This is a genomic window from Pseudomonas sp. CIP-10, assembly GCF_020911845.1.
In the GTDB taxonomy this organism is placed as follows: Bacteria; Pseudomonadota; Gammaproteobacteria; order Pseudomonadales; family Pseudomonadaceae; genus Aquipseudomonas; species Aquipseudomonas alloputida.
Genome location: NZ_CP087160.1, coordinates 1 through 57130 on the forward strand (window position 1 = coordinate 1; position 57130 = coordinate 57130).

54 protein-coding genes and 1 pseudogene (1 of these 55 cut by a window edge) are annotated in these 57130 nt (G+C 55.9%); 34 read left to right on the top strand and 21 right to left on the bottom strand.

The features are described from left to right. From dnaA to LMH93_RS00050, 10 genes are all read left to right on the top strand, one after another. On the top strand, positions 1-1518 hold the full coding sequence (gene dnaA / locus LMH93_RS00005; protein WP_003253158.1) for a chromosomal replication initiator protein DnaA: 1518 nt from the start codon (positions 1-3) through the stop codon (positions 1516-1518). A 40-nt stretch (positions 1519-1558) separates the two neighbouring features. After that, on the top strand, positions 1559-2662 hold the full coding sequence (dnaN, locus tag LMH93_RS00010; protein WP_003253156.1) for a DNA polymerase III subunit beta: 1104 nt from the start codon (positions 1559-1561) through the stop codon (positions 2660-2662). A gap of 15 nt (positions 2663-2677) precedes the next feature. After that, the gene (gene recF / locus LMH93_RS00015) at positions 2678-3781 is read left to right on the top strand and encodes a DNA replication/repair protein RecF (RefSeq protein ID WP_003253154.1); all 1104 of its coding nucleotides are present in this window, start codon (positions 2678-2680) and stop codon (positions 3779-3781) included. A gap of 4 nt (positions 3782-3785) precedes the next feature. Then, the gene (gyrB, locus tag LMH93_RS00020) at positions 3786-6206 is read left to right on the top strand and encodes a DNA topoisomerase (ATP-hydrolyzing) subunit B (RefSeq protein WP_003253152.1); all 2421 of its coding nucleotides are present in this window, start codon (positions 3786-3788) and stop codon (positions 6204-6206) included. Positions 6207-7042: 836 nt separating this feature from the next. Beyond that, positions 7043-7681, top strand: a complete 639-nt coding sequence (locus tag LMH93_RS00025) for a TnsA endonuclease N-terminal domain-containing protein (protein ID WP_011953077.1) — start codon at positions 7043-7045, stop codon at positions 7679-7681. Continuing rightward, positions 7662-9620 (top strand): DDE-type integrase/transposase/recombinase, encoded by a 1959-nt coding sequence (locus tag LMH93_RS00030; protein ID WP_011953078.1) that lies wholly within the window; start codon positions 7662-7664, stop codon positions 9618-9620. Before LMH93_RS00025 ends, LMH93_RS00030 begins: the two co-directional genes overlap by 20 nt. After that, a complete protein-coding gene (locus LMH93_RS00035; RefSeq protein ID WP_230064761.1) occupies positions 9617-10576 on the top strand; it encodes a TniB family NTP-binding protein in 960 nt (319 codons plus the stop codon). The genes LMH93_RS00030 and LMH93_RS00035 overlap by 4 nt, the downstream gene beginning before the upstream one ends. A gap of 75 nt (positions 10577-10651) precedes the next feature. After that, complete coding sequence (locus tag LMH93_RS00040) at positions 10652-12568, top strand: TniQ family protein (RefSeq protein ID WP_010951430.1); 1917 nt, start codon at positions 10652-10654, stop codon at positions 12566-12568. Positions 12569-12624: 56 nt separating this feature from the next. Beyond that, positions 12625-12984, top strand: a complete 360-nt coding sequence (locus LMH93_RS00045) for a histone-like nucleoid-structuring protein, MvaT/MvaU family (RefSeq protein WP_010951431.1) — start codon at positions 12625-12627, stop codon at positions 12982-12984. Positions 12985-13355: 371 nt separating this feature from the next. Beyond that, entirely contained in the window at positions 13356-13688 is a 333-nt protein-coding gene (locus LMH93_RS00050; protein WP_011953079.1) for a DUF2790 domain-containing protein, read from the top strand. Positions 13689-13785: 97 nt separating this feature from the next. Here LMH93_RS00050 and LMH93_RS00055 read toward each other — a convergent pair whose 3' ends face one another. The 6 genes from LMH93_RS00055 to LMH93_RS00080 form a co-directional block, all read right to left on the bottom strand. Next, positions 13786-14241, bottom strand: coding sequence for a DUF411 domain-containing protein (locus tag LMH93_RS00055; protein WP_011953080.1), 456 nt, complete (start codon positions 14239-14241; stop codon positions 13786-13788). Further along, positions 14231-15010, bottom strand: a complete 780-nt coding sequence (locus tag LMH93_RS00060) for a c-type cytochrome (protein ID WP_011953081.1) — start codon at positions 15008-15010, stop codon at positions 14231-14233. Before LMH93_RS00060 ends, LMH93_RS00055 begins: the two co-directional genes overlap by 11 nt. Before the next feature lie 9 nt (positions 15011-15019). Next, positions 15020-16135, bottom strand: a complete 1116-nt coding sequence (locus tag LMH93_RS00065; RefSeq protein WP_011953082.1) for a copper resistance protein B — start codon at positions 16133-16135, stop codon at positions 15020-15022. Further along, positions 16125-16424, bottom strand: coding sequence for a hypothetical protein (locus tag LMH93_RS00070; protein WP_176508570.1), 300 nt, complete (start codon positions 16422-16424; stop codon positions 16125-16127). The genes LMH93_RS00065 and LMH93_RS00070 overlap by 11 nt, the downstream gene beginning before the upstream one ends. A gap of 14 nt (positions 16425-16438) precedes the next feature. Next, the gene (locus LMH93_RS00075) at positions 16439-18397 is read right to left on the bottom strand and encodes a copper resistance system multicopper oxidase (protein WP_012269846.1); all 1959 of its coding nucleotides are present in this window, start codon (positions 18395-18397) and stop codon (positions 16439-16441) included. Between the two features lie 182 nt (positions 18398-18579). Next, entirely contained in the window at positions 18580-18786 is a 207-nt protein-coding gene (locus LMH93_RS00080) for a co-regulatory protein PtrA N-terminal domain-containing protein (RefSeq protein ID WP_011953085.1), read from the bottom strand. Between the two features lie 166 nt (positions 18787-18952). On the opposite strand from LMH93_RS00080, the gene LMH93_RS00085 reads away from it, so the two are divergent. From LMH93_RS00085 to LMH93_RS00120, 7 genes are all read left to right on the top strand, one after another. After that, positions 18953-19630 carry a heavy metal response regulator transcription factor gene (locus LMH93_RS00085; protein WP_011953086.1) on the top strand — a complete coding sequence of 226 codons (678 nt, stop codon included), beginning with the start codon at positions 18953-18955 and terminating at the stop codon, positions 19628-19630. Next, on the top strand, positions 19630-21036 hold the full coding sequence (locus LMH93_RS00090) for a heavy metal sensor histidine kinase (protein WP_011953087.1): 1407 nt from the start codon (positions 19630-19632) through the stop codon (positions 21034-21036). Before LMH93_RS00085 ends, LMH93_RS00090 begins: the two co-directional genes overlap by 1 nt. A gap of 470 nt (positions 21037-21506) precedes the next feature. Next, positions 21507-22760, top strand: coding sequence for a TolC family protein (locus LMH93_RS00100; protein WP_011953089.1), 1254 nt, complete (start codon positions 21507-21509; stop codon positions 22758-22760). After that, entirely contained in the window at positions 22757-24223 is a 1467-nt protein-coding gene (locus LMH93_RS00105; protein ID WP_011953090.1) for an efflux RND transporter periplasmic adaptor subunit, read from the top strand. The genes LMH93_RS00100 and LMH93_RS00105 overlap by 4 nt, the downstream gene beginning before the upstream one ends. Further along, the gene (locus LMH93_RS00110; protein ID WP_011953091.1) at positions 24220-27378 is read left to right on the top strand and encodes an efflux RND transporter permease subunit; all 3159 of its coding nucleotides are present in this window, start codon (positions 24220-24222) and stop codon (positions 27376-27378) included. The genes LMH93_RS00105 and LMH93_RS00110 overlap by 4 nt, the downstream gene beginning before the upstream one ends. Beyond that, positions 27375-27722, top strand: coding sequence for a copper-binding protein (locus tag LMH93_RS00115; RefSeq protein ID WP_011953092.1), 348 nt, complete (start codon positions 27375-27377; stop codon positions 27720-27722). The genes LMH93_RS00110 and LMH93_RS00115 overlap by 4 nt, the downstream gene beginning before the upstream one ends. A gap of 282 nt (positions 27723-28004) precedes the next feature. Further along, complete coding sequence (locus LMH93_RS00120) at positions 28005-29441, top strand: IS1182 family transposase (protein ID WP_028697700.1); 1437 nt, start codon at positions 28005-28007, stop codon at positions 29439-29441. 378 nt (positions 29442-29819) lie between these two features. Here LMH93_RS00120 and LMH93_RS00130 read toward each other — a convergent pair whose 3' ends face one another. From LMH93_RS00130 to LMH93_RS00165, 7 genes are all read right to left on the bottom strand, one after another. Next, positions 29820-30479 carry a methyltransferase family protein gene (locus tag LMH93_RS00130; RefSeq protein ID WP_011953093.1) on the bottom strand — a complete coding sequence of 220 codons (660 nt, stop codon included), beginning with the start codon at positions 30477-30479 and terminating at the stop codon, positions 29820-29822. Then, entirely contained in the window at positions 30476-30751 is a 276-nt protein-coding gene (locus tag LMH93_RS00135; RefSeq protein WP_011953094.1) for a DUF2933 domain-containing protein, read from the bottom strand. The genes LMH93_RS00130 and LMH93_RS00135 overlap by 4 nt, the downstream gene beginning before the upstream one ends. A 25-nt stretch (positions 30752-30776) precedes the next feature. Continuing rightward, complete coding sequence (locus tag LMH93_RS00140) at positions 30777-31232, bottom strand: hypothetical protein (RefSeq protein WP_011953095.1); 456 nt, start codon at positions 31230-31232, stop codon at positions 30777-30779. A gap of 138 nt (positions 31233-31370) precedes the next feature. Beyond that, positions 31371-32393, bottom strand: a complete 1023-nt coding sequence (locus tag LMH93_RS00145) for a YVTN family beta-propeller repeat protein (protein WP_047932759.1) — start codon at positions 32391-32393, stop codon at positions 31371-31373. Positions 32394-32658: 265 nt separating this feature from the next. Beyond that, a complete protein-coding gene (locus LMH93_RS00150) occupies positions 32659-32859 on the bottom strand; it encodes a heavy-metal-associated domain-containing protein (protein WP_004575963.1) in 201 nt (66 codons plus the stop codon). A 337-nt stretch (positions 32860-33196) separates the two neighbouring features. Then, complete coding sequence (locus LMH93_RS00155; RefSeq protein WP_137108948.1) at positions 33197-35719, bottom strand: heavy metal translocating P-type ATPase; 2523 nt, start codon at positions 35717-35719, stop codon at positions 33197-33199. Between the two features lie 43 nt (positions 35720-35762). Continuing rightward, the gene (locus LMH93_RS00165; protein ID WP_011953098.1) at positions 35763-35921 is read right to left on the bottom strand and encodes a hypothetical protein; all 159 of its coding nucleotides are present in this window, start codon (positions 35919-35921) and stop codon (positions 35763-35765) included. Positions 35922-35968: 47 nt separating this feature from the next. Here LMH93_RS00165 and LMH93_RS00170 point away from each other — a divergent pair. From LMH93_RS00170 to LMH93_RS00200, 7 genes and pseudogenes are all read left to right on the top strand, one after another. Continuing rightward, a pseudogene (locus LMH93_RS00170) lies at positions 35969-36304 on the top strand (helix-turn-helix transcriptional regulator); the annotation flags it as partial. A gap of 423 nt (positions 36305-36727) precedes the next feature. After that, positions 36728-37747 carry an ATP-binding protein gene (locus tag LMH93_RS00175; protein WP_015268415.1) on the top strand — a complete coding sequence of 340 codons (1020 nt, stop codon included), beginning with the start codon at positions 36728-36730 and terminating at the stop codon, positions 37745-37747. A 174-nt stretch (positions 37748-37921) separates the two neighbouring features. Next, complete coding sequence (locus tag LMH93_RS29740; RefSeq protein WP_128337688.1) at positions 37922-38176, top strand: STAS-like domain-containing protein; 255 nt, start codon at positions 37922-37924, stop codon at positions 38174-38176. A gap of 417 nt (positions 38177-38593) precedes the next feature. Then, complete coding sequence (locus LMH93_RS00185) at positions 38594-38827, top strand: hypothetical protein (protein WP_156867445.1); 234 nt, start codon at positions 38594-38596, stop codon at positions 38825-38827. A gap of 310 nt (positions 38828-39137) precedes the next feature. Then, the gene (locus LMH93_RS00190; protein WP_011953102.1) at positions 39138-40061 is read left to right on the top strand and encodes a hypothetical protein; all 924 of its coding nucleotides are present in this window, start codon (positions 39138-39140) and stop codon (positions 40059-40061) included. Between the two features lie 220 nt (positions 40062-40281). Next, positions 40282-40491: a hypothetical protein gene (locus LMH93_RS00195; protein ID WP_015268418.1), complete on the top strand. Its 210-nt coding sequence runs from the start codon at positions 40282-40284 to the stop codon at positions 40489-40491. A gap of 14 nt (positions 40492-40505) precedes the next feature. Then, entirely contained in the window at positions 40506-40712 is a 207-nt protein-coding gene (locus LMH93_RS00200) for a hypothetical protein (protein ID WP_011953104.1), read from the top strand. A 143-nt stretch (positions 40713-40855) separates the two neighbouring features. On the opposite strand, the gene LMH93_RS29605 is transcribed toward LMH93_RS00200, so the two are convergent. Both LMH93_RS29605 and LMH93_RS00205 read right to left on the bottom strand, forming a co-directional pair. After that, positions 40856-40984 (bottom strand): hypothetical protein, encoded by a 129-nt coding sequence (locus tag LMH93_RS29605; protein WP_003253468.1) that lies wholly within the window; start codon positions 40982-40984, stop codon positions 40856-40858. 122 nt (positions 40985-41106) lie between these two features. Continuing rightward, entirely contained in the window at positions 41107-42804 is a 1698-nt protein-coding gene (locus LMH93_RS00205) for a phosphoethanolamine transferase (RefSeq protein ID WP_003298414.1), read from the bottom strand. Positions 42805-43294: 490 nt separating this feature from the next. On the opposite strand from LMH93_RS00205, the gene LMH93_RS00210 reads away from it, so the two are divergent. The 3 genes from LMH93_RS00210 to LMH93_RS00220 all read left to right on the top strand — a co-directional run bounded on the left by LMH93_RS00210 (position 43295) and on the right by LMH93_RS00220 (position 45101). After that, positions 43295-43633 (top strand): zinc ribbon domain-containing protein, encoded by a 339-nt coding sequence (locus tag LMH93_RS00210; RefSeq protein WP_079732563.1) that lies wholly within the window; start codon positions 43295-43297, stop codon positions 43631-43633. Between the two features lie 54 nt (positions 43634-43687). Beyond that, positions 43688-44593: a cation diffusion facilitator family transporter gene (locus LMH93_RS00215; protein ID WP_010951438.1), complete on the top strand. Its 906-nt coding sequence runs from the start codon at positions 43688-43690 to the stop codon at positions 44591-44593. A gap of 157 nt (positions 44594-44750) precedes the next feature. Further along, complete coding sequence (locus LMH93_RS00220; protein ID WP_011953105.1) at positions 44751-45101, top strand: DUF3147 family protein; 351 nt, start codon at positions 44751-44753, stop codon at positions 45099-45101. Positions 45102-45133: 32 nt separating this feature from the next. Here the strand turns inward: LMH93_RS00220 and LMH93_RS00225 are convergent, their stop codons facing one another. Then, positions 45134-45460 (bottom strand): DUF2790 domain-containing protein, encoded by a 327-nt coding sequence (locus LMH93_RS00225; protein WP_010951440.1) that lies wholly within the window; start codon positions 45458-45460, stop codon positions 45134-45136. Positions 45461-46149: 689 nt separating this feature from the next. Between LMH93_RS00225 and LMH93_RS00230 the strand changes: the two genes are divergently transcribed. Together LMH93_RS00230 and LMH93_RS00235 are read left to right on the top strand one after the other, a co-directional pair. Then, a complete protein-coding gene (locus LMH93_RS00230) occupies positions 46150-46824 on the top strand; it encodes a heavy metal response regulator transcription factor (protein WP_003253457.1) in 675 nt (224 codons plus the stop codon). Beyond that, a complete protein-coding gene (locus tag LMH93_RS00235; RefSeq protein WP_010951441.1) occupies positions 46821-48239 on the top strand; it encodes a heavy metal sensor histidine kinase in 1419 nt (472 codons plus the stop codon). Before LMH93_RS00230 ends, LMH93_RS00235 begins: the two co-directional genes overlap by 4 nt. 57 nt (positions 48240-48296) lie before the next feature. On the opposite strand, the gene LMH93_RS00240 is transcribed toward LMH93_RS00235, so the two are convergent. Then, the gene (locus LMH93_RS00240) at positions 48297-48884 is read right to left on the bottom strand and encodes a hypothetical protein (protein ID WP_010951442.1); all 588 of its coding nucleotides are present in this window, start codon (positions 48882-48884) and stop codon (positions 48297-48299) included. A 266-nt stretch (positions 48885-49150) separates the two neighbouring features. On the opposite strand from LMH93_RS00240, the gene LMH93_RS00245 reads away from it, so the two are divergent. Next, positions 49151-49372 (top strand): hypothetical protein, encoded by a 222-nt coding sequence (locus LMH93_RS00245; RefSeq protein WP_010951443.1) that lies wholly within the window; start codon positions 49151-49153, stop codon positions 49370-49372. Positions 49373-49454: 82 nt separating this feature from the next. Here LMH93_RS00245 and LMH93_RS00250 read toward each other — a convergent pair whose 3' ends face one another. From LMH93_RS00250 to LMH93_RS00260, 3 genes are read right to left on the bottom strand one after another with little or no spacing between them, the layout of a single operon-like run. Beyond that, complete coding sequence (locus tag LMH93_RS00250; protein ID WP_010951444.1) at positions 49455-50909, bottom strand: phospholipid carrier-dependent glycosyltransferase; 1455 nt, start codon at positions 50907-50909, stop codon at positions 49455-49457. Continuing rightward, positions 50903-51886, bottom strand: coding sequence for a glycosyltransferase family 2 protein (locus LMH93_RS00255; RefSeq protein WP_010951445.1), 984 nt, complete (start codon positions 51884-51886; stop codon positions 50903-50905). Before LMH93_RS00255 ends, LMH93_RS00250 begins: the two co-directional genes overlap by 7 nt. Then, entirely contained in the window at positions 51852-52271 is a 420-nt protein-coding gene (locus LMH93_RS00260) for a GtrA family protein (RefSeq protein WP_010951446.1), read from the bottom strand. The genes LMH93_RS00255 and LMH93_RS00260 overlap by 35 nt, the downstream gene beginning before the upstream one ends. Before the next feature lie 257 nt (positions 52272-52528). On the opposite strand from LMH93_RS00260, the gene LMH93_RS00265 reads away from it, so the two are divergent. The 4 genes from LMH93_RS00265 to LMH93_RS00280 all read left to right on the top strand — a co-directional run bounded on the left by LMH93_RS00265 (position 52529) and on the right by LMH93_RS00280 (position 56691). Then, positions 52529-53497: a LysR family transcriptional regulator gene (locus LMH93_RS00265; protein ID WP_010951447.1), complete on the top strand. Its 969-nt coding sequence runs from the start codon at positions 52529-52531 to the stop codon at positions 53495-53497. Positions 53498-53707: 210 nt separating this feature from the next. Next, positions 53708-55015 carry an OprO/OprP family phosphate-selective porin gene (locus LMH93_RS00270; RefSeq protein ID WP_009395904.1) on the top strand — a complete coding sequence of 436 codons (1308 nt, stop codon included), beginning with the start codon at positions 53708-53710 and terminating at the stop codon, positions 55013-55015. Positions 55016-55313: 298 nt separating this feature from the next. After that, entirely contained in the window at positions 55314-56339 is a 1026-nt protein-coding gene (locus LMH93_RS00275) for a hypothetical protein (protein WP_011953109.1), read from the top strand. A gap of 127 nt (positions 56340-56466) precedes the next feature. Next, positions 56467-56691: a hypothetical protein gene (locus tag LMH93_RS00280; protein ID WP_010951451.1), complete on the top strand. Its 225-nt coding sequence runs from the start codon at positions 56467-56469 to the stop codon at positions 56689-56691. Positions 56692-56783: 92 nt separating this feature from the next. Here the strand turns inward: LMH93_RS00280 and LMH93_RS00285 are convergent, their stop codons facing one another. Beyond that, on the bottom strand, positions 56784-57130 hold the 3' end of the coding sequence (locus LMH93_RS00285; RefSeq protein WP_010951452.1) for a heavy metal translocating P-type ATPase. 1651 nt of this gene lie beyond the right edge of the window; only the last 347 of its 1998 coding nucleotides appear in the window; the start codon falls outside the window, past its right edge; its stop codon occupies positions 56784-56786.

Genomic DNA, 57130 nt, shown 5'->3' on the forward strand with positions numbered 1-57130 from the left:
GTGTCAGTGGAACTTTGGCAGCAGTGCGTGGAGCTTCTGCGCGATGAACTGCCTGCCCAGCAATTCAACACCTGGATCCGTCCGCTACAGGTCGAAGCCGAAGGCGACGAGTTGCGCGTCTATGCGCCTAACCGTTTCGTTCTCGATTGGGTCAATGAAAAGTACCTGGGTCGTTTGCTCGAGCTGTTGGGTGAGAACGGTAGCGGCATTGCACCAGCCCTTTCCTTATTAATAGGTAGCCGTCGCAGCTCGGCCCCAAGGGCTGCGCCTAACGCGCCGGTGAGCGCTGCCGTTGCGGCTTCGCTGGCGCAGACTCAGGCACACAAGACAGCCCCGGCAGCAGCGGTTGAACCCGTTGCCGTGGCTGCAGCCGAGCCTGTACTGGTCGAGACGTCTTCGCGTGACAGCTTTGATGCCATGGCCGAGCCTGCTGCTGCGCCGCCCAGTGGTGGCCGGGCTGAACAGCGCACCGTGCAGGTTGAAGGTGCGCTCAAGCACACCAGTTACCTGAACCGGACCTTTACCTTTGACACTTTCGTCGAAGGTAAGTCGAACCAGCTCGCCCGCGCGGCTGCCTGGCAGGTTGCGGACAACCCTAAGCATGGCTACAACCCACTGTTCCTTTATGGCGGTGTGGGTTTGGGTAAAACCCACCTTATGCATGCTGTGGGTAACCATCTGCTGAAGAAGAATCCGAACGCCAAGGTGGTGTACCTGCATTCGGAGCGCTTCGTCGCGGACATGGTCAAAGCGTTGCAACTCAACGCCATCAACGAATTCAAGCGCTTCTACCGCTCGGTGGACGCGTTGCTGATCGACGATATCCAGTTCTTCGCTCGCAAAGAGCGCTCGCAAGAAGAGTTTTTCCACACCTTCAACGCCTTGCTTGAGGGCGGCCAGCAGGTAATCCTTACCTCTGACCGCTATCCCAAGGAAATCGAAGGCCTGGAAGAGCGTCTGAAGTCGCGCTTTGGTTGGGGCCTGACGGTGGCTGTCGAGCCGCCAGAGCTGGAGACCCGCGTAGCAATCCTGATGAAGAAGGCCGACCAGGCCAAAGTCGAGCTCCCGCATGACGCAGCCTTTTTCATCGCTCAGCGCATTCGATCCAACGTCCGTGAGCTGGAAGGTGCACTGAAGCGGGTTATCGCTCACTCGCATTTCATGGGCCGTGACATCACCATCGAGCTGATTCGTGAATCGCTCAAGGATCTGTTGGCGCTGCAAGACAAACTGGTCAGTGTGGATAACATTCAGCGTACTGTCGCTGAGTACTACAAGATCAAGATCTCCGATCTGTTGTCCAAGCGTCGTTCGCGTTCTGTCGCGCGCCCGCGTCAGGTAGCCATGGCCCTGTCCAAGGAGTTGACCAACCACAGTCTGCCGGAAATCGGCGACATGTTCGGTGGTCGCGACCATACGACCGTGCTGCACGCCTGCCGCAAAATCAATGAACTGAAGGAATCCGACGCGGACATCCGCGAGGACTACAAGAACCTGCTGCGGACGCTGACGACCTGATGGCCGTCTGCGCAGCTAATTGAAGGCAAGGGACTAGACCATGCATTTCACCATTCAACGCGAAGCCCTGTTGAAACCCCTGCAACTGGTCGCCGGTGTCGTCGAGCGCCGTCAGACCTTGCCGGTCCTGTCCAACGTATTGCTGGTCGTACAAGGCCAGCAACTGTCGTTGACCGGTACCGACCTGGAAGTCGAGCTGGTAGGCCGCGTGCAACTGGAAGAGCCGGCCGAGCCTGGCGAGATCACTGTTCCGGCGCGCAAGCTGATGGACATCTGCAAAAGCCTGCCTAACGACGCCCTGATCGATATCAAGGTCGATGAGCAGAAATTGTTGGTAAAGGCCGGCCGCAGCCGCTTCACCCTGTCGACCCTGCCTGCCAACGACTTCCCGACTGTGGAAGAAGGCCCGGGTTCGCTGACCTGCAACCTGGAGCAGAGCAAGCTGCGCCGCCTGATCGAGCGTACCAGCTTCGCCATGGCCCAGCAGGATGTGCGCTATTACCTCAACGGCATGCTGCTTGAGGTTTCCCGCAACACGTTGCGCGCCGTATCCACCGACGGTCACCGCCTGGCGCTTTGCTCGATGAGCGCGCCGATCGAGCAGGAGGATCGACACCAGGTCATCGTGCCGCGTAAAGGTATCCTGGAGTTGGCGCGCCTGCTGACCGATCCTGAAGGTATGGTCAGCATCGTGCTGGGCCAGCATCACATCCGCGCCACTACTGGCGAGTTCACCTTTACCTCCAAGCTGGTGGACGGCAAGTTCCCGGACTACGAGCGCGTACTGCCCAAAGGCGGTGACAAGCTGGTTGTCGGAGACCGCCAGGCGCTGCGTGAAGCTTTCAGCCGTACTGCGATTCTTTCCAACGAAAAGTACCGCGGTATTCGCCTGCAACTGGCTGCCGGTCAACTGAAGATCCAGGCTAACAACCCTGAGCAGGAAGAAGCTGAAGAAGAAATCAGCGTGGACTACGAAGGTAGCTCGCTGGAGATTGGTTTCAACGTCAGCTACTTGCTGGACGTGCTGGGCGTGATGACTACTGAGCAAGTTCGTCTGATCTTGTCCGATTCAAACAGCAGTGCGCTGCTGCAGGAAGCTGGCAATGACGATTCTTCCTACGTTGTCATGCCGATGCGCCTGTAACCTGTAGCAGGCGAAATGTCCCTTCGACGTATCATGGTCACCGCGGTGCGCAACTTGCACCCGGTGACACTCTTACCCTCCCCCCGCATCAATATCCTTTACGGCGCCAACGGCAGCGGCAAGACCAGCGTGCTAGAAGCCGTGCATTTGCTCGGGCTGGCCCGTTCATTTCGCAGCACCCGCCTGAATCCGGTTATTCAGTACGAACAGGCTGCCTGTACTGTGTTCGGCGAGGTTCAGCTGACGGAGGGTGGTACGAGTAACCTGGGTGTGTCCCGTGAGCGACAAGGGGAGTTTACTATCCGCATCGATGGGCAAAATGCGCGCAGCGCCGCGCAATTGGCTGAGTTACTGCCGCTTCAGCTCATCAACCCAGACAGTTTCCGGCTGCTTGAAGGCGCCCCCAAAATACGCCGCCAGTTTCTGGACTGGGGGGTGTTCCACGTGGAACCTCGTTTTCTGCCAGCCTGGCAACGCCTTCAGAAGGCGCTGCGGCAGCGGAACTCATGGTTGCGTCATGGTACACTTGACCCAGCTTCGCAAGCCGCCTGGGACCGGGAATTGTGCCTGGCTAGCGCGGAAATAGATGAATACCGTCGCAACTACATCAAGGCCTTGAAGCCCGTCTTCGAGCGAACCCTGAGCGAACTGGTCGAGCTGGACGGGTTGACCCTAAGCTACTACCGAGGCTGGGACAAGGACCGGGAACTGCAAGAAGTGCTCGCCTCCTCCCTCCTTCGCGATCAGCAGATGGGCCATACCCAAGCCGGTCCGCAGCGTGCTGATCTGCGTTTGCGGTTGGCTGGCAACAACGCAGCCGACATCCTGTCGCGTGGTCAGCAAAAGTTGGTGGTATGCGCATTGCGTATTGCCCAAGGCCACCTCGTTAGTCAGGCTCGCCGCGGTCACTGTATTTATCTCGTGGATGACTTGCCGTCCGAACTGGATGACCAGCATCGCCGCGCACTGTGCCGCTTGCTTGAAGAATTACGCTGCCAGGTGTTCATCACCTGTGTAGATCACGAATTACTGAGGGAAGGCTGGCAGACGGAAACGCCAGTTGCTTTGTTCCACGTGGAACAAGGCCGTATCACCCAGACCCACGACCATCGGGAGTGAAGGCATGAGCGAAAATCAAACGTACGACTCCTCCAGCATCAAGGTGCTGAAAGGTTTGGATGCCGTACGCAAGCGTCCCGGCATGTACATTGGCGACACCGATGATGGTAGTGGCCTGCACCACATGGTCTTCGAGGTGGTCGACAACTCGATCGACGAAGCCCTCGCCGGTCACTGCGATGACATCACTGTCATCATCCACCCGGACGAATCTATCAGTGTGCGCGACAACGGTCGCGGCATTCCGGTCGATGTGCATAAGGAAGAAGGCGTTTCCGCAGCCGAGGTCATCATGACTGTGCTGCACGCCGGCGGTAAGTTCGACGACAACTCCTACAAAGTATCCGGCGGTCTGCACGGTGTAGGTGTGTCGGTTGTGAACGCCCTGTCCGAGAAGCTGGTTCTGACCGTTCGCCGTAGCGGCAAGATCTGGGAACAGACTTACGTTCACGGTGTTCCACAAGCGCCTATGGCGGTTGTCGGTGACAGTGAAACCACGGGTACCCACATCCACTTCAAGCCATCGGCTGAAACCTTCAAGAACATTCACTTCAGCTGGGACATCTTGGCCAAGCGCATCCGCGAGCTGTCGTTCCTCAACTCGGGCGTTGGCATTCTGCTGAAGGACGAGCGCAGCGGTAAGGAAGAGTTCTTCAAGTACGAAGGCGGTCTGCGTGCGTTCGTCGAGTACTTGAACACCAACAAGACGCCGGTCAACTCCCAGGTGTTCCACTTCAACGTTCAGCGTGACGATGGCGTGGGTGTTGAAGTCGCCCTGCAATGGAACGACAGCTTCAACGAAAACCTGCTGTGCTTTACCAACAATATTCCGCAGCGTGATGGCGGTACCCACCTGGTGGGCTTCCGTTCCTCGCTGACCCGTAGCCTTAACAGCTACATCGAGCAGGAAGGCCTGGCCAAGAAGAACAAGGTGGCAACCACTGGCGACGACGCCCGTGAAGGCCTGACCGCAATCATCTCGGTGAAGGTACCTGACCCGAAGTTCAGCTCGCAGACCAAGGACAAGCTGGTCTCCTCGGAGGTGAAAACCGCCGTGGAACAGGAGATGAACAAGTACTTCGCCGATTTCCTCCTGGAAAACCCGAACGAGGCGAAGGCCGTCGTTGGCAAGATGATCGACGCGGCTCGCGCCCGTGAAGCCGCCCGTAAAGCCCGTGAGATGACCCGCCGTAAAGGTGCGCTGGATATCGCGGGTCTGCCGGGCAAGCTGGCCGACTGCCAAGAGAAGGATCCTGCTCTCTCCGAACTGTACCTGGTGGAGGGTGACTCTGCGGGTGGCTCGGCCAAGCAAGGCCGCAACCGTCGTACCCAGGCGATCTTGCCGCTGAAGGGTAAAATCCTCAACGTCGAGAAAGCGCGCTTCGACAAGATGATTTCGTCCCAGGAAGTGGGCACGCTGATCACTGCGCTGGGCTGTGGTATCGGCCGTGAAGAGTACAACATCGACAAACTGCGTTATCACAACATCATCATCATGACCGATGCTGACGTTGACGGTTCGCACATCCGTACGCTGCTGCTGACCTTCTTCTTCCGTCAGCTGCCGGAGCTGGTCGAGCGTGGCTACATCTATATTGCCCAGCCGCCGCTGTACAAGGTGAAACGAGGCAAGCAGGAGCAGTACATCAAGGACGATGAGGCCATGGAAGAGTACATGACCCAGTCGGCTCTGGAAGATGCCAGCCTGCACCTGGACGAATCGGCGCCAGCAGTTTCCGGCGTGCAGCTGGAAGCGCTGGTGAATGAGTTCCGTAGTGTCATGAAGACTCTCAAGCGCCTGTCGCGCTTGTACCCGGAAGAGCTGACCGAGCACTTCGTCTACCTGCCTGAGGTGACCCTGGAGCAGTTGGGTGACCACGCAGTGATGCAAGCCTGGCTGGCCCAGTTCCAGGCGCGTCTGAACTCCAGCCAGAAGTCTGGCCTGGCTTACAACGCCAGCCTGCGTGAAGACAAAGAGCGCAACGTATGGCTGCCTGAAGTGGAAATTACCTCTCACGGTCTGGCCAGCTACATCACCTTCAACCGCGATTTCTTCGGCAGCAATGACTACCGTACCGTAGTCAACATTGGTGCCAAGCTTTCGAGCCTGTTGGGTGAAGGTGCGTACGTGCAGCGCGGTGAACGCCGCAAGGCAATCGTCGAGTTCAAAGAGGGCCTGGATTGGCTGATGAACGAGACCACCAAGCGCCATACGATTCAGCGATACAAAGGGCTGGGTGAGATGAACCCGGACCAACTGTGGGAAACCACCATGGACCCGACCGTTCGCCGTATGCTCAAGGTCACTATCGAAGATGCCATCGCCGCTGACCAGATCTTCAACACCCTGATGGGTGATGCGGTCGAGCCGCGTCGTGACTTCATCGAAAGTAACGCGCTGTCGGTGTCGAACCTGGACTTCTGATCAGGTGTAGGTTCACAGAAAAGCTGCACGCTTTCACAAATAGATGACCGGCCGGGCTTCAACCATGGCCCCTGTCGGTCACCATCAAGCCCGCCTTCGCGGGCTTTTTTTTGCCTGGAATTCCTGCCGGGGCGCCCTACTCCGCTCATTGGAAAATGATGCAGATGGGGGGATTTGAGGAAGTGATTTGATGGGGCGCTGGAAGTGCTGAGAGGGTCGGCGGGCGGATCTGAGCAGCAGAGAGATTGAGAGGACTTTAAAACTAATATTTGAACACCTTAATAGTTAATTAAGCGTACGTGTTAAGTATTAATTTGAACAATTTAGTATGGAAATGGAATTTGGTGGAAGTTGCCATTTTGGATTTTTTGTAGATTTCGAAGGGATGTTGGAATAAGATCTATGACCAACTTTTCCGCTTTGCACTGAAGATTTTCAGCCAAATCAGCTGTTTGAAGCGAGAGCTTCAGACCTGATCCAAATTGCTCCAGCGATCACGAAGTGGCCGTTTAGAAATAAAGAGAGCAAGCCGATTGCTTTAGATTCTGATCAGTCATGAGAGTCATGACCAATGAGAGAAAAGGAGACCTGAAAATGTAGAAAAACGCGATCAATCCCGAGAGGACTGACCGCGCTTAGCGAAGCAGACTTGCGTCCTCAGAACCCGCAATGTCTGCTTTTTCGAAGCGACTGTCAATCCTCTCCCATTTTTTCGACCTTAGCGAGGTTACTCGACGGCACAGTGTTGCCTGTCGAAAGGCCTCACTTCGCCCGCCCTGCGCCTTGATTTTTTGGCGCAGCGTCGGCGCTCGTTTCGAGATTTTCGGAGGTGTTTCATGACAGTACGAAAGGTGGTCACGCGGCGGTCCAACCATTACCGCGGCTACTTCCCATCGCTCAAAAATAAAAAGCCTGTGCCCTGGGAGTCCCAGCTCGAAGGCGCTCTTTTTCGGCTTCTTGAGCTGTCTCCTGCGGTCATCGGCTACGTCCCGCAGCCCAGTGAGGAACGTGTTCCATCGCTCCAGGGCTACTTCAAATATTACCCAGACGTACAGGTTTTCCTCGCGGATGGGCGCGAGTGGTGGTTTGAAGTGAAGCCTCACGACCGACTGAAGATTGCCAGCGTCAGGCAGCGACTGGATGCCGCTGAGCGCTACTTCAACGCCACTGCCCGTAACTTTTCGGTGATCACTGAAAAGTTAATTGAAGCTGAACCCCTGGCTACCAATCTTAGAAGGCTGATGTATCACCGGCGCGGTCCAGAGCTTTCGCATCAGGCGTTGGAGGAGGTAATGGCGACCTTCAACGAATGGCCGCCTATGACCGTTGCAGATCTGCTCTACGTGGTTGGTGAGGGGAAAGCCTGGCGCTTGTTAGGCCTTGGGGTGGTGGGCATTGACCTTGATAGGTCAATTGACACTGACTCCCCGGTCTTCCTGCAAGGGGGGCACCGTCATGCAAACCTTTTCCCTTAGGGTGAAATTGGTCGTCATCGTTCGTGGCGTACTGATGGTGCTTGAGAAGAGGCTTATTGACCGGAAGCTGCTCTTTTTCGATGAGCTTGGTGAGCCCACGAAGCTATCCGAGAAGGAGTTCTATGAGGCCTACGAGAAGCGCGAGATCGAGATCTCCGCTGATCAGCCATACCTTGGGAGGGTTCCGTATGTGCGGAACGTCCCTCCAGATATTTCATGCTTCCCCAAAAAACATGGAGATGAGGCATTGCGTCGACGCAAGTATCTGGACGACCTAACTAAGCGCGGTAAATACAAGCTACCGGGTGACGAAGACATGATCAAGAAGCTTAGAGATATCGCCAAAAAGATTGGGGATGCGTGCGCACCCTCGGTTTCCACTATTCGACGTTGGGCAGCCAAATACATTGGCCAGAACGTAGTAAAGCTTATCCCTCAGCATGCCAAAAAGGGTCGGGCTGCCGCGATACAGGGAGAGCTCGAAGTTATTCTTGAAGGGGTGATTAATAAAACCTACCTGCAGGATACGATTCCAGCGGTCAGCGTGGTCGTTTCAGAATTCGAGGATCAGATAAAAGAGAGGAACAAAAGTCGTTTGCCTTCGGATCAGCTCAAGATCCCAAGCGGAATGACTGTCCGAAGGTACATCGCCAAGCTGGATCCGTACCTTGTGGATAAGGAGAGGCTCGGAAAACACGCAGCAGACAAGAAGCACCGTGTTGCGGCGGGTGTCCTACGTGTCCATGAGATTTTGGAACGTTGGGAAATTGATCACACCTTGTTGGACGTCCAGCTTGTGGATGAAACCTCGGGGCTGTGCATTGGGCGCCCCTATCTGACGATCGTCCTCGACCGCTTCTCTCGAATGGTGATGGGATATTTGCTCCACCTGTCGGCGCCAAATACGGAAACCGTGCTTCGTGTGATCGAACGCTCAATCCGTCCAAAAGCCGAATTGCTGAAGCGCTTTCCGAAAGTGAGAAATGAATGGTGGGCACGTGGGCTGCCGGCTCGAATAGTCCCAGACAACGCAGCGGAATTTCACGCGGGCGATCTCATCATGGGATTCAACGAGTTGGGTATCGAGATCATGTATCCCGCTTCAAGGGCCCCTCAAAGGAAAGGTGCCGTCGAACGCTTTTTCAGCACACAGAACCTGGGGCTTATCCACAACCTCCCGGGTACCACCTTCTCGAATATCCAGCAGCGTGGCGATTACGACTCGGAGAAGAATGCATGTTTCACGCTCCCTCAATTGGAGGCGGTGGTAGTGAAATGGATCGTCGATGGTTACCACCAGACTCCTCATCGGGGGCTGGACAACAGAACACCGGCTCAAGTCTGGGGGACTAGCGAGGCGAACCATGTCATCAGCCTTCCCGTCGACCTGGACTCGTTGGAGTGCATTCTGGCCAAGCGGGCCTCGGTGAAGGTTCACCATTACGGCATCGAGGTTGCCAAAGTGGGCTACCACTCTACGGAACTTGCTGAGCTCCGTATGCGTTTGGCAGACGGAGAAAAGGTAAACGTCCGCTATCGAGACGAAGCCGGGCACGTTTGGGTTCACGACCGCTTCAGAAACTTGTTCTTCAAAGTGCCCGCCAAAGATGAGCGAATGGCCGGTAAGAGCAGGGAGGTGTGGAAGGCTGCCGAGAAAGCGCTGCGAGAAAAATATAATGAGCAGCCTAGCTTCGAGGCTACGCACAGGTGCTACCAGGAAATTATGGAAGATGCAGACGAGGCCCGCCGTTCGCAGACGCTCAGAAAACGACGCGCAGCTGCCATAGCGAAAATCGACAAGGAGGGTCGAGTGACCGAAAGCACGCCTCCACCCAAGGTACTCGCTGAAGTGGAATGGACCGGTGACTCTATTCCTAACATTCCGCCAGCAGCCTTCAAGGTCTCGGTTCGTCGCCCTGCTGGGAGTTCTAAGCCATGAACGCCATCAATCTGTACGAATGCTACGAGCATGGTGAATACAGCTTTACGCTCCGCGATCGTTTTATTCACAGCCCTCAAGTCGAGCGAGCGTTGACGCGACTAGGCGATATCCACGGCGATAGTCGGCGTACCAGAGCAAGTAAAGGGTTGCTGATCCAAGGTCCAAGCGGAGTGGGCAAGAGCACATTGGTCAAGGAGTACATTCGGTCATTGGAGGAATTGGAGAGCCATGACCCACAGAAGCGGACAGTTCTGTTCGTCGAGATGCCTTCGTCTCCAACCAAAAAGAACCTGGCAGCAGCCATTTTGGCAGAGCTGAAGGATCCCTTCGCAGAGGCACGAGGACATTCGGCAGAGGTTAAATTTGCGCGAGTAGTCCTGCTGCTGAAGAACCTTGGCGTGGAGATGTTGGTCCTCGATGAGGCGCAGCACCTGGTCGATTATCGTCGTAATGGTGCGTATGAGGCAGCAGACTGGATCAAGAGTCTGATGAATGAAACCAGTATCGCGTTTGTTCTGATTGGGCTGAAGCGCACCGAAAATCTCCTGCTAGCAAACGAGCAACTGCGACGCAGGTTTTCGGCCACGGTGGCATACGATCGCTTCACCTTCTCCGCTAATACGTCTCTTCATTTCGTGATGTTGTTGCATGCAATCGAGGGCGAACTGCCTGTTCAAACCATCAGTTTTGTAGAGCCAGCGATGATTAAACGCTTCTACCTGGCTTCCTATGGATTGATCGACTACCTCATCAAGATTGTGGACAGGGCTGTTTGGCTGGTTCAAGTCCAGGACCTTGTCGGGATTGAACTTCCTGTGCTGGCCCAGGCTTTTGAAGACGAGGTTTGGAGCTACGCCACCGAGGATCGAAACCCCTTCAGTGCGAGCTTCAATTTCCAGCCTCTGTTCGGGAAGCGGGAGCCGTTTGAGACGTTCGAAGAGAGCAGTACCTGACGGCCAAGGGCCGGGCTTATCGGCCCGGCTCTACTCCCCTGATTTTTATGTCTTCGATTTCATGGATGTGTAGGAATGTTTGGTCTTTTAATCAACCCACGACCACACCAAGACGAAAGTCTTTTGGGGTACCTGCAGCGCCTGGCGAAAGCCAACGGATTACCCAGAAAGGAACTGCTCACCGCCTTTGCACGAGCCGACGAGACCGATGTTGCGGACTGGCTGCAGATGATGGAAGGACCACTGAGCTGGCCTGCGGTATCTGCTGAGTTTCGTGATCCAAGGCCCAAGGGGGTCAAGTTATGGACGACTCATCACGCTCGTTACTGTCCGATCTGTTTGGGCGAAGCCGGTTATTGGAGAGAAAGCTGGGGCTTGACCCTGGTTACGACGTGTTCTGTCCACGGCACTGAACTCCACGGGCGGTGCCCCAACTGTCTGAAGGAAACCGATCCAAGCGCAATGAGTGCGAATAGTTGCCAAGCGTGTGGCACCTCATTGAGTGGGACCAATTTTGAGATCGCGCCGGCGAGTGATACGGCCGCCTGGCTCACCTCTGGCTTTGAAGATAGGTTTTACGCCGACTCGTTGCCAGCTGACGCGGGATTGGCGGCCCTCACCTACGAACAGTTTCACGAGTTGTCATCGCGTCTCGCTGTCAGAAGTTTGCCTACGGAAAGAACCCAGCCGCTGAAGGTTGCTGATTCGGGTTCGCTAGAGATATCGCGGCTTATGGCAAACGCGGCGGGCGTGGTTCTCATGAACTGGCCTCTCGCATTCAGAGAACTGCTGAGTGGCCTCAAGGCAGTCCATTCCGATAACGAACATTGGACGCTCAGCAGATCGTTCGGCCCGATATACCACGACATCCACCGTGATCTGGATGACTCTTGTTTTGACTTTCTTCGTCGAGAGTTCGAATCATTTCTGCAGCATGCGTGGGAAGCACCGTTAGCGAAGCGAAATCGCAATTTGAGTGAGGAGACGATTGAGAGACATCGTTGGGTGTCGTTCGATTCTGCTGCTGAAGCTTGTGGTCTCGGGGTATCAGTCATAAAACGCCTTCATCAGGAGGGACAAATCGCCTATCGGGAGAAGGTCCATGAAGATCGAGTCTTTACGGTCGTGGACCTGGATCATTTGAAGGCAATCTCGCAGCATCTCCAGGGCGTGGCTGATATGAAAGAAACCTCGACTTTGCTAAGCCTCTGTCGCAATCGGGTTAGGCAGCTGCTAGCTGGTGGTACCCTCCAGTTCTTTGGTGGAGAACCGCGCCCAGGCGAAAGGTGGCTGATTGACTGCCGCTCGATCAACGAATTGATTGATGAGAAGCTGCCTACCAGCTCTGACCAGAGCCTGGTGTCGATCAACTACTTGGCCAAGCATTCTCTGCCCAAGGGGGGTGGGTTGGTCGAGTTGGTTCAGGCAATACGTGCAGGTGAACTTCGCGCTTACGGCCCAGCTGAGAATGGCTCGGTTGCGGTAGGGGCGTGGTTACTCAAGCCGCAAGATTTTGCAGCGTGGCAACAAGCCCGAGCTGAGAACAAGAGTCCGGTCTTTCCCGGCCTGTCGGTAGTCAAGGCTGCTGCGCTGTTAGGCGTCAAAGAACAATGCGCATACGCGTTCGTTCGACTGGGTCTGCTATGGAGCACTGCTGTCGAACGAGGCCGGCGTACGCAATTGATGGTTAAGCCTCAAGCCATCGACAGATTCAGGCGTGGCTATATCTTGGGACCGGAGATTGCGGTGTATTTGGGGAAGTCGACCAGGGAGGCGTTCAAGCACCTTTGGGAGGCCAGGTTTCGCCCCGTTGCGGGGCCATCCATTCCAAACGCGGCTTGCCGGCAGTACGTTTGGGTAAGAAGCAAAAAGCTGATCGATTACCTCGCAAGTGAAGCCGCCCAGATCGACGATCCTGAAGCCATCACGTTTTTATCCACACCGATCGCTCAGCCTCGTGATTGCCGATTCAGGCATGTGGGATCAAGATAGTTAGCACGCTTTCTTTCTTGATTGCTAAAATCATCGAACCCATTTTGGAGAATCTTATGTCCCGTCTCGCTGAATTCCGCCTGCTCGAACAACAGCTCGCAGCCCAACTGGCGGAGCTGGAAGCGCTGAAAAATGACTCTGCCCTGAAGCAGGAAATGGAATTTGAAACGAAGCTGCGCAGTTTGCTCAACGAGTATGGCTACGGCCTGCGCCAAGTGGTGCTGATCCTCGATCCGCAAGCGGTGGCTTCCACTGATATGGCCCCAAAAACCTCTCGGAAACCACGCGAAGTGAAGGTCTACAAGAATCCACACAGCGGAGAGGTTGTTGAGACCAAGGGTGGTAATCAGCGTACGCTTAAGGCCTGGAAAAACGAGTATGGCGCTGAGGTAGTCGAGTCTTGGCTCGCCAATTGATTGCACTGCAGGCGGCTTCTGGCACGAGATGAATCGTGGTGCGCCCCGAATGCAAATTCCCATTCTGGGGCGTGACGAAATTTTCTGCGGGTGGTGGATTTAGAGAATTAAAACTGTCGCTAGAGGGTCCCGTCTTTCGCGGCCTGCAGCCATTTGGAGAGGAAACGCAAAACTGTCGCAATCACCCAAAACGCCGGTTCAGACTGATTCGCTAGAGAATTAAAACTGTCGCAGCCTGAAACGACGCGGCTTTCACGTGTATTCAGAGCCATCATTATCGATAGCCTGCTTACAAACATGTAATTCCTGGATCACGTGGATGACAGCTCCCAGTCGGTAAGCTTCACTCATGTCTTCATGGAGTAACAGAAATGAACACCGCTAAAAGCATTGCCGCCCTCATGCTCGTAATCGCCTCCTCATCCGCTTTAGCTGAAGGAGGATCTGATCGCTTACACGGAAAGATGATTCAGGCAAATGAGCAAGCAATGCGTGCCTACGCCGCTGCCAATGGAAAAAAACCACCTGAAGTGATCCATTATCGCTACGGAATGAAACTGGATGTGGCGAGAGTTATCAGTATGACTTCGCTCAAAGGTAGCTGCGACGTGATGCCGACACAGATGAATTACGAGGACTCAACAGGTGAGTTGAAAATCCTCGAATATCGCTCTGCTGGAATTAACTGTAGAGGTCAAAACTGACCGAAGGGACAGGGTAAGTCTTGGAGTAAGCTGACCACGACCAGCGCTGCAGCTGGTCGGCTGGCCGGCAGAAGCCCTTCCCCCGGGGCATCTTGCATTACGTGTCAGGATAACTGGCAACTACTTGATCGTCCCCACTCTTGGTGAGGCCGATGACTTGATAGGCGTGTTTCATGCCATCAACCTCCATACCTGGTGAGCCAGCGGGCATGCCAGGTACCGCGACGCCTGCCAGGTCGTTGCGCTTTATGAGCTCCTGCACCTGGGCTGCGGGGACGTGACCTTCCACAAACTTGCCATCGATAACCGCGGTGTGACACGAAGCCAGCCTCGGAGCTACTCCTAGCTCTTGCTTCACCGCCCTCATGTCCGTTTCAACGTGGTCGACGACCTTGAAGCCGTTTGCCTCCAAGTGCGCTATCCATTTCTTACAGCAACCGCAATTAGCGTCCCGGTGCACATCGATAGTCAGGGGCTCCGCAGCAAAGGCGGCTGAGGCGATTAGAAGTGACGCTGCGGTACTTAAACCGAGGAAGCGGCGCTTACTTGTCATGAGTGTGCTCCTTCCCGTCTTTGTGCACATGGGTTTTGGGAGTAGAACCTGTGTGGTGGTCCGAGTGCGCCTCGCCGGACTCGTGTTCACCGTGGTGCTCCGCTACTGATGAAGACTCCGAATGCGAACTGCCATGATCATGACTTTCCTCAGCCACGCCGTTTGCTGCGGAATCATCATGATTTCCATGACCTGATTTCGCACCACCGTGTTGGCCTTCATGGTTATGCATATCGCTTTCGCCACCGCCATGTTGGTGACCACCACTGGAAGCGACCATCATCTGGTACTGCTCAGCATTGAGTTGCGGTAGCTGGTCCAGGAACGCGACGATTCCCCAGATGTACTGGTCGTCCATGCTCTTACCCCAGGCTGGCATGCCTGTCGCTTTGATACCGTGCTTGATGGTCCAAAACGCAGCAGCAGGGTCACCGCTTACACCTATCTCGGTGAGGTTTGGTGGGGATGGGTATAGGGCTTGGCTGAGTTCAGTTTTCTCCACCCCTGGCGCGAGGTGGCAACCGATACACATGGCGTTGTAGTTGCCTGCCCCTGCTTGGATGAGAGCAGGATCTTTAAGGTTTGGCACCTCAATGTCGCTTGCTCGGACTTCAATCGAGCGATCCCGCGCCATGGCCAAAAACGCATGCACAGCGGGGAAGTGTGGGTCGTCCGCACCAACGTTCACGAGACCGAAGTAAGCAGCACCTAGCACTGCTGCGCTAGTAACAGCACCTGCCGCCACCAGCGTTGTAATTGTTTTTTTCATGTTGAGTTCTCAAAACCACATCCGAATACCGGCCACAAAACGAGCTTCGTCCACGTCCCCGCCTTCATCCCGAATGAAATCGGCGGTTTTGCCGTAGGAACGGCTCCAGGTGACACCTATGTATGGCGCGAACTGGCGAACAATCTCGTACCGTAACCGCAGCCCGACTTCGGTGTTTGCCAGGCCAGAGCCGACGCCGCGTTCCGGGTCGTTCTTGCCATAAAAGTTGGCCTCAGCGGTTGGCTGAAGAATTAAACGATTGGTTAGCAAGATGTCGTACTCGCCCTCCAGACGGGCAGCGGTTTGACCGTTCTCGCCGATAAAGGCGGTGGCTTCAGCTTCGAAGTCATACAGGGCCAGGCCCTGAATACCGAACGCAGCCCAGGTCTGCGGATCCTCCGGTTTGAAATCCTGCCGGACGCCGGCGACAACATCCCACCACGGGCTTACCGAGCGGCCATAGAGGAGCTGCAGCTCAGCATCTTCAGTCACACCATTGGTTCGTTCACCTTCCGAGCGAATCCAGAGCCTATTGATATCGCCGCCCACCCAGCCGGATGCATCCCAAGCAAGCGTGCTACCTTCATCGGCATCTTGGTATTCCAGTTGGTCTAGCAAGAAAAAGCTGTTGAACCCGCTGTCATCCATTTTGTGCCCGTCAAGCGGGGGGAAGGCAGCCTGCCGGTCGGCATCAGTCAGCACCGGGATTGGCGTACGGCTGGTCGGGGTCGGCGAATCAGCGTTCCCGTTTCCCATCGTGGAATGACCCATCGCGCCATGATCCATGCCTTCCATGGACCCGTGATCCATGCCTTTCATGCTTCCATGGTCCATCTTGCTGTGGTCCATCGAGGCGGGTTTCGCTTTGGGCTGGCCATGGCCCATTTTGCTGTGATCAACGGGTGCAGGTTGCGTGGGTTGCTTGCTCGCGCCCATCTGGCTGTGGTCCATGCCCGGCATCGCAGCCTGTGATGAGGCGTGGTCCATCTGCATGGCACCGTGGCCCATTGCCGAGTGGTCCATTCCGGAATGATCCATTTCAGCGGCGAAGCTGGGCGAAACGCCCAGCACACCTAAAGAAACGGCGAATGCCAGCAGCGATGGTCGTGCAACGCTATTGGCCATTTTTCCCTGCCTTAGCTTTGTCGCTGCCATGCGATTCCATCATTTTGCTGTGATCCATTCCTTCCATGGAACCATGATCCATGCCTTTCATGGAGCCGTGATCCATGCCTTCATGGTTCATGCCCTGGGCTTGCTTGCTCTTCGAGCCGTTCGATTGCGCCGCGTTGGACGACTTTTGAGAGTGCTGATCATGGTTGTCACTGGACCAGGAAGACGGGGCGTACACCGCGAGCAGGCCAACCATCGCGGCAGAGAGGAAAAAGGCGCTTCGTTTCATTGGTTTGCTCATCTCGTATCTCCAGTTCATTCGTCCACGCGGACTTCTCGGAACATGCCCATCTCCATGTGGTACATGAGGTGACAGTGATAGGCCCAGCGCCCGAGTGCATCTGCGGTTACGCGATAGCTTCGTTTCGAGCCAGGCGGCATATCGATCGTGTGTTTTCGCACCATGAAATTGCCGTCCTCATCCTCCAGGTCACTCCACATGCCGTGCAGATGGATGGGGTGAGTCATCATGGTGTCGTTGACCAAGGTAATACGCAGGCGCTCGCCGTACTTGAGCCGCAGCGGCTCTGCGTCAGAAAACTTGATCCCATCGAAGGACCAAGCGAACTTTTCCATATGCCCGGTAAGGTGCAGTTCGATTGTCCGGCCAGGTTCCCGGCCGTCAGGGTCGATGAAGGTGCTACGCAAATCCGAATACGTGAGAACCCGACGCCCGTTATCGCGAAGCCCGATCCCCGGATCGCTCAGCTTTGGCGTAGGGGTCATGGTCTGCATATCGACCAGAGGGTTGTTTGTTTCGGAGGCGGGATGGTTCTGCATGGCACCGCTGGCGGCCATATTGCTTTGGTCCATACCGGTCATGTTGCCGTGGTCCATGCCAGCCATCTTGCTATGGTCCATACCGGCCATGCTGCCGTGGTCCATGCCAGCCATCTTGCTATGGTCCATACCGGCCATGCTGCCGTGGTCCATGCCAGCCATCTTGCTATGGTCCATACCGGCCATGCTGCCGTGGTCCATGCCAGCCATCTTGCTATGGTCCATACCGGCCATGCTGCCGTGGTCCATGCCAGCCATCTTGCTGTGGTCCATACCGGCCATGCTGCCGTGATCCATGCCACCCATGCTGCCGTGGTCCATCCCCATATCACTCATGGAGATGAGAGGCCTTGGATCTACAGCCGGCACCGGTGCCTGCAGGCCCTCACGGACAGCCAAGGTACCCCTTGAATAGCCGGTGCGATCCATGGATTGAGCAAAGATGGTGTAAGCCTGCTCGTTTTCAGGCTCGACAATGACATCGTAGGTTTCAGCAACGGCAATCCGGAATTCATCGATCGACACTGGCTTAACGTACTGACCGTCGGCTGCGACAACCGTCATTTTCAAGCCGGGGATCCGCACGTCGAAATAGGTCATCGCCGAGCCATTGATAAAGCGAAGCCGGATTTTCTCCCCTGGCTTGAAGATTCCCGTCCAGTTCCCATTTGGCGCCTGGCCGTTCATGAGGTAGGTGTAGGTGTGCCCGCTCACGTCAGCGAGATCGGTTGGGCTCATCTTCATCTCGGCCCACATCTTTCGATCGGCCACAGCAGCAGACCAACCTTTCTCGCTCACGTCGTCGACGAAGTCGCCAACGGTGCGCTTGTGGAAGTTGTAATAGTCCGACTGTTTTTTGAGCTTGGACATAACCCGCGCCGGGTCTTCGTCGGTCCAATCACTCAGCATGACGACATAGTCACGATCGTAGGTGAAAGGCTCTGGATCCTTGGCATCAATCACCAGCGCACCGTAAACACCGACCTGCTCCTGGAAGCCCGAATGGCTGTGGTACCAGTAGGTGCCGTTCTGGTGGACCTTGAACTTGTACTCGTACATGCCGTCGGGAGCGATGCCATGGAAGCTTAGACCCGGCACGCCGTCCATATTCGCCGGCAGGATGATGCCGTGCCAGTGGATGGACGTGTCCTGCTTCAAGCGGTTGCGAACCCGTAGCGTGACCGTGTCGCCTTCGCGCCAACGGAGTATTGGTCCTGGCAGCGAACCGTTGATGGCCATCGCCGTTCGAGCTGCCCCGGTAATGTTCACCGGGAGCTCCCCGATGTACAGGTCAAAATCGGTGCCGGTCAGTACGTTAGGCTGGCCAGGGCTGGTTACGGCCCAGACCGGCGCGCGCCACATGCCCAGCCCACCCAGTAGTCCGGTAGCAGCCAGGCCTTTGACGAATGAACGTCTCGTGGTTTTGCTTTGCATGCCGTTGCGTCCAATCAGGTAGATCGCTGATATCCAGACTGCGGGATCCGCAGCCATCTGGTTTCAATTGAGCTCCCCCAAGCCTCGTAGACTTTCGCCAAAGCACAAGGATTGCGGGAGGCAATACCCCGAAAGCTGACATAGTTCAGATTCCGGGGTGATTACATTTCTGTAAGCTAAGCTCAGCAGCTCTCGTGGCCGGGGTGCTTTTGGCTTTGGGCGGTAACAGGAGCCTCTGCTTTTTTCTCCTGAGCAACCTGGTAAGCCTGCATGGAAGATGCACGTGCAGCTTCCATCCTGGCGAAGGTGCGATCCGCGCCGCCTTCAGCCAGGGCGAGGCTCGCCATGCCGAAGGTGACTACCATCACAATCGCTTTGATCATGTTCATTTGCGTTTCCTCTAAGGGTCAGTTTCGCCTGATTGGCGCCGTTCACAGTGCTCAAGCTAGCTACCCGGCACTGTCAGCAAGCTGAGCCCGACATTACTTTTCCGTCAGCTTCTGGTTGGGTGCCTTTTTTGCTGCACACTGAAGGGCATCCAAGGGGGCGCAGCAGATGAAATTACTCGTAGCCGAAGATGAGCCAAAAATCGGGGCCTACCTGCAGCAAGGGCTGACGGAGGCAGGCTTTACCGTCGATCGTGTGGTCACAGGGACCGACGCGCTGCAATACGCTTTGAGCGAGGCGTATGACCTGCTGATTCTTGATGTAATGATGCCGGGGCTAGACGGCTGGGAGGTGCTGCGGATGGTACGTGCGGCAGGGAAAGAGGTCCCAGTCTTGTTTTTGACGGCCCGTGATGGCGTGGACGATCGCGTGAAAGGGTTAGAACTCGGGGCTGACGATTACCTGGTCAAACCCTTTGCATTCTCGGAACTGCTAGCGCGTGTGCGCACTTTGCTGCGAAGAGGCAGCAGTGGCTATGCTCAGACCACTATGAAGATGGCTGACCTGGAGGTAGACCTGCTTAAGCGCCGGGCCACCCGAAATGGCAAGCGGATCGACCTCACAGCCAAGGAGTTCTCCTTACTGGAACTACTCATGCGCCGACGCGGCGAGGTACTGCCGAAGTCCCTGATCGCATCGCAGGTGTGGGATATGAACTTCGACAGCGACACTAACGTGATCGAGGTTGCTGTTCGTAGGTTGCGGGCCAAGATTGATGACGATTTCGCCCCCAAGCTCATACATACAGTTCGTGGCATGGGCTATCTGATGGATGTTCCCGAGTAATGCGCGCCCAATCGTCGCTCGTTAAACGCCTTACCCTCATGTTCATGTTCGCGGTCATCGCCGTATTGGTCGTTGCCGGCGTGAGCTTCTACATGCTCAGTCAGCACCATTTCCAGATGCTGGATGAGCAAGCCCTGGCCGAGAAACTCGAATCCACCCGGCACATCCTTTCACTTTCAGCAGCACGTGATGAACTTGAGGATCAGGAGCCTCAACTGCGTGCTTTGTTGGGGGCTCATCAGGACCTTTCTGCGGAGATTCTTGATGCTGACGGTACTGTCCTGTTCTCGGACTCCAAGGCATCCCGCATCCCTGAGCGCTTTAAGCAGGCCTCTTCTGGCGCCGTTTGGGACTGGCAAATCGACTCGCGGAACTTCCGGGGGATTACCTCTCAACTGGCTATAGCGCAGGCGCAGGCGCCGGTAACAGTCATGTTGATGCTGGATGTCACCAGCCATGCCCACTTTTTCAAGACGCTGCAATGGTGGTTCGGCATTGGCTTGGTCATCAGCGCTCTGGTTAGTGCAGGATTGGGGTGGATCGTGGCCAAGAGCGGTCTTCGGCCGGTTGGGCAGATCACCAAGGTGGCGACATCCATGTCTGCCCGGTCCCTTCGCGAGCGAATTCCATTGGAGCCCGTGCCGCTTGAATTGCAGGAGCTGATCCTCTCCTTCAACGGAATGCTTGCACGCCTGGAAGACGCGTTCGTCCGGCTATCAAACTTCTCAGCCGACATCGCACATGAGCTGCGGACTCCGGTAAGTAATCTTCTGACGCATACCGAAGTCGTTCTGACCAAAAAACGCGACCTCGATGCCTACGAAGACAACCTCTACTCCAATCTTGAAGACCTCAAGCGCATGTCGCGCATGATCGATGACATGCTGTTCCTGGCAAAAGCTGATAACGGCTTGATCATCCCCGAGCAGGTTGATATCGATCTGGTCGGGCTAGTGTCCAGACTGATTGAGTACTACCAGCTTGCAGCCGAAGACCGAAGCATTCGGCTTGCCCTTCAAGGCGAAGGTACGATCCGTGGTGACCGGCTAATGATTGACCGGGCGGTTTCCAACATTCTATCCAACGCTTTGCGCTATACCCCCGAAGGCCACGATATCGCCGTCCGGATTGTCGAGGCGGCTGATCAAGTGAACCTGTCCGTCCAGAACAATGGGGCCACGATTGATCCGGAACATATCAACAAAATCTTCGACCGGTTCTATCGCGCTGACCCTGCAAGGCGGGAAGGAAGCCCAAGCAACGCCGGCTTGGGTCTGGCCATAACGCGTTCGATCATCGAGGCTCATGGTGGGCGAATTTGGTGTACCTCCGCTGACGGCGTGACGAGTTTTCACATCGCTCTGCCGCACGCCAAACAATCCACTTCCAAGCCTCAAACGGCTTAATGCTCATTTCATGCGTGTAACCTATACTCGGCCATCATGAACCGGCTCCTACGACTGTTCACCATCCTGCTTCTAATCGCATCGCTTCCTCTCAACGGCATGGCGGGAGTCGACTCAGCCATTGAACCATGCCCCATGCAAACCATGGGGATGGAGATGATGGCGGGGATGGATCACGATTGTTGCCAGGATACTGATCCAGGATCAGCTGCCGACCACTCCAAAGCCTGCAAAGTGGGCCAGGAGTGTAGAACCGCGAGCACAGTTCAGGTCGAAATAATTAACCCCACGCTCACCTATTCTGCGCCTAGGCCAGTAGATACCTATGCGGTGAGCCTCGTAAACAGGGCGCCTCCTGACCCTTGGCGGCCACCCCGCGCCTGATTACCTCTTAAATTCACCCCATCGTCCTGTTTTGCAGCCGGATGATGGCATGCGCTTGCGCGCTGATTTTTTGAGGAATCATTTCCATGACTCCCCCACGTTACCGATTAGGGATGGCATGTCTGGCCGCTCTGATCAGCCTGTTGTCGACGTTACCGGCTCAGGCTACACCGTTGTCTCTGGAGGAAGCGCTTCAACTTGCCGAACGCAATGCCCCCATCCTCCAGGCCAGGCAAGAGCAAATGACGGCCGCTCGACACGCTGTGATCCCAGCAGGCGAGCTGCCTGATCCACGTCTCAACCTAGGAGTGCAGAACCTTCCTGTTGACGGCAGTGATCGTTGGAGCATGAACCGCGATTTCATGACGATGCAGGTTGTCGGCCTCTCCCAGGAAGTACCAAACCGGGACAAGCGGGAGGCACGAGTTGAGACGGCACGAGCGAGCGTTGAGCGAGCCGATGCAGAGGCGGTGTTCGAGCGCTTAAAAGTGCGTGCTGCCACAGCCCAAGCTTGGGTCGCGGCGTACACCGTTCAACGGAAACTGCAGCAGTTTGAGGACTTCTACAAAGAAAACCGTCTGTTGGCCGCAGCAATCCGCGCACGCCTGGCCGGCGGTACCGGCGCGACGGCCGACGCACTTGCTCCTGACCAGGAAGCTGCGCAACTCGATGAGCAAAAAGATGTTCTGCTCACACAGGCCGCTCAGGCACGGGCTGCACTCAAGCGATGGATTGGAGAGGATGCTGATCCGCAAGCTCAAGCATTTCCGCGCTGGCCAGTGAGCGCGCCGGACTATCTACACGCTATACATGCACATCCAGAATTGGCGACCTACAACGCCCTTACGCGGGAAGCACAAGCTCAAGTGCACCAAGCCTTGGCAGAAAAGAAGTCGGACTGGGGGTGGCAGGTGGATTACCAGCGGCGCGGGCCTGAATTCAGCAATATGGTGAGCCTGCAGGTAAGTTTCCAACTGCCCTTGTTCGCTGGCTCACGGCAGGACCCGATGATCGCGGCACGTCGCGCACAAGTCCGGCAACTGGAGGACGAACAGGAAGCGGCATTGCGTGAGCATAAAGCGCAGCTGGAGACAGATCTTGCGGATTACCAGCGATTGCAGCGAGCAGTGCAGCGCAGCCGTGAAACATTGTTACCGCTAGCGGAGGATCGAGTCCGCCTCGCCCTTGCTGACTATCGAGCCGGTAAATCACCCTTAAGTGAGGTTCTCACCGCTCGACGTCAGCGGGTTGAAACACGACTGCAAGACATCGATCTGCAAGGACAGTTGGCCGCGACAGCTGCACGGCTGCACTTCGCGTATGGAGAGGTGCGCGCATGAGAAATTCAACTATCAGCCTTGTGGTATTGGCCGCGTTGGCTATCGGCGGTGGCGTTGGCTATCAGCTAGCAAAGCGTGGGCAGGTGTCCACTGCCTCCCCTGAAACGCTACAGAAGGTGCTGTATTGGTATGACCCGATGTACCCCCAGCAGCACTTTCCAGCACCGGGCAAGTCGCCCTTCATGGACATGCCACTGGTGCCGAAGTACCAGGAAAGCACCGCTGCTGAGGTGAGCCCCGCAGTTCAAGTTTCACAGGGGCTCCAACAAAACCTGGGGGTCCGTCTGGCTACCGTAGCGAAAGGGCAGCTTGCTCGAACCCTCCAGGTGAGCGGCGTGCTTACCTTCGATGAGCGGGATTTTAGCGTTCTGCAGGCTCGTACCGGTGGCTACGTCGAACGCACCTATGGCCGCGCTACAGGCGACGTGGTTGCCAAGGGCGCCCCATTGGCAGATGTGTTGACGCCTGAATGGGCGGGCTTGCAGGAAGAGTACCTGGCGCTTCAGCGATCTGGGGACAATGAATTGCGCGCTGCAGCTCGGCAACGACTACTGCTGGCGGGTATGCCTGCCGATCTTATCAACCGGATTGACCGTACGGGAAGGGTCCAGAATTCGGTAACGCTCTTGGCCCCAACAGCAGGCGTCCTTCAGGCTCTGGAATTGCGGCCAGGCATGACAATGACACCGGGTGCAACGTTGGCGAAGATCAATGGTATCGCGAACGTCTGGCTTGAGGCCGCAGTACCTGAAGCGCAAGCCCAAGGCCTACAGGAAGGACAGGCAGTGCAGGCGAATCTGGCAGCGTTCCCAGGCGAACCTGTTCCCGGCAAGCTGACCGCATTGCTGGCTGATGCGGATCTGCAAAGCCGCACCTTGCGGCTTCGTATAGAACTGCCCAACCCCGGCGGCCGGTTGCGCCCAGGCATGACCGCGCAGGTTTCCCTCCATCCGTCCGGGCAACAGGATGACAGCCTACTGGTGCCAGCCGAGGCGATCATTCGGACGGGGAAACGCGATCTCGTAATGGTGTCAGAAGACGGAGGTCGATTCCGGCCGGTGGAAGTAGTGCTCGGCCAGGAAAGTGCTGGCCAGGTGGTCGTGCTGCGAGGCCTTCAGGCGGGCCAGCGCGTTGTGGCGTCCGGGCAGTTTCTGCTGGACTCCGAAGCGAGCTTGAAAGGTATCGAGGCCGTTACTGCTGGCGATGCTCCACTTGCGCAACCTGTACAGCCGGCTCTACATCAGGCCAATGGGCGCATCGTTCAAATAGAAGGTAATCAGCTGACCATCGCTCATGGACCGTTCGTGACGCTGGGCATGCCTGGTATGACGATGACTTTCCCTGTGGCAGATCCCCGCTTGATTGCCGGACTCAAGGTTGGCGAACGCATCCGGTTTGGAGTGCGCGAGCGCGATGAAGGCATGGTCATCGAGCAAATAACCCAGCAGGAGAACCAGCCATGATCGCGAACCTGATTCGTTGGTCGGTTGGCAACCGCGTCCTGGTCCTGCTGGCAACACTGTTTGCCGTAGCTTGGGGCGTTTTCTCTCTGCGCAGTTTGCCGATCGACGCGTTGCCTGACCTGTCAGATGTGCAGGTGATTATCCGCACCTCCTACCCAGGGCAGGCACCGCAGATCGTGGAAAATCAGGTGACATATCCCCTGACCACCACAATGCTTTCCGTACCCGGAGCCAAGACAGTGCGGGGCTTTTCAGCATTTGGAGACAGCTTCGTATATGTGTTGTTTGAGGACGGCACAGATCTCTATTGGGCGCGGTCCAGGGTGCTCGAATACCTAAGCCAGGTTCAGTCTCGATTACCGGCGTCCGCTAAGCCAGTGCTCGGACCCGATGCCACTGGTGTAGGCTGGATCTACCAGTATGCGCTGGTGGACCGCAGTGGTACCCATGACCTGGCACAGCTGCGCAGCCTTCAGGACTGGTTCCTGCGCTTCGAGTTGAAAACTCTTCCGGACGTTGCCGAAGTGGCGACGATAGGCGGGATGGTCAAGCAGTACCAGGTAGTGCTCGATCCGCTGCGCATGGCCAGCTTGGGAATCACTCAAGTTGAGGTTTCGGACGCCATCGCCAAGGCCAATCAGGAAACCGGTGGCGGCGTGCTCGAACAAGGCGAAGCTGAGTTCATGGTAAGGGCTTCCGGCTATCTGAAGTCACTCGATGATTTCCGAGCCATTCCCCTGCGCCTGGCTGCGAAGGGTATACCCGTAACACTGGGCGATGTAGCCACTGTACAGCTGGGCCCTGAGGCACGTCGCGGCATCGGCGAGCTTGATGGACAGGGCGAAGCGGTGGGCGGCGTAGTAATTCTGCGCAGTGGCAAGAATGCGAAAGATGCCATCGCTCACGTCAAATCCAAGCTTGAATCGCTGGAAAAAAGCCTGCCTGCCGGGGTCGAGCTGGTCACTACCTACGACCGTAGCCAGTTGATCGATCGTGCTGTGGAAAATCTGAGCCAGAAGCTGATTGAAGAGTTCATCGTGGTCGCACTGGTGTGCGCTGCATTTCTTTGGCATCTGCGCTCATCGTTGGTCGCCATCGTCTCGCTTCCGGTTGGTGTCCTCATTGCCCTGATCGTCATGCGCCACCAGGGCATCAACGCCAACATCATGTCGCTTGGGGGCATAGCCATTGCAATCGGTGCGATGGTGGACGCCGCTGTGGTGATGATTGAGAACGCGCACAAACGGGTTGAGGCTTGGCATACGTGGCACCCTGGAAAGTCGTTGCGTGGCGAAGATCATTGGAAAGTGATGACTGAGGCAGCAGTCGAGGTCGGGCCTGCGCTGTTCTTCAGCCTCATGATCATTACGCTGTCCTTCATACCGGTATTCACCTTGCAGGCTCAGGAGGGAAGGCTGTTTGCGCCCCTCGCATTCACCAAGACTTATGCAATGGCAGCAGCAGCGGGCCTTTCGGTTACCCTGGTACCCGTGCTGATGGGGTACTGGATTCGGGGTCGTTTACCGGCAGAAGAGCGCAACCCACTCAATCGAACCCTGATACGGCTCTATCGCCCAGCATTGGAGATCGTTCTACGCCGGCCAAAGCTCACGTTGGCGGGTGCACTGTTGATTTTGCTCAGCAGTGTCTGGCCCCTGAGCCAGCTCGGCGGCGAATTCTTGCCGCCACTGGATGAAGGCGATTTGCTGTACATGCCGACTGCCCTGCCAGGTCTTTCGGCGCAGAAAGCCTCTGAGCTTTTGCAACGTACGGACCGGCTGATCCGAACGGTACCGGAGGTCGCCAGTGTCTTCGGTAAAGCGGGCCGGGCTGAATCAGCGACCGACCCGGCCCCGCTGGAGATGTTCGAGACGACTGTCCGACTTAAACCGAAGGATCAGTGGCGAGCAGGGATGACCACTGAGAAGCTGATCGAAGAGCTGGACCGTACCGTGCAGGTACCTGGGCTAACCAATATCTGGATCCCACCGATTCGAAACCGTATCGACATGCTCGCAACCGGTATCAAAAGCCCGATCGGCGTAAAGGTTGCCGGCAGCAATTTGAATGAGATCGACCGGGTGACTCTGGCTATCGAGAAGGTGGCCAAAACGGTTCCAGGGGTGACTTCCGCCCTCGCCGAGCGATTAACCGGTGGACGCTACATCGATCTGGATATCGACCGCCAATTCGCAGCGCGTTACGGCCTGAACATTGCTGATGTCCAAGCGATTGTTGCCGGCGCCGTTGGGGGCGAAAACATCGGCGAAACCGTAGAAGGCCTGGCGCGATATCCCATCAGTGTTCGGTACCCACGGGAGTGGCGTGACTCTGTTGATGCCCTGCGGCAGCTACCGATTTACACCAGCCAAGGGGGGCGAATCACACTGGGAACCGTGGCACGGGTGCGTATTGCGGACGGTCCACCCATGCTCAAGAGTGAAAACGCGCGCCCCTCGGGCTGGGTGTATATCGACGTGCGGAGACGGGACCTGTCCTCCGTCGTTGCCGACCTGCGCCGGCTAGTCGATCAGCAGGTGAAGCTCGATCCTGGCATAAGCTTGAGCTATTCCGGGCAGTTCGAATACCTGGAGCGCGCCAATGCGCGCTTAGCATGGGTAGTACCGGCGACGCTGGCCATTATTTTCGTCCTTCTCTACCTCACGTTTGGCCGCCTCGGTGAAGCGCTGCTGATCATGGCTACCTTGCCATTTGCGCTAACCGGCGGCGTATGGCTGCTGTACATGATGGGCTACAACCTGTCGGTGGCCACGGGTGTCGGTTTTATCGCCTTGGCTGGGGTCGCAGCAGAGTTTGGAGTCATCATGCTGATCTACCTCAACAATGCCTGGACTGAACGAAACGGCAACGGTACGCAGGGGCAACCTGCGCTTCTGGATGCTATCCGCGAAGGGGCCGTGCAGCGCATCCGCCCCAAAGCCATGACCGTAGCAGTGATCGTCGCAGGCTTGATGCCAATCCTCTGGAGTAGCGGTACCGGCAGCGAAGTCATGAGCCGGATCGCTGTACCCATGGTCGGCGGCATGCTCACCGCGCCTTTGCTCTCACTATTTGTAATCCCTGCGGCTTACTGGCTCGTCAGGCGCCGCGGACTCGCTGTACACGATAACCCCCAAACAGGAGTAACCCGATGAAGAAGCTACTGATCAGCGCTGGCCTGGTGTTCGCCGTTGCGGCGGCGGTGCAGGCCCAAGACATGTATGGCACGGATATGAAGAATATGCCCATGGAAGGCAACGAGACCCAAGGCAGCCAGGCGGCTCCGACTGCATCGGCTGAGGGAACCATCAAAGCTTTGGAACCAGGTAAAGTTACCTTGGCGCATGGACCAGTATCAGCCCTGAAATGGCCGGCAATGACCATGGGCTTCAGCGCTACCGAGCAGCAACTCAAGGGACTCAAGGTAGGCGACAAGGTCAGCTTCGATTTCCGAATGAATGGGGGCACAGCGACGATCGTAGGCATTCGCAAGCAGTGACGGATTGACTTCTAACCCTGCCTATTAGAGCTGATAGGCAGGGTCATTTAGCCAAACTTTGGAAAAAGTGCTGCCGCAATTCCTGACCGCGCCGCCTTCAGCTCTGTGCCTCGGGACGCTAGTTGGTCTTTGCGCTCTGTAGCCGGGATGCATTCAGATCAGAGTAGTAGCTGACGTTTGAGCAGAGATCTTCGTGCATCACGATCTATATGGGTCCAGGCTGTGTGAAAACACCTGCGATTGTCTAACCTTCTGATCGTGGAGATCGTGGCGGGGACGATCATGAAGCGGTTCATTGAAGGTGAGGTCCGGACGCAAGTCACGCTGCTGCCGGAGTGCCTGGATGATTACATCACCGAAGAAAACCCAGTTCGGGTGGTCGACGTTTTCGTCGATGAACTCGACCTGGGAGCACTCGGCTTCGAGGGTGTCGATCCGGCTGCAACGGGGCGTCCGGCCTACCATCCAGCAGTCCTGCTGAAAATCTACATCTATGGCTACCTCAACCGGATTCAGTCCAGCCGCCGGCTTGAGCGCGAGACAGAGCGCAATGTCGAGCTGATGTGGCTAACGGGCCGGTTGGCTCCTGACTTCAAAACGATTGCCGACTTTCGCCGAGACAACGGTAAAGCCATTCGCAGCGTGTGCCGGCAATTCGTAGTGCTGTGCCGCAACCTCAATCTTTTCTCTCAGTCGATCATTGCCATCGACGGCAGCAAATTCAAAGCCGTAAATAACCGCGACCGCAACTTCACCCAGGGCAAGATCAAGGCGCGCATACAGCAGATCGAGCAGAGCATTGACCGCTATCTTGCGGCGATGGATTCGGCGGATCGGGCAGCGCCCGAGGTCGCCGAGGCCAAGGTTGAACGGCTGAGCGAAAAAATAGAGAAGCTGAAACAGCAAATGACGAAGCTCAAGGACATTGAAGCGCAGCTTCACGCCAGCCCAGATCAGCAAATCTCTCTTACCGATCCTGATGCACGCTCAATGGCCACGAGTGGCCGAGGTAGTGGCACGGTTGGCTATAACGTACAAACAGCAGTCGATGACAAACACCATCTGATCATTGCCCATGAAGTCACCAATGTTGGCAATGACCGAACGCAACTGAGCAATATGGCGAATCAGGCGCGCGAAGAGATCGGCGCTGAGTCGCTGACAGTCGTCGCCGACCGAGGCTATTACAAAGGTCCGGAGATCCTTGCTTGCGAGCAGGCCGGGATCACCACTTTTGTACCGAAGCCGCTGACATCAAGCAGCAAAGCGGAAGGCCGATTCGGCAAGCAGGACTTCATCTACATTGCTGCATCGGATGAATACCGATGCCCTGCGGATCAGCTACTGACTCGCCGGCATTCTTCGGTGGAAGACGGCATGTTGCTGCACTGCTACTGGTTCTCGGGCTGCCAAAGTTGCGCCATGCAGAAGCAGTGTACGACGGGTAAGGAACGCCGGTTAAAGCGCTGGGAGCATGAAACGGTAGTCGAAGCGGTGCAGATCCGATTGGAGCATGATCCAGGAAAGATGAAAGTTCGCCGGCAAACGGTGGAGCATCCCTTCGGAACGCTCAAATACTGGATGGGAAGCACTCACTTCCTGACCAAAACCCTACCGAGGGTAAGCACCGAAATGAGCCTTCACGTGCTGGCTTACAACCTCAAACGAATGATGAGCATCTTTGGCATCGCTGGGCTGATTGAAGCGATCAGGACATGAGGCCAAGCATTTTTTGCGTCCGTATACGGCTATTCGGGCCGCTGCGGCGGCCCAAATAGCACAGGCCGCGTCTGGTGCCCGACTTAGGTAGATCAGCACTTAGATCTGCTGAATTAACAGGCTGCCCCAGCTTCTTTCGCTACTCGACGTACTTACTTGCGTTTTCACACAGCCTGGGTCGAAAGCGGACAGGGCATCGCAAAGTCATCCAACTGCCTGAGTTATCCGAACGCCAACAAGGATTCCACCGAGCTTGTCGACAAGAAAACCCGCGACAACTCAGAGTGTTATCCGAGCAAACAGACTTTGGATACCCTATTCCCGCTAGAAACACTGCCGCTGAAACCCTCCTGGCATGTAGCTCCTTCGTCCTACGCTTCAGCCTCTATGACCCCCACCCAACCTTTCGCGCAGGTGCGGAACGAACCTAGGCGTAACGCGGGTATAAGCTTCGTAGGCAGCGCCAAACTGCTTGTGCATTTCCCGCTCTTCGGAAACCGCCAAACGCCCGTACATCACCAGCAACACCGGGAACATTGCCAGCGTCAGCAGCGTCGGCCACTGAAGGAGAAAGCCCAGAAGAATCAGCACAAATGCCACGTACTGCGGATGTCTGATCCAGCCATAGGGCCCGACCGTTGCAAGTGAACGGCGGCGTTGCGCGTGATATAGCACGTTCCAGGCGGCAGAAAGCAAATAGAAGCCGAAACCCAGGAATAGGTAACTGGCAATGTGCAAAACACTGAAGTGTGGGTTGCCCTGGTCACCGAGCAACGTCGACCACAGATGGCCGGATTCGTGGGAAAGCAGATCGAGGTTGGGGAACCTGGCCTGCAACCAGCCTGACAACAGATAGATCGTCAGGGGGAAGCCATACATTTCCACAAACAGGGCAACGATGAAGGCCGAGAATGCACCGAAGCTCCTCCAGTCTCTCGCCGTTGCCGGCTTGAAGAAACTGAAGGCAAACATGATGAAGATCGCGGAGTTGATGAAAACCAGCGACCAGAGGCCATACGCGCTTTCACCATGATTCATGATGGATCTCCCGGCTTATGGATATCAGCCTTATCGGAGGGGGCCGGTTTGCTCTGGCCCTGGTGATGGTGTCCCCCATGTCCTCGATGCATGAAGACATGCATCAGCGGACAGGCGAGCAACAACAGATAAGGCAGGGCTCCAACGACATGGGCAAGGTGCTCGGTGAGCAGGAAGTAGACGGCGATCCCACCGATTACCACCAGGCCGATTGCATAGCGTGAACGCCAGAAACTGTGTGGTGAGCCGTTTTCATCGAAGTGAGGGTTCATAGCGACTCCTGGGAAAGGAGATGGGTTACTTCGATGCAGCAGATGGCATGCGGTCCATCATCATCTGCATCATCGACTCCATCATGTCCATGCGCTTTTCCATCATCTGGTGGCGGGCGGCCATATCCCCGCCCATGCCGCCATGCATGCCCCCCATTTCAGGCATGCCACCCTCCATGGACTTCATCATGGCCATGCCATTTTTCATCAGCGCCATATGCTCGGCCATCAACGCCTGACGGGCTTCCGGCGTTTTGGCTGCAGCCATCTTTTCGTGCATGGCTTGCATGGCCTTCATTTGCTGGTCCATCGCCGCCATTTGCCCTTTGTCCATTGGCTGAGAAGGCGTCTTCTCGGTAGCCGCCGCGCTTGGCGCATCGGCCGGGTGATGTGTCGAGTGTTCATCGGTGTTTTGCGCCATGGCGCCCACGGACGCTGCGGCCAAACAAAGTCCGATCAGTAAATTTCGAACGTTGTTCATCATCATCTCCTTAGCACTGTTTTAAAGCCGGATGCCTTGGTCTGGGCGCTAGGCCTCACCTGGCACGACAAGCAAATTACTGCGCCGGCGTGAATGCTCATTTTTCGCGTCGTGCTCGGGTTGTACACCGACGGGCTATTATTGGGCACTCGGCGGCTCGAAGCTGATCCCGTTTGGCCCGGCGCCAACCTTATGGGTAGCAACGACCTTTCGGCTGCTCGTATCGATGACAGATACGGTGCCCGCTTCAATATTGCTGACAAACACATAAGCGCCGTCGCTGCTGATGGCCACACCATGGGCACCCTTGCCGGTGGTCACGGTGCCCAGGCTGCTACGCGTCTGGAGATCTACGATGGAGACTCGGTCGTCCGGATTCTGGCCACTGCCCTGATTCGCGACATAGACCTGGCGACCGTCAACGGTGGCCATCATCTGGATTGGCGTGCGGCCGACATCAACCTTGCTGATCACCTTGCGTCTGGCCGTGTCGATGATGCCAAGCTGATTTGTCGCACTGAGCGAGACGAATGCCAGGCGACCGTCAGGGGCAAAGCCGACCTGGACAGGGCCTTTGCCCACGGGAATCTGCGCGGTTTCTTTGAGTGTGACGACATCGATAAGCGATACGCTGTCGCTCTTCATGTTCGCGATATAGAGTGTCCGGCCATCAGGGCTCAAGCGCAGCCCATGGGGATAACGCCCAGTTGGAATACCGGGCAACTCGATTCGCTGCTCAAGGTCAAATACTCGCACCTGGTTGGCAGCGGAATCGGTCACAAAAGCTCGCAGCCCGGTGACGTCGGTGACCACATGAGCCGGGTGATCGCCTGCCGGGAAGCTGAACGGTGGCCTGTCCAGCGCGCTGGTACTGAACACCAGCAACTGCCCACCGGGCTTTTCACCGCTCGAATGCCCCGCATGTCCAGCCACTCCAACAACCAGAAGCAAGCTGCCGTCGGGCGAAACCTGTAGGTTGTGGGGTGCGATCGGCAAGGCGACCGTGCTCACATCACCTGTCGCAAGATTTACCTGGCTAATGGAAGCGGACCGTTCATTGGCCGTGTAGACGTTACCCGTAGGGTTTGCCATGACCAGCCCCAGAGGGATGAGCAGGAATATCCCCAAGGCCATAGAACTAAACCGCTTGGCAGTCATCATTGTGAATGAGCTCCAACGAGGGGCCGGGGTATGTGAGCCAGGCTGGCCTATACATTTACTCAAGATAAACACCAATCGCGAAGCATTTTCTTGATCAGCGTCAACGTCCACAGCTTGACTCGGCACTGGGTGATCGAAGGCCGTCCATTTCTTGGGGAGTATTGCTGGCTATCCCGACCCGGAGTCAGTCGACATCAGGCTGTATATGAAGAAACCGCGCCATGAAACATGGCACGGCGGCTTGCCATCTGAGCGGTAACGAGACTTAGCGACTGACTTTGGTTGGGTAACCAAGCGCCTGGACCAGTGCACCGACGCGTTCCGCCTCGATGTTGCTTTGGACACTCACTGTACCGGCAGCACGATCAACGATCACCTTCGCGTCGCCATCGGCAGCCTGGATGGCCTTGGTGATCTTGTTGACACAACTGCCACATCCCATACCGGAAACTTCCAAAACGAACATAGCGGGCCTCTCATGCTGGTACGGCTTTTCTCGCCGCATTTACAGCTTCAACCTTGACACGATGACAAGGTCAAGGCCCGGTCAAAGGATTTATCTTCGCCCTGAAATCTTGTCCAACTCCTCTGGCGGCGGCCCCTGCTGCATCACAATTGTCCCTTACGATCTTGGCAGAAGATGGCGGACGTCGCAGTTGCCCGATGTCCTCCATCAGGACCAGATTGGCGCCGAACTCGCGGACATACCCGCTAAGGCCAAAGCCCTAGACAGTCAGTCATATGGATCAGGCGTTGAAACGCTGATGGCGGAACTTCCTCTCATAGGTTGCGGTGTGCCCATTTCAGTCTGTGACTACGCGCTTCAGCCGCAGTGCGTTGAATACCACGGAAGCCGAACTTACGCTCATGGCCAATGCCGCAATCATCGGTGACAATAGATGGCCGGTAAGCGGGTAGAACAAACCTGCCGCCAGCGGTATGCCCATAGCGTTGTAGAAGAATGCGAAGCCCAAGTTTTGACGCATGTTCTTCACCGTGGCCACGGATAGTGTTCTGGCCCGCAGGATGCCCATCAGGTCGCCCTTGACCAGCGTCAACTGGGAGCTGTTCATGGCAACATCGGTGCCAGTTCCCATGGCGATCCCGACATCAGCCCGGGCCAGCGCAGGGGCATCGTTGATCCCATCTCCTGCCATGGCAACCCGGCGCTTATCGCCCTGCAGGAGCGCCACCAGTTGCTCCTTGTCCTCGGGTTTCACTTCTCCGTGGACTTCCTCGATGCCGAGTTGTTTCGCGACCGCACGTGCCGTAGTCAGGCCGTCGCCGGTGGCCATGATGACCTTCACATCTTCTGCCTGTAGCCGGGTTACCGCCTCCTTGGAGGTGGGTTTGACCGGATCGGACACCGCTAGCAGGCCAGCGAGCACGCCATCGACGGCCAAGTACATGATACTCATGCCTTCCAGACGCAGCTGCTCGGCGCGGTCTCGCAACGGACTGGTGTCGAGGCCAGCCTCTTCCATCAAGGTCGTGTTGCCAAGCTGCAGCCGTTTGCCGTTCACCTGGCCACGTACACCGATCCCAGAGCCCGACTCAAACGCCTCTGGCTTGGACAAGCTGTGTCCATGCGCTCGCGCATGATCGACAATCGCATGTGCCAGCGGATGCTCGCTGCCTTGGTCCAGGCTGGCGGCAAGGCGCAAGACTTCGGGTGGCATGAACTGCCCGGTACCGACCACGCTATGAAACACTGGCCGGCCCTCGGTGAGGGTCCCGGTCTTGTCGACGATCAGCGTGTCGATCTTGCAGAGGTTCTCGATAGCACTGGCGTCTCGGAAGAGCACGCCACTGCTGGCAGCCTTCCCGGTAGCGACCATGATCGACATGGGAGTGGCTAGGCCGAGCGCGCAGGGGCAGGCAATGATCAGGACCGCGACCGCATTGATCAGGCCGAAGACCCAGCCAGGCTCCGGTCCGAAAAGCCCCCAGCCGAAGAGCGTGACCAGCGCGACCAGAATCACCCCCATGACGAAATAGCCGGCCACGGTGTCCGCCATCCGCTGCATCGGGGCTTTCGAGCGCTGAGCCCGCGCGACCATCTGCACGATTTGCGAGAGCACTGTCTCGGCGCCGACCTTCTGCGCCGCCATCACAAGGCTGCCGTGGGTATTCAGCGTGGCACCGATGAGTGCATCCCCAGCTTTCTTCATCACTGGCACGGGCTCGCCTGTCAGCATGGATTCATCGATAGCACTTTCGCCTTCCAGGACCACCCCGTCGACCGGCACCTTCTCGCCAGGGCGAACGCGCAGGTGGTCGCCCGTATGCACGTGGGTGAGCGGAATATCTTCCTCCTGACCATCGGCCCCGATGCGACGGGCCGTCTTGGGGGCAAGACCCAGGAGCGACTTGATGGCGGCGGAGGTTTGTGAGCGCGCCTTGAGCTCGAGCATTTGGCCGAGCAACGTTAATGAGATGATGACTGCAGCCGCTTCGAAGTAGACACCGATGCGGCCATCCTGCATGAAAGTCGTCGGGAAAACCTGCGGGAACACTGTGGCCGCAACGCTGTATAGGTACGCCGCAGCCGTTCCCAAACCTATCAGGGTCCACATATTCGGGCTGCGATTACGAATCGATGCGACCCCACGCACGAAAAACGGCCAGCCAGCCCATAGTGTCACGGGAGTGGCCAGAATCAACTCCACCCAATTCTGTGTGGCACCATGCAGCAATTGGAGTTGGTGGGCAGTCATGGCCAACACGGTCACGATGACCGTCAGGGGCAAGGTCCACCAGAAGCGGCGGGAGAAGTCCTTGAGTTCCGGGTTCTCGTCTTCCTCAAGCTCCGGTATTACCGGCTCTAGGGCCATGCCACAGATTGGGCAACTGCCCGGCCCACGCTGGCGGATTTGGGGATGCATCGGGCAAGTGTATTCGGCGTCCGCCGCGTTGCTTGGCTGCGGGGCAGCCGAGTGGAGATGGCCCGCGTGTTCTTGGTCCTGGGGAGGGCTAAGATAATGCACAGGCGCTGCGCGGAATTTCGTCAGGCACTTTTCACTGCAGAAGCGGTATGTCCTTCCCTCGTATAGCTCGAAGTAGCGACTATCCGGTGGCACCGTCATACCGCATACCAAATCGCGCTGACTACCATCCGGTTGCTCATACGGGTGCGAGTGGTCATGGTCATGGTCATGGTCATGCTGGCACGATTCGGTGTGCATGAAGTAGTTCCCTTTGTTGTCCGGTTTGGACGAGTTTTCACCCTTCTGGTGAGAATACCCGCCATGGTTGTGCCCGAAGAGTTGCGTCAGCGGACAGAGCAACAAAATTAAATAACTGTAGTGCCTGTGACAGGTGGCCATAGTGCACGAGCCACATAAAACAGGCCAAATATGGCCAGCATGATCAGTGCAATACCGCCTTTAGTCCGCCAAAAAGGTATTGCCAGATCTGTACCACGGCGATGGGCTCCATCATGATCAACTCCCAAGCTGGGTGGGAAATATCGGCCGCTGCCGTATTGTCCAGCCTAGACAACATCTCCTTGAACAGCTGTGACGCCAATCAATGCTCCTGTAAGCGTGTCGATTATTGTTGTGGTGTAGCGTCATGGCATAGATCATTTCTGGAGGTTGCTGATCCTGCTGCTGCACCAGTGGTTGCCCTTCGACAATGCGCTGGCTGCCTTGTACCCCGGCGAGGGAGTGCCCAAGCCGCTGGAGGAGTACGACGCCGGCTCCCGGTGGGGAACGCCGTCCATGCTTTCCTGCCTGGACGGCCTATACTTGCTCGACCCCTTCTACCAGGCCTGTCAGGAAGGCCTGCCCAGTGGGCTGTAACGCCTGGAGGAGATCGCTTCTGACCAGTTCCGTCAAAGCGAGTACTTCCTCAGTTACTTCCACGCCAACGCATTGGAAGACGAGGTGCAGTTCGTTCTCCAGTTGCCGGCCAAGGTAGCCTTATGCGATCTAACAGCTCAAGCCCCAGACCTGATACATGCGGTGCGGTACAGCGCTGATCGGGTCACTCTTCGCTGTTCCCCTTCCAGCTTTGCCTTTGCCCACAGCAGACGTCGGAGATGAAACTGCTCGGCGGACTCACAAACCTGCTCCAGTGCTCTCGCACAAGGCTTTGATCTGGCCATCTTTGCTTGAATGGCTGACCCGTGGCAGGGCGTTGGCCGTGTTTTCTTCGTGCGTGTTGAGCCCAAGGCGAGCGCGATCCACCATCCACAGGCCGCTACTGCCGCGCGCCAATTCTATGCCGGCACTACTCGTCAAAAAATAGGTGAGTGCTTACCCGGCAGGCAATGGGCTACTATCGAGCCCTATATCTATCCGAAAGGGTTAGCTCCGTTGCCAGGGAATTGCATGCAGGCCATCGATATTGAAAACGCGATCGTTCTTCCTTGGGGGCTTGGCTCAAGATCGCCCCATGACCTGTTTTCTGTGTGCGCAGAAATCATTAACTGCCCTGGTGACATCGTTTTAGACGCTAGCAACCTCTCGTATATCGATCCGTTAGGGATGGCCACGCTGCGAGCGTTGTTTGAAAACCAGTTGGTCCAGAAGCGAGTTTCGATGCAGTTTTTGAGCAGAGACCTGACCTCCTACCTGGCCAGGATGGATTTTTTCAAGGACATTGATGTAGAGGGTGTAGATCTATCGGGGGTAGGACGTCGAAACGACCGAAGCACCTCGTTGGTGGAAATCACCAAAATCAGCGAACACCATCAAGCAGAGGCTGCAGCCTCTCGCCTCGCTAGAGCTATTACGGGAAGGTTGACTCAATCGGACCCGGATGCCCCAGTCGACGAGCACACGGGACGGAATGAGTTTGACTCCTACCGGGGCCCTCTGGAGTATTCGCTCAAGGAGCTATTGGAAAACTCGCTTACTCACGCCCGCAGAGAGGGACGTGGTGACGCCGCCGTTTGGCTGACCTGTCAGTTTTATCCAAAATTGAACCTTGTACGCATGGCCATCGTCGATAATGGGTGTGGGTTTCTCGCGACACTGAGGAATCACCCTGAGCTTCATGACCGCACGCATTTGCACGCGATCGAGGCGGCACTCAAACCGCGAGTGAGCTGCAACCGGGGTGCGATGGCCCAGATCCTGGGTAGCGAGAACCAAGGTATCGGGTTAACAACTACCGCAAAAATTGCAGACGCGGCGGGCGGTGGTTTGATCATCGTGAGCGGCAATGGCATACATGACACAAAGCGTCGGCAGTCTCAGGAGCTGCATGATGCGCTGTGGAATGGTGTATCGATCGCGTTTAGCTGTACCCGTGAGCTGCTGCCCACCATTTCGATCAGTGACTTGCTGCCGAAGGACGATGCAGGACAGGTTGACGACGATCTCGACCTAGATCTGAATTTCCGCTAGCTCTGGCTTTTTGATAGCTCGAGGGCTAGAGTCGATCATGCAAGGAGCGGTAAATGGGAGATTCAGCGTCAACTGAAACTCTCGGGCTGCAAAAAAGGATTATGCAATACAAGGGGTTACGACATGCAAACTCAAATTCGATTAAGTAGGGATAGTTCTATCCGAACGTACGGAATGCGAGCTTCAGCGATCCCCTACCGTACCGAAATCGAACGCTCGCTCAGCAGTGGTGAGAGCGTTGTCATAGATTTCGCTGGGAACGATGTCACTCAGTCCTTCGTCGACGAGTTGATCGGGGCGCTGATTCTGAAGGAGGGTCGCCAGGTGGTATCGCGCCTTGCCTTTGAAAACTGCACCAACGATGTCAAAGGAATCATTAAATTTGTGGTCCATGATCGAGTTCGACAGCTGCAAAAAATGCCCGCGTGACGGATCCGCATTGAATTTAAGGCCCTCAATATTGAGGGCCTTTTCATTGGTGCCAGGCAAAAGATAGCCGTCTTGAGTGGCCCCCATAGCTCGCCCTGAAAAGCGAATGTCAGGGGACACACCGCAGAAAAGCGTTCTGTAGCGGAGGAATACGTGGAAAACGGAGCTTAGGTTTCCTCATTGAGATGTGTAGAAATCCATCGCGACTCACCTATGCAAAGGCTGCGAAAAGCCTGAATCTACTGGGGTATCGTGGCGTGAGATATGTGCAAAAAAATGTGCACAGCATCTGCGGATTGGAGAGCTGGCTTGGCTCCTTAAGTAAAACCATCAAGCTGCAACGGACCTGCAACTCCTGCGGCTTGAAGCAAAGCGGGTAATACCACCCCTGAGCCCTACGAGGTGGTGTTCCGGTTTTTGACCAAACGAGAGCACGCCAGGCGCGCAAATGAGCTGCACGACCAGCTGAATGAAGTGCTCGGGGTGGCCAGAAATCTCAACGATGGGCTGTACTTCGGTGGAGCAGACGTCACGGTGCTACAAGACTTTACCATGCTCGATGCGGAAGACTTCGTGCGGTACAACCTTCACGACTGGCTCAGTGTTGGGGATACCGATGAAGATGAAGAAGGTGCCGATGATGCTGACTGAGCTGCTATCGGCCTCCCCTTTAGGATCTGGGTTTGACCTTAGCTGACCGGCTGCTCTACAAACCAATTGATTTTCTCCGGAGCCGGTGTCACTGTCGCTCCAAGAATAGCCCCCACGCCTCGGGCAGGTCCCAGACCTGTACTGCGCATCAGGGGGTTAGTTGTTTCTAGGGCCCGCCCAGGTCGATCAGGCATGCTTTGGGCTGGCCTCAAACCAGTGGGTGACCACCAAAAGGGTCAGTTAGGCCTACTGCTGCCTATCCTCGCTCGTTACCATCCAGAAACCCTCTATTGATACGGTTTCAGCAAAGATGGATGTCTATAAGCTCCGCATCGAAGACACAGAAAGCAAGATCATCGACAAGGAAGGTTTCGAGGCCGAGACCTTCCGCAGAGATCCGTGGTACCAGCCTGGAAGTGCGGGCAAGCTAGCTCAGTTTGCTGTATGCCCGGCATGCGACAACCCTGTCCAGCTGGTTGGGCTGTATGAGCTACCGCCTAACGTGAAGAACCCATTCGGGAAACATGCTACTAAGAGCATTCGCGGCATCGCTCCATTTGATAGTGAGGCCCGTAACGATTGCCCGTACTTCAAGCCTCGCCAGCATAAGAAAACAGAACGAAAAACCAGGTTTGACGGCGTCCCGCGGAAGATTCTCAAGCTATTGATCGAACAGTTCGATCGCGTGGTTTACATCCTGGAGAAAGAGACCCAACTGGTCCTTTCCGAGAACGCGTTGAGAGGCATGCTGCAGCGTTACAAGGGAGAGCGTGGCTACCTCTATACCGGCGCGACGCTTCGCAATGTGCCATGGATCTTTGCTTACATGTCGGACGCCACCCGCCTGTTTGGCCAGAAGGTCAGTGGAAATGCTGAGCTGGTGAAAGCTATTGCCGCTGAGGTGCCGGGGGCGGAAATCAGCAGCACTGGTCGGCTGGAATCGAAGAAGGTGCCTGGTTCGAAGGCGGCATATTTTGATCTCAAAATGAGTTTCATCCGCCATCGAATCGTCAAAGACAGTGAAGCGTCTGGCTTGGTTGAAAGCATGGAGTTTGTAGTGTCACAGCCTCGCGGAGGTGAGCTTGAGCACATTCACAAGGAAGTCATCAAATTCGATTCGGCTTGGTTCGAATCTCTTATCCGGATGCCGGTTGATCATCCTTATCGCAGAATGGATAGAGTGAAGATGGCCCGGGAGGAACTGGGCGATCTGCTGGAGCTGACTCAGGCCTGAGGAGGCCTGCTGTAAACCACTTTTTTTCACTGTAAACCACAGTGGTTTACAGTGAAAAAAGTGGTTTACAACGTAGCTATGACACGCGCCCTGGCCACTCCCCAGGCCAGCGCGCTCCTCATTGGTTCGTTCAGCCGGACGTCGAACACCTGTGCTGCTCGGGGCCTTGCCACGCCGCGGTGTCCTATAATTCATCTTCAGCTGAGTGGAGCAAAATGTTGTGAAGCGCACATTCATTGGAATGGTCGAGGCTGGTGAGCCACTGATGAGGCAAGCGCTTGAAGCTATCCGACAGGCCCACGAAGCGGAGGCTGCTGGATTGCCAGACCTTGAGGTACAGCGTCTTCACCTATTGGCAGATTCGCTCTATCAGGCGGTCATTGATTTTCAGCTCCTCAAAGCAGGTAAACCACCGTCGACTATCCAGTGAGGACCTGCCGCTACATGACGAAAAAGATACCAGCTCTTCTCCCCGACCACCCCATGTATACCGACGCAGTGGATGCGATGAAGCAATACCACGAGGCGCAGGCTTCTGGCTCATCTGCCGAAGAGGTTGAGCGCCTGCGTCAAATCGCAGAATCACAATTTCGGGCTGTCAGCGAGTATCAGCTCAACGCTCTGGGATATCAGTCTCGTCGTCCGCACTGAAGGGATAACCGATCCGGAGGTAGCTTCAGAATCCATCAAGCCAAGCGGAAGACTCACGACGCGGTCCGATTGATCAGCGAGACGGTCGGGAGGGTTTGCACACAGCCCCAAAAAAAAAGCAGCTCCCGAGAGCTGCTTTTTTCTTACTCCCCCTTTTTGTGCTTGTGGGGTTTCAGGTCCGGATGGTCCTTCTGCTTTTCAGGGGTGACTCGCTGCCTTTTGTCCGGAGTGCCATCTTCATTGGTGCGCTTTGGGCCTGGCTTGATGCTCATGCAAAACTTCCTTTTCCGCTTGGGTTGTTGAATGCAGCTATGTAATTAGTCCAGCTTCTCTCAGCTGTCAAAGCAGGCTGGTGCAGAACCGCCTGGCCGATGATCCGGTCCACATCGAACATTCAGAGGCCAGAATAAGAGCCTCCGACAAAGGGCTTACAAGGGGCAGTGAAATCCAGCGCTGAGCGATACGAAGACGTCTGGACGTTCATCATGCCGAGCACGGTGTGGAACAGGTTGTCGTGGCTCAGCGGTGACGTGGTTTGAGCTTTCAAACAACCCACGTTGACCTTTTCGCTCTTCGCGAGCGAGTCAGACATCCAAAGTACCAACGGCACCTTTGTTTGCTCGTCAGGAGCCATCGCGTAAGGCAGCCCGTGTAGATAGAGCCCACCCTCCCCCAGCGATTCGCCGTGGTCCGAAACGTACATCAGCGCAGTGTCGAACTTGGTGTTGGCCGCCAGGATATCGATGAGATTTGCAGTCACATAATCGGTGTAGAGGATTGAGTTGTCGTAGGCATTGACCACCTCCTCCTGCTTACATTTGTCGAGCTCGTTGGTCTCGCACACCGGTGCGAATTTCTTGAATTGCGAGGGGTAGCGCTTGTAGTAGGCCGGGCCGTGACTGCCTTTGTAGTGGAGCACCAGGACAGCATCGCCTTCCTGGCGCTTGATGAAGTCTTGCATCTCCGTGAGCAGCACCCCGTCCTTACACTCCTCGCTGGTGCACAGTTGGGAATCCGCGTGAGAGGCAGCCTTGTGGTTGGGAACCCTGTCGCAGACCCCTTTGCACCCCGAGTTGTTGTCAGTCCACATGACACTGATGCCAGCGCGTTGAAGCACGTCGAGCAGCCCTTCTCGGCTCTTGGCCAAGCCATCTTTGTACTGGGCCTTACCCACGTCCAGGAACATGCATGGCAGCGAGACCGCGGTAGCGGTACCGCAGGAGCTCACGTTCGTGAAGCTAATGACATTTCGCTTTTCTAGTTCCGGATTCGTTTCACGGGAGTAGCCGTTGAGGGAGAAGTTGGCGGAGCGAGCGGTCTCTCCTACTGCCAGTACCAGCAGCCTGGGTTTACGAGCCGCACCCTGTCGATTAACTACCGCATCAGTACCAATGGCCGTCAGCGTTTTAGGTGAGGCCAGCTGACGCTTCAGGTACCCATGGCCAGCCGCAAACAAGTTGGTAGGTACCAGAATCAGCCGGATCTCCCGATTGTTGCGCAGCAAGGAGGCATACGACTGGTACTGACTCAACGCGATGCCAGATAAGGTCAACAGAGCGAGCGACAGAGCAATGAACCTGCTGACCAAAGCTTTGGCCCAAGGCTTGCGCCGGAGGGGAACCCGGGCAATCAGGTAGACGGGCAACACCCCAACCATTGCGACCCAAAGACCGAGCTTCCAATTCAGCAGCTCGGTTGCCTCAGCGACGTCGGTCTCCACAACGTTGGTGAACATTGTGTAATCGATCACGATGCCGTAGGCATTCATGAAGTAACTCGCAAAAGACGCGCTGATCAGTACCAGGCACAGTATGGGTTTGGCCAGCCGCCCCCATGACAGCAAGCTCAGAACGGTAAACACCCATGCGAATACTATGACTGGGAGGCTAGCCGCTAGCTGCCAGTTCACTTCATCGGTTTTGAATACCAGCTTCCAGAGCACGTTCCAGAGCTCAGCGTTCGCGAATAGCAGTAACCAAAAAGTCACCAGGCCGATTAGCAAATTAGTACTGATGCCTTTCTGCCGCGCATTGCGAATAGCAAAGATCCATTTGCTTAACAGGGTGTGAACAATGGATTTGGAAGGTGTCATTATCAAACTCTGGAAGCTGCTTATCCATGGCGGTAGCTATGGAGTTAGCGGGAGCTACAAGGCAAACCGTCGACAGATGCTGAGCGATTGCGCAATGTGCGGAGCGTCAGAGGCCTTAGGCCCCTAGGCGTTGGGGACGCTTAGTATGTGTGAGGCATAGGGATAAAAAGAGAAATGAATCTCGCTGAGCGCATTATTTCCGGGACCTGATAACGACACGATGACCTCGGGATTACAATGCTGACAGAAATCCAATTACTGCTGTTTTGATTGTCATTGATCACGCTATGATCAAAATTAGGGGAATACTACCCACCAAAAGCAATGCTCCGCTCAGCTAGATAAATTTAATTTCACAAACAAAACGGTTTCGTTTTGTCGTAGGCTAATTTTGAACTTTCAATTCAACTTACAAGTCTTTCTCGCGAGCAGAACATAATTTTCAACTTTTGCTCGTTAATATGTCACCCATCAATGAGGGGCGAATACCATGAGCTTTTTCAAAAACATCCTGGGCGGGCACCATGGCCGTGGAAACCACGGTGGAGGCAAGCACCACAGCGGGGGACATGGGGCCGAGCAATATGATCGCCATGGCCGGCAGCAGGGCTGCGACGGCGGTAATCAGGTGTATGACGGCGGGCGCCCTCCCACTCCTGCCCCCATCAAAGATCTGCAGGGCTGCAGGCAGTGCCGGACGGCCAACGATCCGTCAGCACGCTTTTGTCTAAACTGCGGAACACCGCTATCGAGTGGTTGCACCGCCTGCGGCTCGCTGCTGAGTGCAGGAGCAAGATTTTGCAGTCAGTGTGGCCAAGCGACGCTCTAAGGCTAGGTAGACAGGAAGGCCAACGAGACCACAACCCTGCGCAAGGAGAAATACGTGGGTTCAAATCATGACCATGGCAGCGCTGCAGTACGCGAGGGGCATCAGAAGAAGCTAATCATGGCGCTCGGCTTGACTGGCAGCTTCATGATTGCAGAAGTGATCGGTGCGTGGATTACCGGCAGCCTGGCGCTGCTGTCGGACGCATCTCACATGTTCACAGATACTGCCGCCTTGGCGATCTCACTGATTGCACTTCAGATAGCCAAGCGGCCGGCGGATCAGAAAAGAACCTTCGGCTATGCGCGCCTGGAAATTCTGGCTTCGACGTTCAACGCCGTGCTGCTCTTCCTGGTGGCGATGTACATCTTGTATGAGGCCTACCAGCGCTTCTTCATGCCGGCGGAGATCGCTACCGGAGCGATGATGTGGATCGCAATCGCCGGCCTGATCATCAACCTAATTTCGATGCGCCTTCTGGCATCTGCGAGCAACGAAAGCCTCAACGTCAAAGGAGCCTACCTCGAAGTTTGGAGCGACATGCTCGGCTCGCTTGGCGTAATCATCGCGGCACTTATCATCCGCTTCACCGGCTGGACCTGGGTCGACACGATTGTCGCTGTGGCGATCGGCCTTTGGGTTCTGCCGCGGACGTGGCAGTTGCTTCGCGAAAGCCTGGGGATCCTCATGGAGGGTGTCCCGAGGGGGCTCGACGTTACGGCAATCGAGGCCACCATCCTCGGAGTAGATGGCGTGACGGACGTTCATGACTTGCACGTGTGGGCTGTCAGCAGTGGCAGTAACGTGATGACGTCGCACGTAGTGGTTCGGGATTCTGCAGATGGGGATGCTGTGTTGGCGGCCGTCGTGGATGCTGTCAGCGATGCATTCGAAATCCATCACTGCACCATCCAGATCGAGCGGGCAGCTTTCCACGAGAGCGTTCCCTCACCCTCGCACTGACCGATCGGTAAACACCATGCAAACACATCACCCTCCTGGCTGAGGGTGATGTTGCAAAAAAAATGCGGTGAGGGATGCCGTAAACGGCAGGAGCGCTTCAAGGGGGTTGGTGAATGGCTTCGCCTGCCCTCGTCAACAACCTCCAGAAGGCTCAGCGATGGCCTGGATCATCACGAAGTACCTACTCACTGCCGGTATAGTGATTCTCGTGTCAGAGCTGGCGAAACGCAGCGACAAGCTGGGCGGCTTGGTCGCCGCCCTACCCTTGGTCACGGTCGTGACGTTGGTCTGGCTCTATTTAGAGAACCAGAGCATGGAGAAGATCTCCAACCATGCTTGGTACACGTTCTGGTACGTGCTTCCGACCCTGCCGATGTTTATTGCTTTTCCATTGCTGCTACCTAAGCTCGGCTTTTGGCCGACACTGATCAGCAGCATCCTCATCACAATGGCCAGCTTCGGAGGCTTCGCCATACTGCTGCGCCGGTTCGGCATTGAGCTTCTATGATCCGGTGGCCGCAGGGATCATCTTGATGAGTCTTAACGGCTATTAACACACTCGCCCTTCACCAGGTAGCGAACCATGTGCAGTTCGCCTTTCGAGTCTTCGTAGGTCATCATGCTTCTTACATTACCGCAGTACCGCACATTGGGTGATACATACACCAACTTACCAACGTCCAGGTCCATGCCATAGGCGTAGTCTTCTAGTTGAGGCATGGGCTTTTTTACGCGTTGAGCATAATCCGCTGTAGCCTCTCTAGCAGTACGCTCGATGTGTTTATTGATCTCCATACCGCTTTGGGCATTGGCTGTTAGTGATGTAAAGAGCATAAACACGGCGATCGCTGATACAGTAGTGTTCATAAGAAGTCCCTTAATAAAAAAGCGCCCGTAGGGGGGCGCTAAAATTCACCTACCAAAGGAGCGTATGGTTTACAGGTGAATGCACTGGCGCGAACAACTGCTCGGTGCTCTTGCCAAGCTGCTTTGAAATGAGACAATTTCCAAAGCAGCGATGCCTCTTCCGCTGCCCTTAAACTAGCAAAGGAGGCTAACACCAAGATGATCGTGCAATTACAATTTGGACATGTAATAGATTGTAAGATAATTATTCGAGAGAATATCGAGCCGCCACGTGAACTAATTTGCAGAAAGGCGCTGCGGTTTGCGGCCGTGCATGGGGTCTGCCTGCGTGGCGCCCTCGATCCAAGGCCAGTACCAGTCCTTGCAAGCTAACGACCGAAATGCTGCCTGTCCTGGCCGATTCCACCTGCCAGGCGAATCTGTCATACACCGCCGCAGGCCCCAGAATCCGCTATGCTTAGGGGTGGAGCCTGCATGACTGTCAGAAATCTTGCGGCTACATTACAAATTTGTAGGATTTCGCCGCGGCCAGCTTCTTCGCGTTAAGATTCAAGCGTCCTCAGGTGACCCGGCGTATGGACAGAGGTAGCGACTACCACATGCCATACCCTCAGCCAAACTTTCGAACAGCCTGCAACCATAATCTTGGCGGATTAGGCCAACTCCTTCCTCACACCTTGAGATAAGTTATGCGCGTTCTAGTTGTGGAAGACGAAATTAAAACTGCCGAATATCTTCAGCAGGGCCTATCCGAAAGCGGGTATGTCGTAGATATCGTGCACAACGGTGTAGATGCTCTGCACTTGTTCAACACTAATGTCTATTCGTTGGTCCTCCTGGACGTGAACCTCCCGGGTATCGACGGCTGGGACCTGCTGGAAACCATCCGTAAGACCAGCCGGGTCCGCATCATCATGCTGACCGCCCGCGGACGCATCAATGACAAGCTCAAGGGCTTGGACGGCGGCGCGGATGACTACCTTGTGAAGCCATTCGAATTCCCTGAGCTGCTTGCTCGCATCCGTTCGCTGCAACGCCGTGGTGATGAGTTAGTCGAGAAGAGCTCGCTGAAAATTGCCGATCTGGAACTCGACTCCGTCCGCCATCGCGTCTTCCGCGGTGGCACACGCATCGATCTCACCACCAAGGAATTTGCGCTTCTGCACCTGCTCATGAGCCGAACGGGCGAAGCGCTGACTCGCTCTCAGATCATCTCGTTGGTCTGGGATATGAATTTCGATTGCGACACCAATGTCATCGATGTAGCCATCCGGCGCTTGCGCTCGAAGATCGATGACCCGTTTGAAACCAAGCTCATTCACACGCTTCGTGGCGTTGGGTACGTTTTTGAGGAACGCGCATGAGGCCATTCAGCCTGGCTGCAAAGCTGGGGTTAAAAGTTGGGTTGATGAGCGCAGCGTTGCTGCTTCTGTTCGCCACCTTTGGCTATCTGATGGTAGGCAAGGCTCTGGAAAGAAATGCCAGAGCAGACCTGGAAGTAAAGATGGCGGGGATGGCTCACAACCTGTCCACCATCCCGGACATCTCCGGCGTCAACGCGGATGCGCATCAGCTTGTCGATTTGGTCATGGGCCACAACAACCTGTATGTGAGCATATTCGATACCTCACAGAATCAGACTCCCCTGCTCTCGATTGGCTCGAAACAGGTCAATCTGGAGGTGCACAAGTTTCAGCCGGCGGCCCAGCCCAAAGAGCACGAATGGCGTGATACGCAGGACCGTCCTCTGCTGAGTGCTTCTCGAATCATGCGTTTGGGCGATGGAACAGAGGTCAGCGTCTATATGACCATGGACCAGTCATCCAGTGAGGCGCTGCTCGATGCGTTGCTGACCTGGGCCTTGATGATGTCCCCCGTCATCCTCGCACTGATCTTGGCCATTGGCTGGTGGACTGTGCGCAGAGGCCTGCTACCACTGACCAAGTTCCTCAAGATCGCCTCGAAAATCTCAACCGAGAGCCTCGACCATCGCCTTCCAACTGATGGGATGCCGGCAGAACTCAAAATGCTCGCCGACGGCATCAACATCATGCTGGCTCGCCTGGATGATGGGGTTCAGCAGCTCTCGCAGTTTTCTGACGACCTTGCTCACGAACTTCGAGCACCGCTTTCCAACCTGATGGGCAAGGCCCAGGTTGCCTTGACCAGAGAACGATCGCTTTCCGAGTACCGGGAGGTTCTGGAGTCGTGCACAGAAGAGCTGGACCGCATGAGCCGCATGGTTTCCGACATGCTGTTCTTGGCCCAGGTCAGTCATCCAGCATCAATGGTGGAGTTCGAATCCGTCTCCTTGGTCGACGAGGTTCAGCGAGTGTGCGATCTCTTCAGCATTTCAGCAGAAGAAGGCGAGATTCAGCTGCAGATCTCCGGCAGTGATGACGTGGTGCGCGGGAATCGCCTGATGGTTCAACGTGCCGTCTCGAATCTGGTCTCGAACGCGATCCGTTACTGCCCTCGCGGCCGCACGGTCTACGTTAAGGTGCAGCATAGTGCGAGCGGTACGACGTTGAGTGTCGGCAACCCCGGCCGTGGTATTGCCAAGGAACACCACGCGCACTTGTTTGAGCGGTTCTACCGTGTGGACAAGAGCCGAGCACGGAGCGAAGGCGGTACCGGTCTTGGCTTGGCCATTGTGCAGTCGATCATGAGTCTGCACCAGGGATCGGCGAGCGTGGAGGTGACCGAAGAAAACTTCACCTGGTTCCACCTTCACTTTCCGGAAGCCCAGCAAATGCAGCCGGCAATGACCGCCGCTTAAATTGCGCAGACACGATTAGGCCCGTCAATCGACGGGCCTTTTGTTTGCCTCAATGCATCAGTGCCGAAGGACCACAGGGTCCATGGGCGACCGCAGAATCACCGACTTAATAATCTTCTGTTCGTCAGGATTGGCGTTTTTCCACAGGTGTGAGAAGTACTGAGCATTCACTTTCTCTTGAGCACTTACGCTGCCGGCGGCATCGATCAGGCGCATGGTCGAGTAGACACAGATCAGCGCCAGAATGAAGAACGCCGTGGCGACCACCATCACATAACGCTTGGCCAGCACCGGTGCCCGCTTGAGCTCCTGGATAGAGGCGTCCGCCGCCTTTGTCGCTGCTGTAAGCTCCGAGATCAGTGGCTGGATGGCGGTGTCGACTCCGCGGCATGCAGCTGAATACGCTGATGCAGCAGCGCGCAAGGCAACCTCCTCCGCGTTCGACCAAGCCTTCTCCGCCTTTCGCACCTCCTCCTGAATCTGCCGGCCGACAGCGTCCACCTGCTCCACCAGTTCGTTCGACCTCTCCAAAACAGCGCTGGAGGTGCGCGTCTGCGAGGTCAGCTCATCGAGCTGGACAGTGAGTTTTTCAGTGCAGCGGCGAAAGTCACCGATAGCAACTGCCCAGGGCTCTATGTCATTCATGGCTATCTCCTAGGGCGGCCAACAACGCCGCGCTGAATTAACGCGCTAGATATCAAAATTGTAATTTAAGAGAAAATTCGAAGTCGCCCTCGACAGTGCCGAGATAGACATGATCCTTCCAGATTTGAAGATTTAACGCATCCTATCTGCAGCCAAAATTACGGAATTGTAATTATTGACTCACCTTGTCGTTAGCTTCGCGTTCCTAAACTACAAACCAACAAAGGCCGCTAATCAGGTTGGCCTAGTATGAGCCGAGGTTCACAATGAAATTTGTCAAATCTATCGCTATTGGCAGCCTGCTGCTGGGTCTCATGGGTACCGCTTACGCTGAAGGCGGCTTCGAGCGAACGAAACAGTTCAACGAGAACTTCCGAACCGAACAGGCTCGCCTATGGAGCGATGACTCTTCGGACCAGAACAAACAACAAGTCGCTCAAGAGCAAAAGAAAGAAAGCAAGGATGGTAAGGAACAAGCCGACAATTAATCGGCGGTTAAATAGGACTTCAAATGACGAAAGAAATCGACAAAAAAGCCAGGGTAAAACCTGGCTTTTTTGTGCTTGGAATTTAGCCTTCGTTCTTGCGAGGCGTTTCCGCATTGCTTTCTCCGGCCAGACCCTCGGCACCTTGTGCGGGGCGTTTCCAATGGCACAGCAGGAGCTGGCTGGCGTTCGCTTCGGTGATCGATGTGCAAGCTAGATCAGCGGGCAGACCATCCTTGCTGTCTCGCAAGCGCCTGGACAGATAGAACGAGCCATCCCGCGGCCACTTGGCAGGATCCTTGATGTTCTCGGACTTCCCGCTGCTGTAAAACTCCGACGAGTATGAGCGGCGGCCAGGATAGATCAGGGGAGCGGAATGAGCAGACTGCACATTGAGCCAGGCTTGAACCACATCCCGCTGATTCTGAGGGCGCTCCTCTAGTACCCCGGCGTAGATGATGCCCGCACCGATGATTGGCAACACCAATGCGCTCGCAGCGGCAGCCCAGGTGGTCTTCGGGCCAACTTCGCTGACCCGTGCAGACAGCAGCAATGCCCACGCTGGCAGCGCGGGTAGCAGGTAGGTCCACAGAATGTTGCCTGCAAATGTGAAGAAGACCGGTGTCGCCAAGGCCCACAGCCAGAGGTAGGCTTTGAAGCGCTGCATCGATCCACGCTTGCGGATCAACAGTGGTAGAAACAAGGCCCATGGCAGTAGCGACAATCCGAGCTGGATCCAGATGCTGCCGTACGGCTTGGCATGAGCACTACCATAGAGGTCCCCTGCCCAGTTACTGACGACGTAGCGGCTCCAGTGCTCACCAACGAAGAAGTACTCCATGAAGCCGGGCGTTTTCATCTCGGCCGCGACATACCATGGCACGGATATACCGAACATAAGTACAAGGCCGCTAATCCAGGGAAGCCTCAGTACCCGTCCCCATTCCTTGTAGATAACGAACCAGGCGAATGCCGGCGCCCCCATAAGCACCAGGGTCAGCGGCCCTTTGGCAAGCAAGCCCAGCCCGAGACCTGCGAACATCAGGTAGGCATCCGCCTTGCTGGCGCACTTCATCCAACGCCAGAAACCGTAGCTGGCCAGCAGAATCGAGAACGACAAAACAGGGTCAGTCAGCACAACACCGCTGGAGACCAGGCCAAGTGTGGTGCTGGAAAAAATAATGGCAGCCCAGATGCCGGCGTTACGAGAAATCTGCTGCGTGCCGAGTTTGATGATGATGAAACAGCTTGCCAGGTGGAGTAGCCACGCTGGGAAGCGCGCAGCGAACTCGTTAACGCCGAAGACCGTCATGCTCGCGGCCTGGGTCCAGAAGGACAACGGAGGCTTGCCCCAGAACGGTACCCCGTAGTCGAACATGGGCGTGATCCAGTCATTCAACTCGACCATCTTGCGAGCCATTTCAGCGTAACGGGCCTCAGATGTGTCCATCAGCGGGTAGATGCCCAGCCCCACCAAACGCAATAGCAAAATCGAACCCAGGACCCACCACAGCGTCCTCTCGTTCTTCAGGTTCAGCATTTCTTACCCTCGATCGAAGCCATCGAAGGGTGGAGTGACACGGGATCTGCCTTGTTGCTGTGCTTCAGGAAATAGAGAGGCCGGCGCTTCACTTCCGCGAGTGTCACGCCCAGGTACTCCCCCACCATGGCGACACCGACGCACATGAATGAAGCCATTCCGACGATCAGGTGATGGATGTCGAAACTGCCTGCCACAAGCGACGCAAGCATGTAGCAGATGCTGGAGACGAAAAGACCGAAACTGATGAGGCTGAAAATGCGCAGTGGTTTGCGAGAGAAGCTGACGATGCTCTCGATGGCCAGATTGAACAGGCCAGCTGCATTCCATTTGGTGCTCCCGGCATGGCGAACAGTGCGATTGTAGGGCAGTTCGATGGTACGAAAGCCTACCCAGCCGATCATGCCTTTGAGAATCCTGGAGCGTTCATCCAGGGCCCGCAGGGCTGCCAGCGGCGCAGGCCCAATCAATCGGAAATCGCTGACATCGGCCGGCATGTCCACCTTCTCCACCAGGCGCTGCATGACCCAGTAGTAAGCCCGGGCACTCATGCGCTTGAACCACGAATCACCGATTCTCAGGTTGCGCTGCATGTTCACCACGTCGTAGCCGCGTTGCCAGTAGTCCACCATGGCCGCGATGAGCTCTGGTGGATCCTGCAGGTCGACATCAATGAAGATCAGCGCACTGCCACGGGCATGGTCTATCCCGGCGCTCAGTGCAGCCTCTTTGCCGAAGTTGCGACTCAGGGACAGGCAACGTACAGATGACCCATCCTGATAGTGGCGAAGAATGTCGGCCGTCCGGTCATTACTGCCGTCGTCGACATAGAGGATTTCGCAGGAGACGGGTAAGCGCTTCACCACGCGGGTGATTCGCTGGTGGAACTCGGGGATGGTTTCCTCTTCCTGGAAGCAAGGGACCACGATGGTTAACAAGGGATCAGGGCGCTCGGGAAAGCGATGTAATGTCTGCATGATTGAATGTCCAAAAACGATGTGCAATGAATCCAAGTGCAGTGAGGCTTAAGGTCACTACGACTTGGGAGATGAGCGGTGACAGATTCGACTTGATGAGGAACCACATACCCACGCCATTGCCGAAGTTTGTGGTTAACGCGACCAGTGCAAACCTGACAGGCTGAAACTTACGAGAGCCATCTGCCACAAAACAGAGCGCCCTATTTCCAATGAAGCTCGCGATTGCGCCAACCATGCCGCCACAGATACTGGCCAGTAACGGAGTAACGAATTCTGTCGTAACCAGCAATAGGAACACCGCATAATGGACTCCCGTTGCTATGAAGCCGATCCCCAGATAACGAATCAGTAAGGTAGTAAGAGGTGGGGTTTGATTTTCCATGCCCAAAGCCTATGGAGGCAAAGGTGAAAAAATAGTGAACTAAATGTAAATGCGTAATTAGCCGAATCTATATATGGTAAGTAACAAGTCGGCGCACTAGGCTAGCACGCTACAATATCAGAGGGATTGCCTGAAAATTACGCTTTCGAAATAAAAGCCTTCCGATAACGCATGCATGACCCGTGGATTACAATGTTGACAAGATAAGGAAACACCGGGTGGCATTGAGATAGATTCCCCGAATTAAGGGGGACCTAATGGTTACACAAAATGAAACATATACAAGCACCGTTGTTCCTTACAGCCCTGACATATTGGATGATTTGCCAATTGATGATCAGCTGGCCGTAGAGTTTTTCGCAACAGCACGTTGTGCCAGTTTCAAACAGGCTGCCCGAGGGCTCAATGTGCCAGTGGTAGGCCTGCGGAAACGCTTGGAGAAACTGGAAGAGCACATTGGTGCTCCCGTGTTTGTCTACAAACACAACAAGCTTGCCCTGACCCGCACAGGCGAGAGGGTCAGCCATTACCTGTGCCAGCTCTTCGGCCCAGACGGCCTTGGCAAGTCCGGTGAAAAGGAAGTCCCCAGGCTTACCATCGCGATCACAGAGCCAGTGCTGAACGACATCGTAAACCGCGATCTAGTCGCCTACGTGCGTGATCATGCCGAAATGCAGCTGGAAATCCATTCAGAATGCACAACGCAGATGCTTTCTGAGTGTGAAGTCGATGTGGGTATCGCTTTGGTGAGCCCAGATGATAAAGGCGCGCTTGATCGCCATCCTACGTATAGGTTTGAACGGCTTGGCCGGATTGGGCACGCCCTGTTCATTTCCAGCCGCTATTCAAGAAGCGTCACCCTTCCAGTGGAGAGCTTGGATTTGCACAACTTCATGCTCGTTGTCCCTTGGGATGAAGAGATCTTGGCGGGCTCACGAAAGTGGGCATCGATAATGGCTGAGCATCAGGGCGGTACCACTCGGGTCAAGAGCTACAACCTATCACGAGGCCTTGTCGTTGGCGGTGCGTGTATTGGAGTGCTGCCCGACTACAGCCGAAAACTGGAGAGAAATATCCTACCCGTGCCGGGTTTCCTGGACGACCTGGAGGAGAAAGATGTCTATCTTGTTATCAAAACGAAGCTTGTCCGCAATCCGCAGGTTTTGGAAATTCGAAGATTGATCAAGAAGAGCTTCTTTGATAAGAAGGACTGGCTTGTTCGGTAACAGTTTTGTTAGGTTTGAAACTCCTCCGTTAACACTACAGAAACACAACTGTCATATTCGCTTGCAACCTAGTCAGAGTGCTTAGAACAAAGGCATCTTGTTACAGCAGGTGACAACCGTGGCCTGCTCCCATCTGCAAGATAAATTTAGGCCGGCGCAGGGCGAAATATAACGTCGGTAGCTAAGCACTTAACATACGAGAGGCAAGCAATGATCCGTTCTTCGAACATGCGGGAAAAGCTGTTGGCTGCCGCAATAATAGGCACATTTTCCTCGCAAGCATTCTCCGGAACAGTAACCACTGACGGAGCTGACATCGTTCTGAAGACCAAGGGCGGTCTTGAAGTATCGACTTCTGACAAGGAATTCAGTTTCAAACTGGGCGGCCGAGTTCAGGCCGACTACGGCCGTTTCGATGGTGTCTTCACCAAGAATGGCGATACCGCTGACGCAGGCTACTTCCGTCGCGCCTACCTTGAGCTCGGTGGCGTGCTGTACCGCGACTGGAAGTATCAGCTCAACTACGACCTTTCCCGCAACACGGGCAACGACTCCGACGGCTACTTCGACGAAGCCAGCCTGACCTACACGGGTTTCAAGCCGGTGCAACTGCGCTTTGGCCGTTTCTACACCGACTTCGGTCTTGAGAAAGCCACCAGTTCGAAGTGGACCACCGCCATGGAGCGGAACCTCTCGTACGACCTGGCGGACTGGATCAACGACAACGCCGGCATGGGTGTTCAAGCCACCAGCACCATCGCTGACATGGCTTATGTTTCCGGTAGCGTTTTCAGCGAAACCAATAACAACTCGGATGGCGACAGCACCAAGCGCTACAACGTACGTGGCGTGTTCGCACCGCTGCACAGTGATGGCAACGTCCTGCACGTCGGTGCTCAGTACGCTTACCGCGACCTCAAAAACAGTGCGGTCGATACCCGGATTCGTTCGCGTCTGGGCGTCCGCGGTGTAGATACCAATGGCGGCGGCGATGCCGGCACCAACGGCAACCGCATGCTGTTTGGCGGTGCTGCTGCACAAGATGGCCTGTGGAAGGACGACTCGGTCTGGGGTCTCGAAGGTGCCTGGGCCACCGGCCCGTTCTCGGTTCAAGCGGAATACCTTCGCCGCAAGCTGAAAGCTGACCAGGCCAACAACGACATGAAGGCCTCCGGTTACTACGCCCAGATGGCTTACACCCTGACCGGCGAGCCGCGTATCTACAAGCTCGATGGTGCCAAGTTCGACACTATCAAACCAGAGAACAAGGAACTGGGGGCCTGGGAAGTCTTCTACCGCTTTGACGATATCAAGGTCGAAGACGGCAACCTGGTCACCGCGGCGGACCAATCGAACGAGCGCAAGGCCAAGAGCCACACGGTGGGTGTGAACTGGTACGTCAACGAGGCGGTGAAAGTCAGTGCCAACTACATCAACGTGCGCACCGACAACAACGAGAACACCGTGGGCGACGACAGCGGCAATGCCATCGTGACCCGCCTGCAATACGTCTTCTGATCCCTCTCATCAGTCTGACGTGAGAAAGCCGGAAGCGCTCAACGTGCTTCCGGCTTTCCTGTTTCTGGAGGTGATCAAGCATGGAGCGCCCTCCTCCTACCTGCTTTCGCTTACCGATGACCGCTCTTGCCAAAGCTCGGCGAATCTGATGTGATTGCCGCGTCGGGCTTTGCATGGTGGCCGTGCAAGCAAATCAAACCTGACTCCTATTCATGATTGAACCTGATTCGACGTCCAGCTTCGCGTCTAACGGCCCTACAAGCGCAGCTACCCCAACGTCGCTCATTAGGGGATAGTCATGTCTGCAAAAAAGCTGCTTCAACCTCTCGCTGCTCAGCTGCACGCCTCGTTCTCGGCTTCTGGCCGCCCGTACTCTCATCTGCACCTCCACCAGCTGTTCCACGCGGCCATCGGCTCCGTTGCACCGCAAGTTGCCATCCAAGACAAGCTGCCAATTCAGGTCTGTCGTGACAACGAGACACGGCAGTACAACCTCTACGCGGCGGTCGAGCGGGCGAAAACGTGCTTAGGATTGACCGATCTTCAAGCAGTCGGTGTGGCTGAAGAAGTCATTGAGGTGCTACGAACTGCGGGAATCGGCGTGAACCAGGTTCGCCTGCTCCTTGACCCCTCCTTCAGCTCGAAGACTCGCAAAAAGGCCTTCAAGGCTCTCTGCAAGAACCTGGATCTGAACGAGCTAGGCGATCGCTTCGTCCCCAAGACTGCCACGTTGGCCATCGCTGCTGGTATTGCGCCGCCTCCCAAAATGTCGTGGAAGGATCGCTTCGCCCTGGCTGCAAATTCCCCCATGCGGGGGCCAAGCGAGCTCATCAGCATGGTCAACCGGGATGAGTGTTATCTGTGGGTATTCCCACCGACTGACCATCATGCGACGGCTCCAGCGACGCATGACCGTTTCTTTGGTGAAAAGACCCACCCGAGCGCAGAAATGGGCATGGGGTTCAGCATCATCGATTCCGGCTGGACCCGCCCCAAGTACCCGCTATCCAGGCAGTCACAAGAGACCTTCATCCAGTATTCGCTTTCTGCGCCGATGTGGTCCTGGCGCGCACAAAGTGACACCTGGCGCCTGGGAAACATCCTGCGTTCAAGAATCCTTGACGGGGCTCCTTGGCATAACGAGCCTCTGAGTGACGTGCTTCCGAGCGGCCTTAAATCCCTGCCCCGGATCTATGGGTGCGAAACCTGCCGAACGCTGTTCATTGAGAATCACAGCGACTACCCGGATGTACCCACTCAGTGCCAATGCGGTGAGGCGAGCAGCACGGGTGACCAAAACGAGTCATCTGCTCTCAATAGCTGATTTTCCTTACGGTGGCGGGCTGAGCCCCCCGTTAGGGATTGGCTATGGGAGCGGGATTCGCTCACCCCAAACCTGAAGGCGCCGCCACCTAACCGAGCGATATGAGCTGAATGCTCGCGGAGTAGATATGCAAAAGAGTAAAAACAAACAGGACACCCTGGCGGCGATCAATGCGCTTGTCGAGATTGCGTATGATCAGGGATTTGCGGACGGACACGGAGTCGGCAATCAAGTCGGTTTCGTAGCCGGTGTCATGAGCCTCAAAGCTGCATTGGCCTGCGGCTTACGGCATGGCTCACCTGAGTGCGGAAAGGCCCTTGAAAGCCTCAAGCGCATCGGGATCGACGAGTGAGAGAAAAGTACGGGTCGTGCGCTGATCGCGCACGACCCGTACTTCTACTTCAGGTCATTTCCCTGCTTAGCTTCATGATTGAAGCTCAGGGATCAGGTGCTTCTGCGGTAGGCCAACAGGCGCAAGGCGTTGAAGACGACCAACAGTGTGGAGCCCTCATGGATCGCAACAGCGGCACCAATGCTCAAGCCCATGATGGTGGACGGAACCAGGATGGCCACAATCCCCAAGCTGACGAACAGATTCTGGTGGATGATCGATCGCGTGTGACGGCTCAGCCCCACCGCAAATGGGAGTTGCCTGATGTCGTCAGCCATAAGCGCGATATCAGCCGTTTCCAGGGCAACATCAGATCCAGCAGCCCCCATTGCGATACCAACGCTCGAACTGGCCATGGCAGGGGCATCATTGACGCCGTCACCCACCATGGCCACCTTGG

What these genes read in the sequence shown, in the direction of transcription:
- dnaN (WP_003253156.1), top strand. Translation starts at nt 1,559, where the DNA reads ATGCATTTCACCATTCAACGCGAAGCCCTGTTGAAACCCCTGCAACTG.
- recF (WP_003253154.1), top strand. Translation starts at nt 2,678, where the DNA reads ATGTCCCTTCGACGTATCATGGTCACCGCGGTGCGCAACTTGCACCCG.
- gyrB (WP_003253152.1), top strand. Translation starts at nt 3,786, where the DNA reads ATGAGCGAAAATCAAACGTACGACTCCTCCAGCATCAAGGTGCTGAAA.
- LMH93_RS00025 (WP_011953077.1), top strand. Translation starts at nt 7,043, where the DNA reads ATGACAGTACGAAAGGTGGTCACGCGGCGGTCCAACCATTACCGCGGC.
- LMH93_RS00030 (WP_011953078.1), top strand. Translation starts at nt 7,662, where the DNA reads ATGCAAACCTTTTCCCTTAGGGTGAAATTGGTCGTCATCGTTCGTGGC.
- LMH93_RS00035 (WP_230064761.1), top strand. Translation starts at nt 9,617, where the DNA reads ATGAACGCCATCAATCTGTACGAATGCTACGAGCATGGTGAATACAGC.
- LMH93_RS00040 (WP_010951430.1), top strand. Translation starts at nt 10,652, where the DNA reads ATGTTTGGTCTTTTAATCAACCCACGACCACACCAAGACGAAAGTCTT.
- LMH93_RS00045 (WP_010951431.1), top strand. Translation starts at nt 12,625, where the DNA reads ATGTCCCGTCTCGCTGAATTCCGCCTGCTCGAACAACAGCTCGCAGCC.
- LMH93_RS00050 (WP_011953079.1), top strand. Translation starts at nt 13,356, where the DNA reads ATGAACACCGCTAAAAGCATTGCCGCCCTCATGCTCGTAATCGCCTCC.
- LMH93_RS00055 (WP_011953080.1), bottom strand. Translation starts at nt 14,241, where the DNA reads ATGACAAGTAAGCGCCGCTTCCTCGGTTTAAGTACCGCAGCGTCACTT.
- LMH93_RS00060 (WP_011953081.1), bottom strand. Translation starts at nt 15,010, where the DNA reads ATGAAAAAAACAATTACAACGCTGGTGGCGGCAGGTGCTGTTACTAGC.
- LMH93_RS00065 (WP_011953082.1), bottom strand. Translation starts at nt 16,135, where the DNA reads ATGGCCAATAGCGTTGCACGACCATCGCTGCTGGCATTCGCCGTTTCT.
- LMH93_RS00070 (WP_176508570.1), bottom strand. Translation starts at nt 16,424, where the DNA reads ATGAGCAAACCAATGAAACGAAGCGCCTTTTTCCTCTCTGCCGCGATG.
- LMH93_RS00075 (WP_012269846.1), bottom strand. Translation starts at nt 18,397, where the DNA reads ATGCAAAGCAAAACCACGAGACGTTCATTCGTCAAAGGCCTGGCTGCT.
- LMH93_RS00080 (WP_011953085.1), bottom strand. Translation starts at nt 18,786, where the DNA reads ATGAACATGATCAAAGCGATTGTGATGGTAGTCACCTTCGGCATGGCG.
- LMH93_RS00085 (WP_011953086.1), top strand. Translation starts at nt 18,953, where the DNA reads ATGAAATTACTCGTAGCCGAAGATGAGCCAAAAATCGGGGCCTACCTG.
- LMH93_RS00090 (WP_011953087.1), top strand. Translation starts at nt 19,630, where the DNA reads ATGCGCGCCCAATCGTCGCTCGTTAAACGCCTTACCCTCATGTTCATG.
- LMH93_RS00100 (WP_011953089.1), top strand. Translation starts at nt 21,507, where the DNA reads ATGACTCCCCCACGTTACCGATTAGGGATGGCATGTCTGGCCGCTCTG.
- LMH93_RS00105 (WP_011953090.1), top strand. Translation starts at nt 22,757, where the DNA reads ATGAGAAATTCAACTATCAGCCTTGTGGTATTGGCCGCGTTGGCTATC.
- LMH93_RS00110 (WP_011953091.1), top strand. Translation starts at nt 24,220, where the DNA reads ATGATCGCGAACCTGATTCGTTGGTCGGTTGGCAACCGCGTCCTGGTC.
- LMH93_RS00115 (WP_011953092.1), top strand. Translation starts at nt 27,375, where the DNA reads ATGAAGAAGCTACTGATCAGCGCTGGCCTGGTGTTCGCCGTTGCGGCG.
- LMH93_RS00120 (WP_028697700.1), top strand. Translation starts at nt 28,005, where the DNA reads ATGAAGCGGTTCATTGAAGGTGAGGTCCGGACGCAAGTCACGCTGCTG.
- LMH93_RS00130 (WP_011953093.1), bottom strand. Translation starts at nt 30,479, where the DNA reads ATGAATCATGGTGAAAGCGCGTATGGCCTCTGGTCGCTGGTTTTCATC.
- LMH93_RS00135 (WP_011953094.1), bottom strand. Translation starts at nt 30,751, where the DNA reads ATGAACCCTCACTTCGATGAAAACGGCTCACCACACAGTTTCTGGCGT.
- LMH93_RS00140 (WP_011953095.1), bottom strand. Translation starts at nt 31,232, where the DNA reads ATGAACAACGTTCGAAATTTACTGATCGGACTTTGTTTGGCCGCAGCG.
- LMH93_RS00145 (WP_047932759.1), bottom strand. Translation starts at nt 32,393, where the DNA reads ATGATGACTGCCAAGCGGTTTAGTTCTATGGCCTTGGGGATATTCCTG.
- LMH93_RS00150 (WP_004575963.1), bottom strand. Translation starts at nt 32,859, where the DNA reads ATGTTCGTTTTGGAAGTTTCCGGTATGGGATGTGGCAGTTGTGTCAAC.
- LMH93_RS00155 (WP_137108948.1), bottom strand. Translation starts at nt 35,719, where the DNA reads ATGGCCACCTGTCACAGGCACTACAGTTATTTAATTTTGTTGCTCTGT.
- LMH93_RS00175 (WP_015268415.1), top strand. Translation starts at nt 36,728, where the DNA reads ATGCAGGCCATCGATATTGAAAACGCGATCGTTCTTCCTTGGGGGCTT.
- LMH93_RS29740 (WP_128337688.1), top strand. Translation starts at nt 37,922, where the DNA reads ATGCGAGCTTCAGCGATCCCCTACCGTACCGAAATCGAACGCTCGCTC.
- LMH93_RS00190 (WP_011953102.1), top strand. Translation starts at nt 39,138, where the DNA reads ATGGATGTCTATAAGCTCCGCATCGAAGACACAGAAAGCAAGATCATC.
- LMH93_RS00200 (WP_011953104.1), top strand. Translation starts at nt 40,506, where the DNA reads ATGACGAAAAAGATACCAGCTCTTCTCCCCGACCACCCCATGTATACC.
- LMH93_RS29605 (WP_003253468.1), bottom strand. Translation starts at nt 40,984, where the DNA reads ATGAGCATCAAGCCAGGCCCAAAGCGCACCAATGAAGATGGCACTCCG.
- LMH93_RS00205 (WP_003298414.1), bottom strand. Translation starts at nt 42,804, where the DNA reads ATGACACCTTCCAAATCCATTGTTCACACCCTGTTAAGCAAATGGATC.
- LMH93_RS00210 (WP_079732563.1), top strand. Translation starts at nt 43,295, where the DNA reads ATGAGCTTTTTCAAAAACATCCTGGGCGGGCACCATGGCCGTGGAAAC.
- LMH93_RS00220 (WP_011953105.1), top strand. Translation starts at nt 44,751, where the DNA reads ATGGCCTGGATCATCACGAAGTACCTACTCACTGCCGGTATAGTGATT.
- LMH93_RS00225 (WP_010951440.1), bottom strand. Translation starts at nt 45,460, where the DNA reads ATGAACACTACTGTATCAGCGATCGCCGTGTTTATGCTCTTTACATCA.
- LMH93_RS00230 (WP_003253457.1), top strand. Translation starts at nt 46,150, where the DNA reads ATGCGCGTTCTAGTTGTGGAAGACGAAATTAAAACTGCCGAATATCTT.
- LMH93_RS00235 (WP_010951441.1), top strand. Translation starts at nt 46,821, where the DNA reads ATGAGGCCATTCAGCCTGGCTGCAAAGCTGGGGTTAAAAGTTGGGTTG.
- LMH93_RS00240 (WP_010951442.1), bottom strand. Translation starts at nt 48,884, where the DNA reads ATGAATGACATAGAGCCCTGGGCAGTTGCTATCGGTGACTTTCGCCGC.
- LMH93_RS00245 (WP_010951443.1), top strand. Translation starts at nt 49,151, where the DNA reads ATGAAATTTGTCAAATCTATCGCTATTGGCAGCCTGCTGCTGGGTCTC.
- LMH93_RS00250 (WP_010951444.1), bottom strand. Translation starts at nt 50,909, where the DNA reads ATGCTGAACCTGAAGAACGAGAGGACGCTGTGGTGGGTCCTGGGTTCG.
- LMH93_RS00255 (WP_010951445.1), bottom strand. Translation starts at nt 51,886, where the DNA reads ATGCAGACATTACATCGCTTTCCCGAGCGCCCTGATCCCTTGTTAACC.
- LMH93_RS00260 (WP_010951446.1), bottom strand. Translation starts at nt 52,271, where the DNA reads ATGGAAAATCAAACCCCACCTCTTACTACCTTACTGATTCGTTATCTG.
- LMH93_RS00265 (WP_010951447.1), top strand. Translation starts at nt 52,529, where the DNA reads ATGGTTACACAAAATGAAACATATACAAGCACCGTTGTTCCTTACAGC.
- LMH93_RS00270 (WP_009395904.1), top strand. Translation starts at nt 53,708, where the DNA reads ATGATCCGTTCTTCGAACATGCGGGAAAAGCTGTTGGCTGCCGCAATA.
- LMH93_RS00275 (WP_011953109.1), top strand. Translation starts at nt 55,314, where the DNA reads ATGTCTGCAAAAAAGCTGCTTCAACCTCTCGCTGCTCAGCTGCACGCC.
- LMH93_RS00280 (WP_010951451.1), top strand. Translation starts at nt 56,467, where the DNA reads ATGCAAAAGAGTAAAAACAAACAGGACACCCTGGCGGCGATCAATGCG.